Origin of the sequence: Bradyrhizobium cenepequi, assembly GCF_020329485.1 — a bacterium.
GTDB lineage: Bacteria > Pseudomonadota > Alphaproteobacteria > Rhizobiales > Xanthobacteraceae > Bradyrhizobium > Bradyrhizobium cenepequi.
On the sequence record NZ_JAGKJI010000012.1, the window covers coordinates 113,769 to 171,439 of the forward strand.

Genomic DNA, 57,671 nt, shown 5'->3' on the forward strand with positions numbered 1-57,671 from the left:
CGATGACGCCAATCCCATCGCTGTCAATGTTCGCCAGCGACGGCAGGCGTTGGAAGCAAGCGGCATCAGCCGTGAGGTGGCCGAGCGCCGCGCGAGCAATCGCGTGTTTGGCTCAAAGCCGGGCGCCTATGGCGCGGGGCTGCAAGCCTTGATCGACGAGGGGGGCTGGGACGATCGCGCCGATCTCGCTGACGTCTATCTGGATTGGAGCGGCTATTCCTATGGCGCTGGCGCCGAGGGGAGCGCTGCCCGTGATGATCTTGTCGCGCGGCTGGCCGACGTTGACCTGATCGCGCAGGCCCAGGACAATCGCGAGCACGATATTCTGGACTCTGACGACTACTATCAGTTCATGGGCGGACTGGCGGCAACTGTGTCGACATTGCGCGGGAAGGCAGCCCGCATTGCGCATATCGATACGTCGCGGCCCGAGATGCCGGCGGTACGGCCGCTGGCGCATGAGATATCGCGCGTCGTACGGGGCCGCGCCACCAACCCGAAATGGATCGCCGGCGTCATGCGACACGGCTACAAGGGCGCATTCGAGATGGCAGCCACGGTGGATTATCTGTTCGGCTTTGCCGCCTCGACCGATGCGGTCTCAAATCATCACTTTGATCAGTTGTTCGCGGCCTATCTCGAAGACGACCGGGTGCGAATTTTCATCGAGCAGTCCAATCCGGCGGCGCTCCGCGAGATGGCTGCCCGGTTCGCCGAAGCCATCAGGCGCGGATTATGGACGCCACGCTCCAATCGCGCCGCCGACCTGATCGCCGAAAACCTGCACGAAGCAAAGAGAGAGATCGCATGACGAATCCATCCCACGCGACTGACGACGAGAACGCCCGCCATCGCGAGAAGGCCCGCAAGCACAAGGCCGCGCGCGACAAGATCATGGCGACCAAGACCGGGGAAAAGGGCCTGCTGATCGTCCATACCGGTACCGGCAAGGGCAAGACATCAGCCGCGCTCGGAATGGTGTTTCGGCACATCGGTCACGGCTATCCCGTCGCCGTGGTGCAATTCACGAAGTCGCCGAAATGGGACACGGGAGAAGCGCGGCTATTGGCCAGGTTTCCAGACCTCGTGACCTTGCATGTGATGGGGGAGGGCTTCACCTGGGAAACCCAGGATCGCGAGCGCGACATTGCAGCCGCCCGGAAAGGCTGGGAGCGCGCCAAGGAGTTGATCCGCGACGACCGCCATCGCATGATCCTCTTGGATGAGCTCAACATTGTCCTCCGTTACGATTATCTTCCGATCGACGAGGTCCTCGCCTTTCTCCGTGACGAGAAGCCGGCCGACAAGCACGTCGTCATCACCGGTCGCAACGCGCACGCCTCGCTGATCGAGATGGCCGATCTGGTGACCGAGATGACGCTGGTCAAGCATCCGTTCCGAGCCGGTGTGAAGGCCCAGAAAGGGGTCGAATTCTGATGGCACGGCCGACACCGGCGCTGATGATCCAGGCCACCGGATCGAATGCGGGGAAGTCGACTGTCGTCGCGGGCCTGGCGCGGCTGCTGGTGAGGCGCGGCCTCAAGGTCGCGCCGTTCAAGCCGCAGAATATGTCGAACAATGCAGCCGTCGCAGTGGATGGCGGCGAGATCGGCCGCGCGCAGGCGGTGCAGGCGCGCGCCGCGCGGATGCCGCCCAGCGTTCACATGAACCCGGTGCTGCTGAAGCCCGAGACCGACACAGGGGCGCAGGTGATCGTGCAGGGCAAACGACGCAGCACGCTTCGCGCGGCCGACTATCTCGGAAAGAAGGCGGCGCTGCTGCCCGCGGTGCTCGACAGTTTTGCGCATCTCGCTCGCGCCGCAGATATCGTGCTCGTCGAAGGCGCCGGCAGCCCGGCCGAGATCAATCTGCGCGCTGGCGACATCGCCAACATGGGATTCGCCACGGCAGCCGATGTACCGGTGGTGCTGCTCGGCGATATCGACCGCGGCGGCGTCATCGCAAGTCTTGTGGGGACCCATCTCGTGTTGGAAGCGGAGGAGCGCGCGCGGACTCGCGGCTTCCTGATCAACAAGTTCCGCGGCGATCCCAGGCTGTTCGACCAGGGACTTGAAGCCGTGACGCGTCTGACCGGTTGGCCCTCGCTCGGCGTGGTGCCGTGGCTGCCTCAGGCCGCCTGGCTGCCTGCCGAGGACGCCATTGATCTCGATCGCGCGCAGACGTCTTCCGCGCAGAAGGTCATCGCCGTTCCCGTGCTTGGACGTATCGCCAATTTCGACGATCTGGACCCGTTGGGCATGGAGCCCGGCGTCAGGCTGGTGTTCGTGAGGCCAGGCGAGCCGATCCCGGCTGACGCCGATGTCGTGATCCTGCCCGGCAGCAAATCGACGATCGGCGATCTCGCCTTCCTGCGCGCGCAGGGCTGGGATATCGACATCAAGGCGCATGCCAGGCGCGGCGGGCAGGTGCTCGGCCTGTGCGGCGGCTACCAGATGCTCGGCCGGACGATCGCCGATCCCGATGGCATCGATGGCCCGGCAGGCACGGTGGAGGGGCTCGGGCTGCTCGATATCGCCACGACCATGGGTGCCGACAAATCGACGACGCTCGTGCGGGGTATTCATTGCGCCACAGGCAGCCCGATCGAGGGCTACGAGATCCATCTTGGCCGCACCGGCGGTGAAGATTGCGTGCGCCCGGTGGTCATGATCGACGGTCGTCCCGATGGCGCCAGCTCGGCCGATGGCCGCGTGCAGGGGACGTATCTGCATGGGCTGTTCGTCAATGACGCTTTCCGAAAGGCGTGGCTCGCCAATCTCGGGGTCGCCTCGTCTGTTGCTTACGAGGCAAAGATCGAGGCCGCGCTTGACGCGCTGGCCGATCATCTGGAAGCGCATCTCGACATTGACCGCATGTTGGAGATCGCAAGGAGCCGTCAAACCACCAGCGCCAGCGCGGCATAGATCGCTGCTTCCAGCGAGCAGGCGGCAATCAGCAAATTGAGTGCGCGGCGGATGTCGGCAGCACCGGCGTCAAACCGCGCGCCGGCGTTGAGGAAGGGATCATCGACGAGGCGATCGCCATAACTGCGGGGGCCAACCAGGGCGAGACCGAGCGCGCCCGCCATGGCGCTTTCCGGCCAGCCCGCGTTCGGCGAGCGGTGCTTTGAAGCGTCGCGCCACATCACCTTGAAGGCCTGCGCCGCGGAGCCACCTGCGATCGGCGCCACCAGCGCGATCAGCACAGCAGCCAATCTTGCAGGCGCAAGGTTGAGCAGATCGTCAAGCCGCGCCGCCGCCCAGCCAAAGGATTCATATTGGGCACTGCGATGGCCGATCATCGAATCCGCGGTATTGACGACCTTGTAGACGAGCAACCCCGGCAGCCCCAGCAGAGCAAGCCAGAACAGAGGCGCGACCACGCCGTCGGAAAAATTCTCCGCGCAGGATTCGATCGCTGCACGCGAGACGCCGCTGGCATCGAGCTGTTCCGGATCGCGGCCGACGATCATGGAGACCGCGCGCCTTGCCTCGGCAAGTCCGCTGTCGGTGAAAGCCGAGACGACCCGGCTGACATGCTGATAGAGGCTCCGCTGCGCGATCAGGATGGAGGCCAGGAGTCCCTGGGCTACGTGTCCGAGCGGCGTCGATCCCAGCGCGGCTTCCAGCAGCAAGCCGAGGCTTCCGCAGGTCGCGACCAGCACGCCGGTGGTTAGGCAGCCCGCGGCCTTGCGCTGTGCGGCCGACCATTGCTCGCGGTTCAGCGTGCGATCGAGCAGGTTGATGGCCAAGCCCATCAGAGCTACCGGATGAGGGAAGCGGCGCCACAGCAAATCCGGATCGCCGATCAGCGCATCGAACGCAATCGCCAGCACAACGATCAAGATCGTGTCGCTTCCAGTCAGCATCTCATCGCGCCACGCGGTTTAGTTCGGCGACGAGGCGTTCCAGCGCGTCCGAAAGCATCGGCCCGCCGCAGACGGTCAGCCTGTCGGAAACGACCAGGCGTTTCGATGGCGGATAGAAGCGTTCTAGCGCCGGATGCAGCAGGAATGCTTGGCCTTCGTCTTCCGCGAAGTCGCCGCTATCGGACACGAGCAGCAGATCGGGTCTGAGGTTGACGATCGCCTCCAGCGACGCGAAGCCTCCGAGCTTGTTGCCGAGGTCACTTGCCGCGTTCTTCAAGCCAATCGTGGCGAGCATGGAACTGATCAAGCTGCCACCACCCGAGACCCAGCCGCGCCGCGACAAGGCCAGCACGCGATAGGGTCGCTGCGATACCGCCTCCTTCGCATGCTGGATTGCCGTATCCAGTCGCCGTATTTCGGATGCGGCGCGATCCATCTGGTGCAGGAGTTCGCCCATCTGCCGAATCTGGCTCTTCGCGTCTGCCAGCGAACGCACAGCATCGAATTCGACCACGCGGACGCCGCTGTCCTTCAGCAGTTCGCGCGTTGCACGCTTGGTGAACCTGCCGGCGACTACGGCGTCCGGTTGCAGGATCAGGACATCTTCGGCTTCACCCGACAGGCGAGGGTAGGCTGCGGCCGTCTTCGCGTTCCAGGAGCGGGCGGGGTCGCGCGAATAGGGACTGAGGCCAAGAATCTGGCTTGGATCGGCCAGGGCCAACAGCAGTTGGTCCGTGCAAACATTGATGGAAGCGACGCGTGGCAGATCGCTTGCATGAGCGACATGGGCTCCGAACAGTGCTGCGGTCAACGAGAACGTTGCGCAAACAAGGGTCTCGCGCAGGACCGCGATTGATGGCATGAAGCGATCATGAAGCACGGCGGTGATCTGACGGAAGCCATTGCGCGCCATGGCGGCGAGCCTGCGGACTGGCTCGACCTGTCGACCGGCATCAATCCCTGGCCGTGGACCATTCCGCACCCGATTCCAGGGAGTGCATGGACGCGCTTGCCATCGCGTGCCGACGAGCAGGACCTGCTCGCCGCCGCGCGCGAAGCCTACGGTGCGCCCGACGATGCGGGTATAGCGGCCGCCGCCGGCACCCAGACTCTCATTCAGTGGATCCCGTATCTCGCCGGTCCCGGAGCGGTTGCGATCGTCACGCCAACCTATGGCGAGCATTCGGCCGCGTGGAGCAGCGGAGGCCGGGAGATCATCGCCGTGAATGATCTCTCCGCACTGCCTGAACGCGCCGTTCACGCTGTCGTCGTTAGTCCCAACAATCCGGATGGACGTGTCACGGATGGCGAGGCGCTCCGGCGCACCGCCGAGCGGCTCGATCGTCGCGGTGGCTGGCTGGTCGTCGACGAGGCCTTTGCCGATGTCGATCCCGGCGTCAGCGCTGCCGCGATGAGCGCCGAGCTTCCCATCCTCGTGCTGCGCTCCTTCGGCAAGTTCTATGGGCTCGCCGGACTTCGTCTTGGTTTCGTAATCGGCCGACGCGATATCGTCGAGCGTATCGCCGCGGCGCTGGGTCCATGGCCGGTATCCGGCCCGGCGCTTCATCTCGGTACGGCCGCTCTGCGGGATCGATCCTGGGCTGATGCGATGCGTGCGAAGCTCGCTCGTGAGGCCAAGAAGCTGGATCATGTTCTGACAGCGGCCGGCCTTCAGCTTGTCGGAGGGACCACGCTCTTTCGCCTTGCCTCCCATTCCGATGCTCCGACTTTGCACGCCGAATTGGCGCGGCGACACATCTGGTGCCGCAGCCTCGACGGGGCGCGCGAATGGCTGCGATTTGGCCTTGCGTCGGACGATGGTCTCAATCGCCTGGCCAGCGCGCTTCATTCGATCAAATAGCATATCCCGCGCGTCAATCATCACGTCCGATTCACCAGTGGGCACTAAAGCCGGCATATGCAGCGGGGCCGGTCGTGCCATAGTTGAACACTTCCTGATAGTGCTCATTGAAAATGTTCTCGCCGCGCATGAACACCTTCCAGGTCTGGTCGATCTTGTATTCAGTATAGAGATCGACGCGCACGTAGGGGTCAAGCGGCAGCGTCTCGTTTGAACCGCTGTAGCGCTTGGATACCGCAAGCACGCGGGGCTCGATCAGCCAGTCCTTGATCGGTGTGATCGGCAACGAGAATCGCGCCAGGTTTTCCGGCCGGCGCGACAGCGTCAACCCGGTCGAAAGATCCTTGGCCTGCAGATAGGTATAGGCGGCGTTGAATCGCAGGAAGCCCGGCAGGATATCGACATTGACGCCAAGCTCAACTCCGTCGGTTTCGGCACGCGAGACGTTCACATAGTGCCCGAGCGGATGTGCCGTATCGATCACGAAGTCGATCAGGTTGCTGAACCTGTTGCCGAAGCCCGTCAGCGAAACCACGACGCGGCCTCCGAACAGGTTTTGGTCGATGCCGGCGTCGTAGCCGAAGCTCTCTTCGGGGCTAAGCGCGGAATTGCCGTAGGTCGGCGCATAGAGCTGATAGAGCGTGGGGGCCTTGGCGCCTGTCCCGGCGCTCGCATGCAGCTTGGTGTTGGTCTCCGCGATCGTGTAAGCCGCGGTGGCTCGCCATGTCTCGAACCGCGCGACGTCGACGACGTCGTCGACCCGGCCGCCCATCGTGATGTTGAGCCGTTCGCCGATCGGCAGTTGCCAGAGTGCGAAGACCGAATTCGTGTCCTGCGTCCCCGCGAGCTGTGGCGTCGGCGCTCCGGGAATCGGCAGCAGTTTGGTGGTGGAGGTGCTCGCAGTTTCGTGCTGCACGCGCGATCCGACGATGATCGATCCGAGCGGGCCGACCTTCAGGTTGCCCTGATATTCCAGGCCGGTGCTGTCGCCGACGAAATTGGAGAGGATGGACGTGGTGTTCTGCGGCAGCTTGTTGATCTTGTAGGTGACATCGTCGAACGAGCGGTCGATATGCGTCTCAAATGCGCTCACGCTGTGGGTGAGAATGCCGCCAAACGTGTCGAACGAGGCGCGTCCCCAGACCTGTTCGAGAAGGCGCGTCGCGCTCGACGGCGTGTCCGGGAACGTTCCGCTGGCCTGGTCGTAGGCGGACCGCGTGAACGAGGCCAGCATGCCCGTCTCCAGGCGTACGCCTTCGCCGGCGTCGTAGCCGACGCGTGCCGAACCGCCGACGCGGTCGAAGCCATCGCGCTCGAGCGGGCCATACTTCGCCTCGAGCGCGGGGATGCGATAGCCGTAGCGCGAAAAGCCGTTGCTGTGCTGGCCGCTTCCCGTGAATGCGTAGGACCACGGCCCCGAGGTTCCGATCAGCGATGCGCTGCTGGCCGCCGTGCCGTAACTTCCCCCCTCGGTGCGAACGTCGAATTGCGCCGGACCGGTGCCCTTCTTGGTGATGATGTTGACCACGCCGCCCATCGCATCCGACCCATAGAGTGCGCTCTGCGGTCCCTTCAGCACCTCGATTCGCTCGATCGCGCTCGGGGCGAACATCGCAAAATCGAAATCGCCGCTGGCGGCGGTGGGATCGTTGACCCTGATACCATCGATCATGACCAGCGTCTGACCGGTATCGGCGCCTCGCAAGCGCACATTGGTCGTCGCGCCCGGTCCGCCGCTTTCGGTGATATCGAGCCCGGGCACTGTCCGCAGCGCGTCGACGAGCGAGGTCGGATTGCTGGTCGCGAGCATTTCGTTCGTGACCACGCTGACCGAGCTTCCGGTCCGGCTCGTGGGCTCCAGCGTCCGGTCGGGGGTGACAACCACCTCGGAAGCCGCCGGACGAGCCTCGCTGCTTGGCGCCGGGCGCGCAGGATGAGTCGTTGAAGACGTTCGCTTGTTCCTCGAGGCTGGCTTGGACCGGGCCTCTGGATTGACGATGACCGCAGGGAGTTGTTCAGGACGCGATTGAGCCATCGCGCCAGTGTGACCGCATGCAGCAACGGCCGCACACACGGCAAGAAAACGCCGCAAGCCCATGAATGCCCTTTCCGCCGACCCACCGTCGAACGAGTTTGATACCCGTCAACGGCCGGTCTCCTGGCTCGCGGTCGTCTCGCGATCCGCCTTCCCAAGCCTGCTTGGCAGGCCCAGTGGCATCCGGATCGCAGATATCCGCTTACAGTTGCGGGGGCAGCCGCGGCATTGGGAAGAGTCCCGCACCGCGTTCCCGTTTCACCCTTTGAGGGCACCGATGACGCCGGCAAAGAAGCACAAGGCCGAGCAAAATTCAAACCTGATAACGATCCTTCTGAAGCCGCGCTGCTCGCGACCTCGCGTTCGGCCGAACGAGCGTCGAGGCTGCATCGCAGGTGAGGCGCACGGCGCGGCCTGCAGAGATGGCGCCGGCTGAGGCGATGTCATCCATTGCCGGTCAAGCGCTGTCACGCGGTTTTCGCAAAGCCAAGTTACTGTCCAAAGGTTCAACCGGTAGCGGGGTGGGGCCTTGGCTCGAACAGCCGTGTTGTTCGTCGTCGAGCCGATCGATCAATCGTGACACCAGCAGTGACTCTCTTGCGTAGGCGCAGCATTCAATGCGTGCTGGTGGCGGGGTTGATTTGGGCGGCGGCAGGTTCGGTTCTTGGTGCCCAGCAATTGCCGTCGGTGCTCCGACAGTCCGATCAACCGACTGCATTCGACTTTCCTTCCGAACCCTTGGCGGTTGCGCTGGAGCGCCTCATGGCGGCGAGCAGCCTCGCGATCATCGTCGCTAGCGGGTTGACGGACGGGCGACAGTCCTCGTCGCTCAAGGGTAGCTTTACGCCTGAACAGGCGCTGCGCCGGATGCTTGCGGGCACTGGCCTTGAGGCGCGCGCCGTCGGAAGCGGTCTCTTCACGCTTGTGCAGGGAACGGCAAGGCCCCCGCTGCCGCGTTTCATCGATTTTGCGGCTGCCGTCCAGGCAGCGGTCACAGACGCTTTATGTCGGCGAAGCGACGCGCGCCCGACCTCCTATCGCACCGTGATGCGTCTGTGGTTCGACCCTGCAGGCGTCGTGACGCGGGCAGAGCTTGGGCATTCGACGGGCGACCGCAAGCTCGACATGGCGGTGACGAGCACGTTGCAACACCTCGATGTCGGAGCGCCCCTTCCGTCCGGGCTCCCGCAACCCGTGAAGCTCGCCATCATGCCGCGCGCAACGGAGAGCGCGGCTTGTCCGGCGGAACGCCCAGGCCTTCGCGCGCAAGACGATTTCCGTTCGGTGGCGCAGGGAGCCGGCCGGTGAAGCTGCGTCAGCTTCTGGAGCAGAACTATGGCAAGCTGAGAGATCGGCTCACGCGTCGTTTCGGTTCGGCCGACTTCGCCTCGGAGGTGTTGCATGATGCCTATCTCCGACTGCATGCCGGCGACGCAGCCGCCTCCATCCGAAGCCCGGATGCCTATCTCTACCGTGTGGCGCTCAATGTCGCGGCCGACCGCCGCGAGGCCGACCGCATCTGGGTCGACAAGGCGACGATCGAAGCTTTGCGACGACGCGACGATCATGAGCTCGATCCGGAGGAGACAGCAGCGGCGCGCGAGGAGTGGAGAGCGCTTCTGCGCGCCATGGATGAGCTGCCGCCGCGCCGGCAGGCCATCTTCATCGCCGCCCGCCTCGACGAGCTTCCGCATCGCGACATCGCCGCGCGCCTTAGCATCTCGGTCGATACCGTGGACCGTGAACTCAAGGCCGCTTTCGAGTTCTTCGCCAAGCGCCTGGGAAAAAAACGCCCGTTGCGGCGCGGTTCTGGCTCCGCCGAACCGTCCTAGAGTGTGGAAGCGGCCAATGATTGCAGTTGCGCATGGTTGAGAAGGGACAGTCAGGCGACGTGGAGAGTGGTGGCGGAGCCGCGTCTTCGGAGGAGCTGCAGCGCGAGGCCCTCGACTGGCTGCGGCGCCTCACTTCGGGTGAGGTGACTAGCACCGACATCGAAGCGCTCGATCGCTGGCGTGCGCAAAGCCGGGCGCATCGCCGCGCCTTCGCCCGCGCGAATCTGCTTTGGGATGTTCTGGAACCGGTTGCGCGCGAAGGCGGCAAGCGCCGCCCGCAAACCGTTCTTCCTTCGCGCCCCCTGGGGCGGCGCGCGTTTCTGACCGGCACTGCGGCAGCTGCCGCTGCTGCCGGCCTGGCCTACGTCGCGATCCAGCCGCCGCTTCATCTTTGGCCTGCGATCTCTGAGCTCACGGCCGATTACCGCACGGCGACCGGTGAGCGACGAGAGGTCTCGCTCGCCTCTGGCGTCACGGTCGAGATGAACACGCGGACGAGCCTGGCGGCGCGCGGGGCAGATCGTGCTCACAGGGTGGAACTCATCTCCGGCCAGGTCGCGGTCGATGTGCGGGGCGACGCCTCGAGCCCAGTCATTGTTGCGGCAGCGGACGGACAGGCGCTGGCGGACCATGCGCATTTCGATATCCGCAGAGACGACAGCTCGGTCTGCGTCACCTGCAGCGAAGGGACCGTCCAGGTGACCTGTCGTTCGTTTGCAGCGGTACTCGGCTCCGGCCAGCAGGTGCGCTATGATGCGCAAAGCCTCGGGCCCGTGGTTGCTGTCGATTCGAACATTGTGACGTCGTGGCAGCGTGGGCTGTTGCTCTTCCGTGACGTGCCTCTCACCCAAGTGGTCGAGGAGGTGAATCGCTATCGTCCCGGCAAGCTTGTCCTGCTCAACGATGATCTGGGCCGACGCAAGGTCGTGGCCGGGTTCCGCATCGACCAGATCGACGATGTGGTGGCTTATGTCAGCCGGACATTCGGTGCGCGGACGCGCTCGCTTCCCGGCGGGATCGTGCTGCTGAGCTGACGAACGGACTTTGGTCGCTTGAGTCGGTAACCGGCGCGGAAAAAGCTTGGGCCAAGCCGAAAAAAAGTTTGCGGCTTTTGCGTGCGATCTCCCGACTAGTGAGATGAGAGACCAAGGATGGGCAACTGGCTCATTGGACTCTCGGAAACCCGCAGCTGCGGGCGCCGGCCGCAATCCGTTTGTCATGAAGGTGCATGATGCCCTCTCACAATTTCGAGCTCTTCACCTTCCGTTCGTATCGCCCCATTTGTCGTTCGCTCTTGCTCGCGGGCGTGAGCGTGGCTGCGCTTCTCGGGACTGCACCCGGAGCCGGCGCGCGCCCACTTGGTGCGTCGGCGGCGGCGGTCGCAGCCGCAGCTGCGCAGTCCAGCGCGGAGGAAGCGGCACGTGCGGCAAAGCAGGCGCAGGATTCACTGACGCGTGCGACGCAAGCGATCCAGGCCATGCAGGCGGCGCAGAACGCGGCGCGCAGCGTGGCACAGCAGGCATCGAGCAATATACCTAATGGACTGACAGCGGGCGGATTGCAGGTCGCGCCTGGCGCCGTGCCGGGCTCCAGCCTGTGGCAGGGTGCACACTTGCCGACGCAAGCCGAGGTGAACGGCCGGACGCAGGTCGATATCCAGCAGACCCAGCAGAAGGCGATCCTCAACTGGCAGACGTTCAATGTCGGCAGGGAGACCACGGTCAATTTCGATCAGCACGGCAATGCCTCGTGGGTCGCGCTCAACCGCGTGCTTGATCCCACCGCAAGTCCCTCGCGCATCGCCGGCCAGATCAAGGCCGATGGGCAGGTCTACATCATCAATCGCAACGGCATCATCTTCACCGGCACCAGCCAGGTGAATGTCGCGGGCCTGACGGCCAGCGCGCTCGACACGCCGGACGCGAAATTCCTGAGCGGCATCGTGACGCCGCGCTGGGAGGTCGACGCGAGCTTCGCCGCGGCCGCGGGGGTCACGGCGGGTCCGGTCAAGGTGGAGGCGGGCGCGCGCATCGAGGCGGGCGCCCAGGGGCAAGTGCTGCTGCTCGGCGGCTCGGTCGAGAATGCCGGCACGATCCGCACGCCGAACGGCCAGACGCTCTTGGCCGCGGGCAATGCCGTCTATCTCAAGGCGAGCACCGACGCCGCGCTGCGCGGCTATCTGGTCGAGGTTGACGGTGAAGGCGCGGCGGTCAATCGCGGCGACATCCTCGCCGAACGCGGCAACGTGACGTTGGCTGCGATGGATGTCTTCGCCGGCGGTCGGATCGGCGCCACGACCAACGTGACGGCCAATGGCTCGGTCACGCTGCATGCCCGTTATGGGACGATCCTCAGCACCCAGGAAGGTGATGGAGAACCCGTGCGTCAGGCAGGGCATACCGGTACCGTGATCGTCGAAGACGCTGCGCTGATCGATGTGCTTCCCGACCTCAGCGATCCCGAAACAGTGGCGGCGACGGCGCTGCTCAATCCTTCGATGGTCGACATCTACGGAAAGGCGATTGTCTTTGGTGCGCAATCGACTGTGGTGGCGCCGGGCGGCGTCATCAATGTCGCTGCGCGCGAGAATCCTTTGCTGGATGTTCAGCCGGGCGCAACCGACGCCAGCCGCATCTATGTGGAGGCCGGAGCGACGATCGATGTCTCCGGCACGCGCAATGTCGCGTTGTCGGTCGAGCGCAACTTCATCGAGGTGGAGCTGCGCGGCAATGAGCTGCGCGACAATCCTTTGCTGCGCAACTCGCCGCTCTATGGCAAGAAAGTCTGGATCGATATCCGCGATACCGGCACCTTCGACGATCCACTGATGCAGAATGTCGAGTGGTTCAGCGGCCAGCCCGGTGTCTGGTATGGCTCGCAGCTATTCGATGCGTCCGGCTATATCGGCCTGATCCGTCGCGGCATCGGCGAACTCACGTCGAGGGGCGGCAGCATCGCCATGGACGGTTACGGCGACATCGTCGTCCGCAATGGTGCGACGCTCGATGTCAGCGGCGGCACGCTCGATTTTGCCGCGGGATATGGGCAGGTGACGCGTCTGCTTTCACACGGGCGGATGGTGAGCGTCGGGGCGGCGCGCTGGGGTGACGCCTATGACGACACCGCTGGGAGCTTCACGCGCAATCACGCGCGCTGGAACGTCTCTGAAACCTGGACGTCACCGCTCGTGTCGGGTCGACGATACGAATCCGGCTATACCCAGGGTCAAGCGGCCGGCACCGTGACACTGAATGCGCCGCGCGTTGCATTGGACGGCCTCATCGCCGCGCACGTCGACCCCGGCACGCGGATCAAGCCCAGCCAATCCGCTCCGGTTGGCGGCACGCTGGTGCTCGGCGATGCCGATGCTACGCCGGACCTGAGCCGCCTCCTGGACTACCGCCTGCAGGCGGTGCGGATTCAGAACGAGATCGGTGGCTTGGCCGCGAATTTCGAGCCGGGCACCGCTCTGGCCAGCGATTTCGTCAGCACGGTTTCGGCCGAGCGGCTCGTGGAGGGCGGGATTGGCCGGCTGGAAGTCTACGCCAACGACACGGTCGAAGTGGCGGCCGGGACCAAGCTCGAGGTCAATGACGGTGGCGTGGTCAAGCTGACGGCCAATGCATTGAACGTGAACGGCGCGGTCAGCACACATGGCGGCACGATCACGCTTGCCACCGCCTACACCCACAATTCGCTGGCATCGGCCGAGCAGCAGATGATCCGCGTCGGTAGTGCAGCGGTGCTCGACACCTCGGGACGCTGGCTCAATGATTTTGGCCGCCTAGTGGTGACGGCCGCCACTCGCGACGGCGGTAGCGTGTCCATCACGGCGGGGACACCCGGCGAGGTAGGTACCCGCACGGAGCTCGGCGCGATAAATCTGGCTGAAGGCAGCCTGATCGACGTCTCAGGCGGCGGCTATATGGGTTTCAATGGCGGCATCGTTTTAGGCGATGCCGGCTCGATCGCCATCGCCTCGACCGATGTGGTGCTCGGCGCCGAGCTGCGCGGCCATGCACTTGCAACACCGCTGTCCGCAGGTCAGGGCGGCAGCTTGTCGCTGACCACACGCCAGATCGTCATCGGCGGCGAGCCGATCCTTCCCGACGGCATCTTGGTGATGGGCGAGCCCAATCATTTCACGCCGGACTTCTTCCGGCAGGGCGGCTTCGCGAGCTATGCGCTGAATGGCACTCAATCGGTCGTCGTCGCGGCAGACACGCACCTTGCGCCGGTTGCCGCGACCCGTCTGATCGCCGGCGGCGGTCTCGCCTTCGCCAGCGGAACCGCGCTCACCGATCTCGGCACCATCTCGGTGCAGCCCGTCGGTGTCCGCAAGGCCGTAAACCTCAGCCTTGACTCCAGTCAGGCGCAATATGCGATCGTCAGCGGCGTTGTCCGCAAGCTCGACGCGACCGGCGTGCTGACGGTGGAGAAAGGCGTAGTCATCGCGGTCGATCCGGGAGCGTCGGTTTCGTTGACCGCTGCCGGACGCGTCACCGTGGCCAGCACCATCGAGGCGCCGGGCGGTGCGATCCATGTCGGAATTTCGGAAGCTGCGGATCGCAACACACTGACCCAATCCGGTGCGACGCCCTTCAAACAGGACCGCGCCGTCTGGCTGACGGAGGATGCGCGCCTGCTGGCCGGTGGCACCGTTGTGCTGACCCCGAACATGTATGGCCTGCGGACCGGATACGTTCTCGATGGCGGGACGGTTACGGTCGATGCGTCGTGGAACGGCTATGTCGTCACCGAGGCCGGATCGCTGATCGACGTGTCCGGCGCCTCGGCCACGCTCGATATCCGCAATCCGGTCAGGGCGACCTTCGGCGGCGCACTGAATCAGGCCGGAAGGTTCGGCACCCGTCCCACCGAAGTTTGGAGCGATGCCGGCAGCATCGTGATCTCAGCCCGCGATGGCGGCTATGTCGGGGGCTCCTACCTTGCCCAGCGCGCACATCCGCTCGCGGCCGGCGGTTCGTTCTCCCTTGTGAGCAATTATCGCGGAGCGACGGGATCCATCAACGGGCTGACGACCGAGATCGTGTTGCGCGGCTCCGGCACACGGTTGCCCGACGGCCTCAACGCCGGCGACCCGATCGGAACCGGCACGATGCCGCTCGGAAAACTTCATCTGGCTGCCGATACGATCCTTGCCCCTGGTTTCGACGAGATCAGCCTGTCGGCGGATGCTGCGGTCGATTTCGAAGGCAGCATAGCGCTTAGCGCTGGACGCGAGCTGCAGATCGACTCGCGTGTCCTGCGCGCGATTGCCACCGCCGATGCGCCCGCACCTGTGATCCGCTTGAGCGCGCCCTATCTCGCTCTCGGCAATTTCCAGCCGTTCCGTCAGAAGAACGTGGACGCGCCAACAACCGGTCCCGGCTCGCTCGTGGTCGACGGAGCGCTGGTGGATCTCGCCGGCAACATGCACCTGCAGGGAATCGGGAAGGCGGATATCCGCAGCACGGGTGATCTGCGCTTCGTCGGGACGACAACCTGGGATGCGCCGCTGTTCGACGAGAACGGCGACCCGGTGCTGAACGAGTCCGGCAATCAGATGCTATCCTACATTCCGACCGGAGCGTTCAGGATTGCCGGCGCGCTGACGCTGGAGGCGGCGCAACTCTATCCGACCATGCAAGCCCAGTACACGATCGAGGCGACGGGTGCGAACGGCTCGGTCACCTTCGGCCGCGCCGTCGGCGCGGGGGACGCCGCGGTGCCGTTCTCGGCCGGCGCTACCTTGACGGTGAAGGCGGCGACCATCACCCAGGGCGGCATCCTGCGCGCGCCGTTCGGTGCGATCACGCTCGACGCCGGCGCGAATGGTACGGTGACGCTCGCATCGGGCAGCATCACCTCGGTGTCAGGCGATGGACTCCTGCTTCCTTACGGCATCGTCGAGAACAGCGAGACCTGGGAGTTCGTCACTGGTCTGACGAGCCAGGGGGGACTTGCGGTCAACCTGATCGTTGCGCCGAAGGCGAAGCGACTGACACTCAGCAGCAAGACCGTCGACTTCGTCGAGGGCGCCGTCATCGATCTCTCGGGTGGCGGCGATCTTCTGGGAACGGAATTCGTCCCCGGGACGGGAGGTTCGCGCGACATCCTGGACAGCTCTGCCGGCGCGCCGGTTTTTGCCGTGCTGCCGGGTTATCGCGGGCCGACGCCCGTCGATCCCGACGCCGGCCATAACGTGCCGCTCAAGGTTGGCGACAGCGTTTGGCTCTCCGGCGTGCCCGGCCTGGCGGACGGGTATTACACGTTGCTACCCGGCCGCTATGCGCTATTGCCCGGCGCGTTCCGCGTCACGCTCCAGAGCGAGGCGGCGGACATGCCGCTCGGTGCCGTCGCGATGCCGGACGGCTCCTGGGTCGTTGGCGGTTACAGGGCTGCCGCCGACGGTGCGGTGCGCGATGCGCGCACGTCTCTGTTCCGTGTCATGTCCGGCGATGTCGCCCGCAGCTATACGGAGTATGTCGAGCACAAAGCGAGCAGCTTCTTTGCCCAGGCGGCGGCTGATCTCGATCTCATGGCGCCGCGGCTGCCGATCGATGCCGGCCAGGTGGTGTTCAATGCATCCAGTGTGTTGCGGCTTGGCGGCACCAGCCATTTCGACGCCGCCGCAGGCGGTCGCGGCGGCCTTGTCGACATCGTTGCCGAGTCGATAGCCGTGGTGCGGACCGGCGATGGTCCGGTCGCTGGTTACGGATTGACCATCGACGGCGCCGCGCTCACCGGGCTTGGCGCCGAGAGCCTGCTGCTCGGCGGTACACGGCGTGTCTCTGCCGCCGGCAACGTGATCGATGCCGCCTCCGATCGCATCCTCATCGCCAATGACGAGGCTTCGGCGATTGTCGCGCCCGAACTCCTGCTGGTTGCCCGCGGCGACGTGGCTGACTCATCGACCGGCTCGATCGTTGTCGCGTCCGGTGCCGTCATTCGGGCCGAGGGAGCTGTCGCGGGCAATGGCGTCACGAGCTTCCGCATTGGAACCGAGTCGCAGGCAACCGGCAGCGGCAATGGCGCCGTACTCATCGTCAGCAACGCTGAGACCGTGACGCTGACGCGCGCCGACCGGCTGGCCGATGCCGATGGCCGGGAGCCCGGGCGGCTGACCGTCGCCGACGGTGCGGTGGTGCAAGCGGACGGCACGGTCATTCTGGACGCCACCAGCGATACGATCGTCTCGCCTGGAGCTCGGCTCGTGACTCCGTCGCTGGAGGTCGCCTCTAGCCGGATCGGCTTCGGCAATGCGCCGTTCGGCACCGGTGGGCTGGTGCTCGACAACGCCGCTCTCGCCCGGCTCGGCGATGCCCGCCGACTGATCCTGCGCAGCTACAGCACAATCGATCTTTATGGGGCTGCCATCGTCGGTGGCATGAACGCGGACGGGACGGCATTGCTGGGGGATCTGGTGCTCGACGGCATGCTGGTTCGTCGCGCCGCCGGTGATGCCACCATTCAGGCTCGCATGGTTACGTTGCGCAACAGCGGTGGAATCACCGTGGCGGATGATCCGGCCTCTGTCGGTACACTCACCGTTGCGGCTGAATCGATCGTCATTGGCGATGGCGCCAACCAACTGCGCGGCTACGGCACCGTTGCATTCCGTGCGGCCAAGGACATGACATTTGCGGGCGTTGGAGGTCTTACGGTCGGCAGCGACACCGCCGCGTCCGACGTGACGGTGTCTGCGGGCTGGATCGCCGGCGGCCATGGCGCCACGCAAGGTCTCGTGGCGACCGGCAACCTAGCCGTTCTGCCTGGAACGACCGAAAAGCCACAAACGAGCGATGCGTTCGGCGCGTCATTGACGCTTGCCGGGCGCAATGTGCTGATCGGTGGCACCATCGATCTGCCGTCGGGCGCCCTCACTCTCGATGCGACGGAGACGCTCACCATCGACGGCACGGCGCACTTGGTGACCGCTGGGCGCGAGGTGGCGTTCTTCGACCAGACCCGATTCGTGCCGTCGGGCGACGTGACGCTGATCGCGCGGACCGGCAACGTGAACGTGTTGGCCGGCGCTTTCATCGACCTTTCCGCCGGTGCTGATAGCAGCGACGCAGGCACGCTCGCGGTGCAGACGCCGAACGGAATCCTGAACCTTGCCGGAACGGCGAGGGGTGGCAGCTTCTCGCTCGATGCGGGCGCAATCCCGGGCTTTGGCAGCCTCAACGCGCTGCTCAATGCCGGCGGCTTTTCCGACAGCCGGTCGTTCCGCGCGCGTGCTGGGGACGTGGTGCTCGACGGCATGACGCGGGCGGAGACGCTGAGCGTCACGGCCGATGCCGGCAGCGTCACGGTTGCGGCCGGAGCCGTGATCGATGCCGACGGGGCGAAGGGAGGCAGCGTGCGCCTGGTGTCGGCGGGCGATCTCACGGTCGCGACCGGCGCCTCGCTCCTCGCGCGCGGATCGGAAGGCCGCGGTGGACGGGTCGATCTCATTGCCGGCGCCGGCGATCTCGCGCTGCGGGCGGGCTCGGTGATCGATGTGACGGGCGTCGATGAAGCGGGGCACATTCATCTGCGCGCCGGGCGCGACACGGCGACGTCCGGTTTCCGGCTGGTTGATGCCTCGGCCACGTTCATCGGCGCCGATCGCGTCGATGCGGAGGCCGTCTGGAGCTACGATGGTGTCACCAGCCTGACCGCAACGATGCTGAACACCGCGCTGGCCGACGCGAACGCTTTCATGGTGGCGGAGAAGAGCGCGATCCTGTCGCGTCTGGGGCGGATCGGCGACCCCAATTTCCATCTCGTCTCCGGCATCGAGTTCCGCTCTTCCGGCGACATGACGGTCGCCGAGAATCTCAATCTCGCCGGCGCGCGGCCGGGCGGGGAGGTTGGCGTGCTGACCCTACGTGCGGCGGGTACGCTCAGGATCGACAAGTCGATCAACGACGGCTTCGATGGCTTCGGTTGGCTCGGTAACGCCAGCAACGGCTGGACCGTTGCGGGTACACTGCGCGCGGACGACAGCTGGTCGTACCGGCTTGTCGGCGGTGCCGACACCGCCTCGGCAGATCCTCTGGCGCTTCAGCCGGTGTTCGACCTCGCGGACGGCAGCGGCAACGTGGTTCTGGCGACCGATGTGATCGTTCGTACCGGCACTGGCGACATCGATCTTGCCGCCGGCCGCAGCATCGTCTTCACGCCGCCGAAGAAGTTACAGCTTCAAAGTCCCACCGACCCCACGCAGGTGATCGACATCGATCAGGCGATCGGTCCTAATGGGACGCCGTTGCTCGCCTATCGCGACTGGGTCCCGGTCGGCGATCCAAATGATCCGAGCCTCTTCCATCCGGCCGCCATCGTGTATACCGCCGGCAAGCTCGCCGGGCCGGGAAATGTGACATTTGGCTCCATGGGCGATGAGTGGGCCTTGTGGGGGCTTGGTCCATGGGGGCAGTATGTCTACAATCCGGCCGTCAGCTTCGCCGACCAGGGCGGCGACCTGCGTCTGACAGCGCAGCAGGACGTCAAAGGACCGCCTCGCGATTTGGGTTGGAGCTGTGCATTCAGCCGCGCGGCCGGCACCTGCTTCCGTTTCAACACAACCTACAACAACGCTTTCCCAATGCTCGGTCACCAGTTCGTCGCCGACTGGCTGATGCGCCAGGGGCAATTGTCGGCGGACGGCCAGCGCTTCGCGGTCTCGGGCTCGTTCATGTATGCGCCGATGACCCTGAATACAGCCTGGGCGGTCGATTACAGCAAGTTCAAGGAGGGCGTCGGTACCTTGGGTGGCGGCGATGTCACTGTGACCGCGAGCGGCCGTGTCGACGACATGACCATCGTCGCGGCCCAGGGCGGATGGCTTGCGGCGGGCAACGGCTCCGATCCGTCCGCGAGGGCGACCATGCCGTCCAACGCGACCCTTCTGACCTATGGCGGCGGCGACGTCACCATCCGCAGCGGCGGCGATACGAGCGGCGCGCTGATCTATGTTGGCGAAGGCCACGGCAATCTCGACATCGGTGGCGCCTTCGGGGGATCGAAGCTGAATACCGGTGTCATTTTCGACAATGTGCTCGCGCTGGGCGATGCGACCTTCGATATAGCTGCGCGTGGCGACATCAATATCGGCGGCGTGTTCAATCCGACACTGCTCGGCACGATCGATCCTGGCATTTTCTCGGCGCTCACCGACTACGAAGGCATCTACTTCTCGACCTACACCGAAAGAAGCGCAATCAAGCTGCAATCGGCGGCCGGCGACGTCAATCTGTCGACCATGCTGCGGGGCTCGGCTGTTGGGCAAGTAACAACCGGAAGCACGCTGAGGGGCTTTGGTGATCCCATCGCCGATCCCAACACCGGCGTGAGCGACGAACAGAAGCGGACGCGTAGCTGGGCGTATGCCTTCAACTACTACCCTGGCACGGTGGAAGCAGTGGCCTTCGGCGGATCGGTCTTTGTCGGTGCGCCCGCGGACCGGGGCGCTCGGGAGGTGGGTGGCACCATTGCGCTGTGGCCGGTCGCTAATGGCAATCTGACGATCCTGGCGGCGGACTCGATCAATCTCGGCCGGTCGGAATCGTTTATCAGTGGCGGCGGCATCCTTGTCTCCGACGCCGATCCGGCACTGATCGCCGGCATCTTCAATCCGGCCTGGAATTTCCATCAAGGCGTTACGAGCCGCCTGGTGGACAGGATGGATGCGGCCGCCGGGGTCTACGGCACCGATCGCACGCTGCTTCACGCCGTCGATCACTATCGAGCCGCCGATACCGATCCCGTCCGCCTCTATGCGCGCGACGGCAGCATCTATTTCGGCGTCCGGAGAGACGGGACGGTGCTGTTTGCGCCCAAGCCGGCCACCATCCTGGCCGGCCTCGACATCGTGGACATGCGCTTCGAGGGCCAGCATTTCTCGGATGACCAGGTCACCGTGATCCGCTCGGGACGCGACATCGGGCGAATCGCGCAGCTCAATGCCGCCGGGCATCTCGTCGATCCTGAAGCTGGTGGCGGCGAGGGTGCCACCATCATCCTGGGTGGTCCCGGACTGCTCGACGTCACCGCCGGCCGCGACCTGAACCTGAGGGAGGCCCACGGCATCGAGACAGTCGGCAACCAGCGCAACCCGTTCCTGCCAGAAAATCGCGGAGCGAACGTCGCGTTGACTGTCGGCGCTGGCACCAAGGGTCCAGACTATGCGGCCTTCGCCGCCACCTATCTCAATCCGGCTTCTTCCGGGAGCGTGACGCGTCACTATGCCGAAGACTTGCTGACGTTCATGCGCAAGCGAACGGGCAACGGCGCGCTGACCGAGGAGCAGGCCTGGGCCGCGTTCTCCATGCTTCCAGAAAGCATACGCAATGCCTTCATTCGCGAAGTCTTCTATCGTGAGCTCGCCGCCGTCGGCCGGGACGCGGCGGTGTCACGCAACTACAACGCAGGATACGACGCCATCGATGTGCTGTTCCCGACGCCAGAGGCTTACGCCGGCGATCTGTCGATGATGTACAGCCAGGTGAAGACGGTGCAGGGCGGCAACATCAACATTCTGGTGCCGAAGGGCCGGATCGACGCCGGCCAGACGGTGCAGCCGCGGGCGAGCCAGGCCAGCGCCAAGACCGCCGACCAGCTTGGCATCACCACCGTGCGCGGCGGCTCGGTCTCCATCATGCTCGATGGGGACATGACGGTGAATTCGTCGCGCGTGTTCACGCTCGGCGGCGGCGACATCCTGATCTGGTCGTCGAATGGCGACATCGACGCGGGCAAGGGCGCCAAGACGGCGCTGCTTGCTCCGCCGCCCAGGATCATCTTCGATCCCGCAACCGGCACCTTCACGACCGAATTCACCGGTGAGGCGACCGGCAGCGGCATCGGCACCCTGATCACGGGCGCAGCTCAGGAGCCGGGCAACGTCAGCCTGATCGCGCCGCGCGGCCGAGTGGATGCGGGCGATGCCGGCATTCGCGTCTCGGGCAACCTCGTGATCGCGGCGCTGGAGATCCGCGGCACCGACAATATCCAGGTGAGCGGCATGACGCTCGGGGTGCCGACCAATACCACCGACACCGGCGCGCTGACGGCGGCTTCCAACACCGCTGCCGCCACCCAGCAGTCCGGTCTGCCGGCACAAGCCGCAAACTCGGACCGGCCCTCGATCATCGTCGTCGAGTTCCTCGGCTTTGGCGGAGGGGACGGTGAGCCCGGCCAGAATCCGCAACAGGACGATCAGCGCCGCAGAACCCAGAGCCAGCACTCCTATAATCCCAATGGCAATGTGCAGGTTCTTGGTTATTCGACGCTCAGCGACCCGGAAACGGTCGGTTTGACCGAGGCGGAGAAACAGGCCATCAGAGACTAGGCAGTCTAGATCCAGCCACGAACGCCAGGGGCGCTATCGAGGAAATCGAGACTGCCGGTATCAACATATTGTCGTCGCCTTTTGAGCGTCACTCTGACCATGATGATGCAACCGGAACGCGCGCCCGTGCACCAGTGATTTTGTCGCTTCGATCGGTCTTGATATATCTTCTGTCGCTGGCGATCCTTCTCGTCTGCAGCGCGGTCCGCGCGCAAGGCGTAGCCCCTGACAAAGAATTGGTGGTGGCGACCAAGGAAGCCCCGCCTTTCGCGATGAAGCAGCCGGATGGGAACTGGGGTGGTATCAGCATTGAGCTCTGGAGACGGATCGCTGATGACGCGCATCTGCGTTTTCGTCTGGTTGAGACCCCGAGCGTGCAGGACCTGCTCGATGGCGTCGCGAAGGGCGACTTCGATGCCGGCGTCGCAGCGGTAACCGTGACCGCTGCCCGTGCACGCAATGTCGATTTTACTCAACCTTTCTACAACACGGGGCTCGGGATAGCGGTGCCGCTCAATGAAAGCCCCTGGGTCTCGATCGGGCGCGCGCTTCTCTCTTTCGGCTTCTTCCAGGCTGTCGGTCTGCTGCTTTGTTTTGCAATGGCCGTCGGCTTCCTCATTTGGCTATTCGAGCGTCGGAAAACGGAACATTTCAGCGGAGGCGCCAAGGGGCTCGGCACCAGCTTCTGGTGGTCGACCATTGCCATGACGCAGGCGGGAGCTGCCGCGAATGCACCGGCAACGCTTCCCGGGCGAATCGTCGCGACCGGCTGGATGATCGCTTCCGTGATCGCGATCGCCGTGTTCACTGCCGGGATCACCTCCACCCTTACGCGCAGAGAGCTGCAAGGCGCCGTTCACAGCTTCAACGATTTGCGGTCCGTGCGCGTCGGTGCCGCGGCGAACTCTGCGACAGCCGACTACCTCACGCGTCAGCAGCTTTCCTTCCGGGCATTTCCAGATGCTCAAAGCGGCTTGTCCGCCATGAGCCGCGGCGAGATCGACGCTTTCGTCCATGACAAGCCGCTTCTGGCCTGGATCGTTCGTAACGACTTCTCAGGCTCGATCAGAGTCGTCGACACCAGCTTCAGCAGCGAGAGATATGCGATCGTGCTGCCGAGAAGCAGCGCCTTGCGGCCGGTGCTCGATCTCGCCGTGCTCGATCAAATCGAAAGCGATCGGTGGCAACAGACGCTGTTTCTTGCCCTTGGTAACGCCCGATCTCCCTAACGCCACACGCAGATTCCATCCGCTTTCGGCCCGCGGGTGTGAGTTATCTCACACTGCCGGACCGGGTGTCTCGGATAGCATGGGCGTGCGCTGAGGGGGCGTGTTGCCAGCTGCGATGAGCCGAAGCCGGTGTGACCCAGGAGAGCGTCATGCGTACCGTCAGGATGTTTGGAATGCTCGCAATGATTCTAGCGGCGACCTGCTCCGTCACGCCGGTCTTCGCGTGTCCCGCGGGCTATGTCGCCTGCGGTGGTGCTTGCTGCCCGGGCCGATAGCCCGCGTCGATGCACGTCTGATCCGGATATGATGGCAGGAGGTAGTCATGCGCACCATGACGATGATTGCGCTGGCCGCAGTGCTCGCGACGGTGGCCGTTCCATCGACAGCGTATTACTTGACCAGGCCCAGCGAGGATCCCCTCGGCGATACGTTGCGCCGATATAGCTTTGTGCCGATCAATCCCCCCTCCAATCTCATGGAGGTCGGATCGCTCTACTACGTCGATGCCGAGGTGAAGGAGTTCAAGGCCATCTGCCACGCCGACAAGGCCGACCTGGAGGGTGCCGTCGTGTCGTCGCCGAGCTGGGAGATGCAGGAAAGCCTTGAACGAAACGGACGCTTCAACACCGGTGTGAAAATCGATCTTGGCTGGATGCTGAACGGGAGCGCCGAGAGGAATTATGTCGTCAAGGTGCACGCCTCGCTGAACGACGTCCTGCTCGAGGAGATTCCACTCGGCCCGAACTGGCTGATCTTCACCAAGCTGATGGAAAAGCCGCAATGCAGCCAGGTCGCCATGCAATACCTCCATGCCGGCGGCTATGTGTGCCAGGGGCAAAAGATCCTGCAGGCGACCGCCGAGTTCAAACTTGACCGCGACGCGCACGACAGGCTTGCGGCCAATGCGAAGACCTCGCCTGACGAGATCAAGACCATCATGAAGCTCGCGGTCGAGTCGCAGAGCGATCAGAGCGTCGTCGACAGGGAGGGGCGCCTCTTCGCCGGAGCGGCATTGAAGTATGGCGTCTCGATGAATCCGATCTGCCTCGCGCCCCCGGATGGACGCTTCCGGCGAGTCCTGCCGCGGACCGCGCTGGGACGCGTGACCAACTTCGTGCTGTTCAATGTCGTGGAGCCGATGCTCCCGTCCAGGTCGGAGCGTGTGGAAGTGGCGCAGGACACTCACGCGGCGGAGAGGCCGAAGTGACGCGCGGCCCGTCCCCGCGCCGCAGACCGTATTTCTCCGCAGCCGATGCGACTGCATGTCGGCTGCTATCATGCGCGCCGTGGCTTCCGCTCCGATGGCAGTCCTTGCTCGATGCCTTGGAAGCGTAGCGGTGCGAGGGCGACGGCGCGTTCCCACCAGTCCGTCACACGCTCGTCGAGCGCGGTTCTGCCTCGGCCCTGGCCGGGGAAGATCCTGATGCGCCTGACGGCTTCGGCCTGATAACAGCGCGCGAGGCGGGTGATCTTGATGACGGTGCCTGCTCTGCCGCGCCTGGTCAGCGGGATCAGCAGACGGCCGTTGCGGCGGAGCGATTCGATCCACAGCGGATGCGGATGATTGAAGCCCGCATGGACGATGATCACATCGGCAGGGCCGCCTACGTCGCTGCGGCCGTCGCCGTGGATGACTTCGACGTTCTTGTATCGCCTCAGATTGGAGGCGGCACGGCCGGCCAAGGCCTGGTCGCAGTCGATGGCAAGCACCGTTCCTTGCGCGCCGACGATCCTGGATAGGATCGCCGAATAATAGCCGAGCCCGCAGCCGATCTGCACGACGCGCTCTTTCTCCTTGATGTCGAGCACATCGAAGAAATGCGCCCACAGGCTCGGCAATCCGGTGTCGAGGCTGCGGCGTTCATCGATCGCCACCAGCACGTCGTCATAGAGACGAACGGGATTGGCATCCGCGGTGGAGCAGTAGCCGCGTCCGGCCTCGCGCCGGATGCGCCAGGGGCCATCGTCCGCAAATTGCTCGCGCGGTACCGCGGCGAAAGCCCGCAGCACGCGCGGGGAGGAGATTTGTTCGCGCTGGGTGATCGCTTTCGCGTAGCGTCGTCGTGCGGCCGCGAGCTCGCTCATCCCGCTCGGTGGAGTCCTGTCTGGTCGGCCCAAGGAGGCTGCCTTGATGGATTCACGCCGAGCTCCTCCATCAGATTCCATGCCTCCTTCAAGTCCGGCGTGCGGAAGCCTTCGGCGAACTGCGCCGTAACAGGCACAAGCAGTTCGGCGGCCTGCTCGCGCTTGCCGGCATCGCGCCAAAGGCGCGCCAGGCTGATGGCGGACCGCAGTTCCCATGCGAGTGCGCTCTGTTGGCGGGCCAGCTCCATCGAACGACGGAACAGTTCCTCGACGTCATCTGCCACCGCCAGTCCGCCCTGCGCAAAGGTCGTTTCACCCTGCAGGCGATAGACCTCGGCGAGGAAGAAATGATCGCCAGTCCGCTTCGCGACCGCCAGAGCGCCGTCCAATGTCCGCAGCGCTGCTTCCAGCCGGCCGGCTTTCGCATAGGCCGTCGCAAGCAGGCTCCTGAACCAGCAACTGGCGAGCCAGGAGTCCATGGCTTCGTAGCCGTCGAGTCCGGCCCGCATCTGCTTCAGCCCTTCGTCGATCTCGCCGAGCTCGGCCATCGCCCATCCGCGCAGGATGGCTGCCTGCTGCTTCCAATGCAGGAAGCCATGTTCCGACGAGACCACCATGGCGCGGTCCGCATAGTTCATGGTCCCCTCGACATCACGCAGGTGCTGGCAAAGATAGGCGCCGAACTCGAGGGCGAAGGCGAGCGTGAACGGATGACGCAGCTGTTCCGCGTTGAGGATCGCATCCTCGCTGTGCTGGCGCGCCGCATCCGGTCGGCCGAGAAACCACTGGAGATATCCGAGATAGGACAGCGAGACGACGCCGGGATCGATGCCGTGCCGTTCGGTCAGTTCACCGTGCAGATCGGGCGTGTAAAGCCCGATGCAGCGCTGCAGATGATAGTGCGAAGCCGCAAATCGCCCGCGATAGAGCATGGTCATGGCGATCGCCCTGTGGGCCTCGATGAGGTATCCGACCTGCTGCTGCGTCGATTGCGCGGTCGCGTCCGGGCGTACTCGCTTGGCGAACTTCAGGAGTTCGACGCTGAGATCATGGGCGCGCTTCAGATCGGCGCGGATGAAGTGGCACACCCAAAGTCCACGGGTCGCCGTGAACACCATTGCTTCGTCGTCGAGCTGACGGCCGAGCTCGAGCGCCTGGGCATAGTTTTCCTCGACCTCCTGCACGGCATAGCCCTTGGCGGCGATCAGGGCGTTGCCCAGGGCGGTGCGGAGTTCCAGCTCCATTTCGTCGCGTCGCGGCATCTTGGGGTGGCTTTGCGTGACGCTGAGGCCGCGCCGGAGATGGCTGATCGCTTCCAGATTGGCGCCTGCCCTGGCGGCCTGCTTGCCCGCCTTCAGCCAGAAACCGGCGGCCGGTTCACTCTGGCCGGATTCGGTCAAGTGATAGGCGAAAAGCTCGGGTTCGCGCTCGGTACGTTCCGGATAGAGGTCGGCGATCACCTCCGCGATCCGCGAATGCAGCCTTCGTCTTTCGCTGTGCAGGAGGCTCGAATGCGCCGCATCCTGGATCATCACATGCTTGAAGGCATAGACCGAATCTGGCCGATGGCCGCGGCGGACGATCAGCCCCGCCTGCTCGAGGTGATCAAGCGCCGCCTCGATCTGCTCCGCCGGCGCTTCGGCGACCGCGCGAAGGATCTCGTAGGAGAACTCACGGCCGATCGTGGCCGCGATCTGCGCGATCTTCTTGAACGGGCCCATGCGATCGAGGCGCGCCATCAGCGAGTCGGTGAGGGTGGCCGGGATCGAGAGTTGGCGCCATGGTCCGGTGAAGACGTAGCGCCCATGCCGCTCGGTGAGCAGGTTGGATTCGATGACGGCCTTGGTCAGCTCTTCCAGGAACAGCGGCACGCCATCGGTCTTGACGATGATCTCCTCGACGACCTCCCTCGGCAGCTCCCGCCGGCCCGCGACGCGCTCGACCAATGTCGTCCGTAGTTGCCGGCTGAGCCGGTTGAGCTTCAATGCCCTGATATGGCGATCCGCATTCCAGCTCGCCTTGAATTCCGGGCGGCAGGTGACGATCACGAAAATGGTCGCGTTCTGAGCCTTCTGGACCAGCAGGTCGAGCACTTCCCGCGAGGTAGGATCGATCCAATGGGCGTCCTCCAAGGCGATCATCAATGGCCGGTCGCGCGCAAGCCCGATCAGATGGTTCACCAGCGCGGCGACCGTCACATCCTTGTGCTGCTGCGGCGAAAGCTCCGGCAGCGCATGCCGATCGCCGGTTGAGATCGACAACAGCGCCGCAAAGATCGGCACGACCTGCTGCACGTTGCCCTTTGCCGCGGCCACCGCCGCCTCGAGGCTTGAGAGCGCCAGCACCGAAGAGCTTTCGCGATCAAGTCCGATCGCGAATTTGAACTGCTCGATAAACGGATGGAACGCAGTGCCGGTGTAGTAGGGAGAACACTGGAACGACAACTGCCCGTGCGGCTCGCCCGCGATCCGCTCGTGAATCTCCTGGAAGATGCGCGATTTGCCGATTCCAGGCTCTCCCGACAGCAGGACGACCTGGCCGTGACCCCGCTTGGCCTGTTGCCAGCGTCGCATCAAGAGGGCGATCTCTTCCTCGCGGTTGACGAGCGGTGTCAATCTCGGGCCCATTGCCGCGGCGAAGCGCGTTTCCGTGCGCGCCCGCCGGACCACGCGCCAGGCCTGGACCTTCTCGGATATCCCCTTGAGCGCGTGAATGCCGAGATTCTGGTAGTCGAACTTTCCCCTCAGCAGGGATTGAGTCGAGGACGCAATGACCACCCCATTGACGGGGGCCAGCGGCTGCAGCCGGGCAGCGAGGTTCAGCGTTTCGCCGACGGCGGAGTCGCGTTCCTCGGTGCCCTGTCCTATCAGGTCTCCGACGACGACGAGGCCGGTCGCGATTCCGATGCGAACAGCAGGCGTGTAGCCGGACGCCACTCGCTGCTCGCCGCCTTGCGCGGACGACAGCGCCTCCACGATCTCAAGCCCGGCGCGCACGGCACGCTCAGCGTCGTCCTCATGCGCATGAGGGTAGCCGAAATAGATCAGGATGGCATCGCCGATATAGCGCGCGGCGAAGCCGTCATAATACTTCACGATCCGGACGCAAGTCTCCCGGAAGCGCGCGATGATGTCGCGTACATCCTCGGGATCGAACTGCTCGGAGAGCGACGTGGAGCCCACCATGTCGCAGAACATGGCTGTGAGCTGCCGCCGTTCGGCGGCGTTCGCCGTTCTCGGCGTGACGCTGCGACCCGCTACCGGTGCGATCGGGGCTAGCGTACCGATCGCGCGCTGCAGGCGCCTGCGATCACCCATCGGAAGACCAAGCTTCGCCAGATCCTCTTCGGTCAGATCCGGGAGGACGTCGAAGCCGATACGGTGCTGAATGAAAAGATCGCCGTATTGGCCGAGGCCGATCTCCTCAAGCCAGTGCTTCAAGCCGCCTGTCGTTTCAGAGCTTGGCTTATTCTCCGGCATGATTATCCGTCAGGCTGCATCTCGGGAGAAGGATGTGTCTCCGTCGTCTGGGTGCGCACATTTGGGGACTTTGCCCGACCTCGGTCTGGACGGATTTGCGAAGTTCGAGGACAATAGCTCAATTCGAGCAAAAAGGCACTGCCTTGTCGGACGTCGCAGCTTCACCGTCGCAGGGATCGGCCGGCAGCAGCACCGGGGGGCGGGTCTTTTCGTGCATCGCGGACATCCTCGACTTCTATTCTCGTACGGCGTCCGCTCGGACCGCGGTGCTTGCTCCCGGGCGCGGTGCGGCGACCTATGCCGATCTTGCCACGCGCACCGATAATACTGTCCGTCAATTGCGCGGGCTCGGCATCGCCCAGGGCGATCGCGTCGCGGTGGTATTGCCGCGGGGCGTGGATAACGCGCTGACCCTTATTGCGGTGGCAACAGCAGCGGTCTGTATCCCAGTCAATCCGGACCTGACCGGGGACGAACTGCAGCGCTATTTCAGCGAGCTGAAGCTTGCCGCCATCGTCACGTCTGCGGAAGCGAGCAAGGCAAGCCGGGCAGCCGCGCATGCGTTGGGGATTCCAGTGATCGACCTCTCGCCGCGGCTGAGCCAGGGCCTCGGCGCTTTTGACTTGGCGGGTTCGGCGGCTGGACCTGCCGTTGTCGGTGGTGCCGCGCGCGGTGACGATGATGCCTTTATCCTGTTGACCTCAGGCACGGCGTCTCGCCCTAAGATGGTACCGCTGACGCATGCAAGCGTGTGTCTTTCGGCCTACAATGCCGGAGCCGTGCTCGCGCTTGGGCCTCAGGATCGCCTGCTCAATGTGCTGCCGCTGTTTCATGCGCACGGCCTGATATCCGGTCTGCTTACGGCGCTCGCAGCCGGATCCAGCGTGATCTGCACCGCGGCCTTCGATCCCGCGTCCTTCTTCACCTGCCTGAAGAAGTTGGAGCCGACCTGGTACACCGCGGTGCCGACCATTCACCGCGCGGTGCTGTCCGCTTCCGAACATGACACGCGGATGACACGAGCGTCCTCGCTGCGCGTAATCCGCTCGGCATCCGCATCGCTCGCACCCGCCATCCTGCAGGGACTGGAAGCGCGGTTCGGCGTTCCCGTGATCGAGACCTACGGCATGACGGAAGGTGCATCCCAGATTGCCGCCAATCCTCGCCACCGGCGCAAGCCCGGCTCGGTCGGACTGCCCGCCGGCCCCGAGATCGCGATCATGGATCAAGAAGGCCGGCGGCTGCCAGCCGGTGAGCGCGGCGAGATCATGCTGCGCGGCCCCACCATCAGCAGCGGCTATTACAACGATCCGGAGGCGACCAGATCGGCCTTCCGGGACGGTTGGTTCAGGACCGGCGACCTCGGCTATCTCGACGCAGACGGTTATCTCTTCATCGTCGGCCGCATCAAGGACGTCATCAACCGCGGCGGGCAAAAGATCTCGCCTCTCGAGGTGGAAGAGGCGCTGCTGAGCCATCCGGACGTGCTCGAGGCCGGCGCCTTCGGCATTCCCCACCAGAAGCTTGGCGAGACCGTCGCCGCCGCGATCGTGCTGCGGCCGCAGTCCGGCGCGACCGCGCATCAGCTTCGGCAATTCGCGCGGCAGCGGCTTGCCGCCTACAAAGTCCCGAGCCTGATCCGGATGGTTCAGGCCTTGCCGAAAGGGGCGAGCGGCAAGCTCAAGCGAAGCTCGCTTGCCGAACTGGTGTCGGCTGGACCGGTTAGCGAAGACAACGAACACAGGCGTTCGCCGCGTTCGGAGCTGGAGCGGCAACTGGCCGAGATCTGGGCGAGGCTCCTGGAAGTGGGTGAGGTCGGTATCGATCAGGACGTGTTCGCGCTCGGCGCGGATTCGCTCGCAGTCACGCAAATGCTGTCGCGCCTGCGCGAACAATTCGGCGCCGATCTCTCATTCAAGGATATTTTCGACGCGCCGACGGTCGCTGAACTTGCCGGGCGGCTGCAATCGCGTGCGGCGGGCCGTGACGTCGTGATGCCGGGCTGGCGGAAGACCGCGATGGAGGGAAGCCGTGCGCCGCTCTCGTTCCAGCAGCAGCGGATGTACGTCCTCACCCGGTTGGACCAGACCAAATACAATTACAATGTTGTGGAAGTGGCGCGCCTGTCCGGCCGGCTCGACGTTGCTGCGTTCGAGGCAAGCATCGCGGCGCTTTGCGAACGGCACGAGATCTTGCGCTCGACCTTTTCCGAATGGCTGGGCGAACCCGTGCAGCGCGTTGATGCGGAGATGCCGCGGCTCGGACATATCGACTTGAAGGGATGCGCGCAGGCCGAGCGCGAAACTGCGATCCGGCGCGAAGCTTTGAGGCTGGCCCACCACCAATTCGATCTTGAGCATGAACCGCCGCTTAAAGTCAGGCTGCTGCGCTTTAGTGCGACCGATCATGCGCTGGTGATCAACATCCACCACCTCGTCACCGACGGCTGGTCGCAGCGGCTGTTTTGGCAGGAACTCGAAGCGCATTATGCGGCGCGCCGCGCGGGACGCGCTGCCGCGTTGTCTCCGCTCGCTTTCCAATATCGCGATTTCGCTGCGTGGCAGCAGGCTTGGGCGGAGACACTGGCGGCGAAGGAGCAGTTGAGCTATTGGCGCAGGCAGCTCGATGGCGTCACGACACTGCCGCTGCGCACCGATCGCCCGCGTCCACAGACCTGGAGCGGCCGCGGTGCCCGGCACTACATCGAATTCCCGCAAGGCCTGTCGGCGCGGCTGAGGTCGCTGAGCCAGGCGAAGAGCGTCACGCCGTTCATGACGCTGCTCGCTGCGTTTCAATGCGTTCTCCATCGCTACACCGGCCACGAGGATGTCGCGATCGGCTCGCTGATTGCGAACCGCAACCAGATCCAGACCGAACGCCTGATCGGGCTGTTTGCCAACACCGTGATCCTGCGCACCGACTGCTCCGGCGATCCCACCTTCGGCGAGCTGCTGCGGCGGGTGCGGCAGGTCACGCTCGATGCCTATCGCAACCAGGATCTGCCCATCGAGGAGGTGTTGCGGGCGCTGCAGGTGTCGCGCAGCCGCGACGGCAATCCGCTGTTTCCGGTGATGTTCATCCTGCAGAGCGCTTCGATCGAGGCGGCCACGTTTCCTGGATTGTCGACGCAGCGCCTCGAGGTCGATCCGAAAGTTTCGCGGTTCGACATCACGCTCGAGCTGGTCGAGACCGACGGCCGCTTTTCGGGTTTCTTTGAATACAGCACCGACCTGTTCGACGCTTCGACGATTGCGGGAATGGCGGTGCATTTCGAGCGGCTCCTGAAAGCAGTCATTGCCGATCCCGAGGAGCGGATTTCGCGATTGCCGCTGCTGTCGCCGGCCGAGCGTCGCCGTGCACTGGCGGATTGCAGCGGTGTCGAAGCCGATTTCAGCGCATTCCAAAATCTTGCTGAGAGCTTCGACCGGCAGGTCGCGCGTGCGCCGGAGGCGGTCGCGGTCTCCGCAGGCGAGGTGCGTCTTAGCTGCCGCGAGATCGCCCGCCGCAGCGCCGCAGTTGCCGCGCGGCTCGTGCAGGAGAAAATTGGCGCAGAGAAGGTGGTCGCGCTATTTGGCGAGCGAAGCCCGGACTTAATGGCTGCGATGATCGCGGTACAGCGCGTCGGGGCTGCCTTTCTCTGTTTGGACCCGGCCCTGCCCGCCGCACGGCTGGCCGAAATCCTGAAATCCAGCGGCGCGCATTTGGTGTTGGTCGGAGCAAGTTGCGCCTCTGCGTTACAGGAAGTTCTTTCCCGCTCATCCACTCAGCAGCACCTGCCTGTTGTCCACCTGCAGGGCCTGGGCTCCGCCGCCAATCCCGTAAAGCCGGCGCGGCGCGCGCCATCGAGCCTCGCCTATGTCATCTTCACTTCGGGCTCGTCGGGAACGCCGAAGGGCGTGATGATCGAGCAGCGCGGATTGTCCAATCATCTGGCGTCCCTGATCTCCGAGCTTGGCCTGTCGTCTGCTGACGTCATCGCGCAGACCGCGCCGCAGAGTTTTGTGATCTCGGTCTGGCAATTTCTCGCCGGTCCTGTGGCCGGTGCGCGCGTTCACATTTGTGCCGACGAAATCGTGCGCGATCCGGACCTGCTGGCGCAAGAAATCGAGCGGGCAGGGGTGACGGTGCTGCAGATCGTGCCATCGCTGCTGCGGGCTGTTCTTGAACGAACCGACGAAGCGACGCTGCGCGCCTTCTCGCGCCTGCGCCTCTTGATCTCGACCGGCGAGCCGCTCGCCGTCGATCTCTGCCGCGCCTGGTTTCGGCGGTTTCCTGATGTGCCGCTGGTCGATGCTTACGGCGCATCGGAGTGCTCCGATGACGTCGCGCTCAATCGCCTCTGCGAACTGCCGCCGTTCGCGGCCAGCGTTCCGATCGGCGGCCCCTTGCCCAATACGCGCCTCTACGTGCTCAATCCGCATCTGCAGCCGGTGCCGGCCGGGATTGTGGGCGAGCTCTGCGTCGGCGGCGCCGGTGTCGGGCGCGGCTACATCAATGATCCCGGGCAGACGAATGCGCGCTTCCTGCGCGACCCATTTTCGCAAGCCGCGGACGCGCGCCTGTATCGAACCGGCGATCTCGCCTGGCGCCGCGCCGACGGCACCATCGAGTGCCTCGGCCGCATCGACGATCAGGTCAAGATCCGCGGCTATCGGATCGAGCTGAAGGAGATCGAGCATGTTCTGCTTGACCATTCGGACATTCGCGCCGCCATCGTCGAGTCGCGAGGTGAAGCCGGTGGCGAGGCCCAGCTGGTCGCGCACATCGTTGCGGCGCCGGGCAGCCGGCCGGATGCCGGCGCGCTGCGCGACTTCCTCAAGCGCAGGCTGCCGGGCTACATGGTGCCCGCGGCGTTCCTCTTCCTCGAACGCATTCCGCTGAACAATCACGGCAAGGTCGACCGTTCCGCGCTGAGGGGCGCGTACCAATCCGAGCCGACGGCCGCCGGCGTGACGGTGCCGGCGCGGCGCGGCACCGAAAAGACGCTGACCGACATCTGGATCGATCTGCTGAAAGTCCCCCGCATCGGCGTTAGCGACAATTTCTTCGACCTCGGCGGCCATTCACTATTGGCGGGCCAGGTGATGGCGCGCATCGCGCGGGCATTCGGCGTATCGTTGCCGATCAAGACGATCTTCGAAGCGCCGACCGTGGAAGAACTTGCGCAGCGGATCGACGAAGCATTGGCAACGAAGCCACAGCAGGTTGCGTCGATCATTCCGGATGTCGCGGCAACGGGTCCGCGCCTGCCGTCGATCGCGCAGGCCCAGATGCTTGACATCGAACGCGAGCTTCCGGGGCTTCCCTTGTTCAATCTGCCCTTTGCACGGCGGCTGCAGGGACCGCTCGACCTGGTCGCGCTGAAGAAGAGCCTTGGTGAGGTCATGCGTCGTCACGAGTCGCTGCGCTCCGCGTTTGGCTGGCATGGCGACGGGCCCGTGACCGTGATCACGCCTCCTGGCAAGCGCGCCGCGCAGTTGGACGTCGAAGATCTGACGGTTCGCCAGCCGTTGAAGCATAAGCGGGTCAGCCAACTGCAACTGAGGAAGGCTAGGCTCCGTGCTGAGCAGGAAGCTAGAGCGCCGTTCGACTTGACATGCGCGCCGCTATTTCGGGCCCGCCTGTTGCGACTTGGTGCGGACGATCATGTTCTGCTGCTCACGATCCACCATGCCATCGCCGATGGCTGGTCGATCGGAATCCTCTTTGACGAGATATCGCAACGTTATGCGGCGCTCATGGATCGCCGATCGGGACCAGCGCTCGAGCCGATCTTGCCGTTCTCTGACGTGGCGCGCCGTCAGCGCGGATGGTGCGCCACAGACGCGGCGGAGCGGCAGGCCAGCTATTGGAAGGAGAACTTGCGCGGGGTTACGCCTGTCTTCGATGCTGCCGACGTCGCCCCAGTTCCACCCAGCGATCATCAGCCGGTGCGCCTGTCGGGCGATCTGATCGCAGCGCTGACCGCCTTTGCAAGCCGGGAAAATGGCACGCTGTTCATGGCGTTGTTGACCGGATTGAAGACTCTGCTCGCGATGCGAACCGGCCGTGATGACATTTGCGTTGCCACCGCGATGGCAAATCGCTCCCTGCCGGACACCGAGCGTTTGATCGGGCCGTTCGAAAACACCGTGATCATCCGCACCAGCATCGATCCGGGACTTTCGTTCCGGCAGGCATTTTCCCGCGTGCGCGCTGGCGTCCTCGAAGCCCACGCCAGGCAGGAATTGCCCTTCTGCGTCCTCGCCGCGCGGCTTGCAGAAGCGGGCATCGACCCGGCTTCGCTGATCCAAGTCTATTTCACCTTGCAGAATCCGTTGCGCCAGCCGCTGAAGTTTCCAGATGTGAAGATACGCACGTTTGGCAACGCCTACCGGGAAGGACAGCCCGTGATGTCCGTCAATCAGACCTGGCTCTCGCTGATGCTGAAGGAGCGGCCGAGTGGCATCATCGGCTCGTGCAGCTACAAGCGCGACCTGTTCGGACACCGCGCGATTCCACAATGGATGGAGGATCTTGTTGCGATCCTCACGCGCGCTGCAGCGCAGCCCAATGCGCCGCTGCAACGCTTGCTCCGTCGCCGCGTGGCATGAGGCGTGTCAGTCGTCAGTCACTCCGAGGCTGTAGCGATCAAGAAAACTACCTTGATTATTTGTCGCTTCGCGAGCAACATTGTTGTTGCGCCTGACAAGGGGTCGCGGGAAACCCGGGGTATTTACTATGGGATTTGTTCCGTATCTTGATTTCGATAAATTGACACCCGACGAAAGAAGAAAGCTGAGGGACTTGCTCAAACGCGAGCGGGATCAGCTCAGAGAGGCGTTGGCCCTGACCGAGAAAGGCCTGGCGAAGTTGGGCAAGGCGACCAAGGCCAAGAAGAAAAAGAAGAAGAAAAAGTCCCGCTAGACGCAGCAAGGCTCAAAGCCATGCGCGGTTCGAACGCGTATCGCTCCTGGATGTCTGTTCGAAACGCCGACCTAGAACTCGCAGCGTGCGCTTCCGGCGGACCTCGCCGGCAGCCCGCTCGTTGCTGTGCGACGCGGTGAGCAGAGATGGGGCAGCGCGCTTCACCACAACTGCAGATCGCGGGTCGTAAGATCGAGCTCTGCGTCGGATTACTCGACGTCGTCGATACGCCGCAGGCCTATGAAATGTGCCTGGCAACGTTGTCGTCGATGGAAAGACAGCGTGCTGCACGCTTCGTCCATCGGCGCCACCAGCGGGAATATGTCCTTGCGCATGGGCTGCTGCGCTTCGCGCTGTCGAATTTCGTGCCTGAGGTTGTGCCGTCCGCCTGGTCGTTCACGACCGATCGTTTTGGTCGGCCGTTTATCGCCGCCGGCGCAACTGCGGAAACGGTCCATTTCAGCCTTTCCCACACTGATGGATGCGTGGCGTGCATAGTTTCCGCTCATCAGGCGGTCGGCGTGGATGTCGAGCGCATTCGCCAACGGGCAGACATGCAGGAGGTCGCGTGCAGTATGTTCTCTCCTGGCGAAATCGAAGCTCTGCGTGATCTTGCACCGCGCGACTTTGTGGATCGCTTCTTCGACCACTGGACCCTCAAGGAGGCCTACATCAAGGCGAAAGGCCGCGGGCTCGACTTGCCGCTCGATCAGTTCTCGATGCTGATCTCCGGCCGAAAGATCGGTATCGGCTTCGGGCCCGGCATCGCCGATGATCCGCGGCGCTGGCACTTCACGCAAAGCTCTCCCTCGCCGATGCACAGGCTTGCGATCGCGGATGGCACAGGCACGGCTGGAGGTCTTCCCGTGCTGCGCCGCCCCTGGCCGCTTGCGTCCGGCGCTTCCGCGGCATGACCGCGAGCAAGCGCAGATCCCGGTCGGGTGAATCGTCGGAGCGTTCGGCGACCAAAACCAGGCTTCATGTATTCCCTGCCGTTTCACGCAACCGCGACCCCGCAAAATACGCCGACGAGCTGATGCGGATCGCGCATTTCGCCGACGGCAGCGGCTTCGAAGGAATCCTGCTGTTCGCCGGAAACGACGTGTTCGTCGAGCCGTGGTCAATGGCCCAACATATCCTCGCGCACACGCAACGCTGCGCGCCGCTGATCGCAGTCAACCCGGTCTATCTGCATCCGTTCACCGCGGCGAAGCTGATCTCTTCCTTTGCACTGCTCTACGGCCGGAAAGTCTACCTCAACATGATCACCGGCACTGCGCTCAGCGATCTGCACGGGCTCGGCGACGAGCGGTCCCATGCCGAGCGATATGCACGGCTTGGCGAGTTCATCGCCGTGGTGCGCCAGTTGCTCGCGAGCTCGCGGCCCCTCAGTTTTCGCGGCAGGTTCTACACCACGAACGATCTGCAAATCTGGCCACGCTTGCCGGCGGATTTGATGCCGGAATTTTTGATCGCCGGCCAATCGGACGATGCCCGCCGCGTGGCGGCGGAGATGCAATGCCTGATGATGCAGATGCTCCCGCGAGATCTCGAGCAGGGAATAAGAGCTCCCGGATTGAATTTCGGGATCTTTGCGAGGGAGGGACGCGAGGAGGCGAGGCGGGCCGCAAAACGTCGATTTCAGGACAGCGACGACAATCGCGAATTGTTCAAGCTGACGATAGAGAACACCGATTCCGTCTGGAAGCGGCGGCTCGGCGACGATGAGCAGGATGGCGCGATCCACGACAACGGCTATTGGCTGCTTCCATTCCTGACCTTCCAGGCAGATTGTCCGTATCTCGTCGGCAGCTATGCCGAGATCGGCGCGAAGCTGCGCAGCTTCGCCGAATTGGGCGTCGGCAACATCATCCTCGATGTGGTCGCGGACGAACAGGAACTCGAGCACGTCCGCAAAGCGCTGGCATTGAGCGGCGTGTTCTGACAGCGCCGTGTGCTCAATTCACTTTGTCGGGCGGCGTCCGGTGCGAGCGTTGAGCGGAGCGGTCGGTGGTCGCCGCAGCGCTTCCGGCAGGAACGGTTCCTCCGGCACAGGGGAGGGGTCGGAACGGACGTCGGCGGCGGTCTGCGCCCGTTCATGCGGGCTTTGATTATCCCTGAACTTGCGTTTCACGTCCACGCCACTGACGGGATCGTTGACGCCATGCCGGATGTCCCTGCTGTCAGTCACGATCTGCCTCCAGTCCCTGTGCAATCCGCTCGTCTCATTCAAAAACGTCGGCGCGCACGTGGTGTTCCATCGGGTTCCGGATGCAAGCGAGGGAACACGCGGATCAAAAGGAACTGGTTGTCGGCCGCTCGATTGATACCGAAGCAATTGACGAACCGGGAGCTGCAACGATGCACGACAGCACCGTCAAGAAGGTATCGGAAAAGACCTCGCCGAAGGGCGTGATGGGGCAGACCTATCTGGTGTCCGGCAAGCGCGTTGCTATGCGCTTATGGGACAATGAGCGGCCGCAAACCGACCTGCCGCACCGACGCGAATACGAGACCGTCGGCTATGTGATCTCCGGCCGTGCCGAACTGCTGCTGGAGGGACAGACGATCAAACTCGCGCCCGGCGACTCTTGGCTGGTGCCCGCCGATGCCGAACATAGCTATCGCATCATCGAACCGTTCACCGCGATCGAGGCGACCTCGCCGCCGGCGCAGGTGCACGGTCGCGATGAGATGATGCGATAGGAACCTGACGCGGTCGAGGTGTAGGGGCCGTTCGCCTCAAACCCCGATCGCGTTCTTTGCCAACACGTCGCGATAGAATTCCGCGCTCAGTTTCGGGACGCGGGCTTGCGTCTCGAAGTCGACGCGGTAAAGCCCGAAGCGCTTCCCGTAGCCGAAGATCCATTCGAAGTTATCCATCAGGCTCCAGAGGAAGTAGCCGCGCACCGGGACGCCTTCGGCCGTGGCGCGCTGGAGCTGCGCCAAATAGTTGCGCAGATACATGATGCGATCGAGATCATAGACTTTGCCATCGGCCGTAAGCTTGTCTTCGGATGAGGTGCCGTTCTCACTGATAAAGATATTCTCGATGTTCCAGATCTTCGCGGCGAGCCTCGGCGCCCAATAGATCGTCTCCGGGCCGATCCGCAGCCACTCCGAATTCATATGCGGAAACGAGGCGGGGAACGGCAGCACGTTGAAGTGCGGCTTGCGGTCCGAAGCGGTGATGTAGAATTGCGGTGCGTAGATGTTGAGGCCGACGAAATCGGTCGGCGAAGCGATGATCTTCAGTTCCTCGGACGTGAACTTCGGCGCGTTGGCCCCCGCATATTCGAGGAAGCCTTCGGTGTATTTGCCTTCCAGGATCACGCCGAGGAAGCCCGCGTTCAATTCGCGCGTGGCGATCTCGGCGGCACGGATGTTGTCCGGCGTCGCGATCGCGGGCACGCAGGCTGCGATGTTCTCGGCAACGCCAACCTTGGTGCCGGCACGTCCCTTGGCGCGGATCGCCTGTACCGCAAGCCCGTGGCCGAGGGCGACGTGATGGCGGACCTGGTTCAATTGCGCCGTCGGCAATTTGAGTCCGGGGGCGTCGATGCCCCAGCCATAGCCGAAATTGACGAAGCGGCCCGCTTCGTTGACGGTGAAGATGTTCTTCACCCGGTCGGTGATGCGCTCCGACACATAGGCGGCGTAGTCGCCGAACGCCTTTGACGTCTCGCTCGATTGCCAGCCGCCGACGCGGTCCTCCAGCGCTTGCGGCAGGTCCCAGTGGTAGAGCGTGGCGTAGGGCTCGATGCCGTTCGCGAGCAATTCGTCGATCAGGCGGTTGTAGAAGTCGAGCCCTTTCGGGTTCGGTGCACCCGTGCCTTCCGGGAACACCCGCGGCCAGGCGATCGAGAACCGATAGGCCTTTGCGCCGAGGTCCCTGATCAGCGCCACGTCTTCCTTGTAGCGGTGATAGTGCTCGTTGGCGCGGTCGCCATTGCTGCTGTCCTCGATCTTGCCTGGCGTGTGGCTGAACGTGTCCCAGATCGAGCGGCCGCGGCCATCCTCGTTGACCGCGCCCTCGATCTGGTAAGATGACGTCGCGGTGCCCCAGACAAAGCCGGCGGGAAACGGGCCGGGTGCGTGCGGGTCGGCGGCCGCAGCCTGCGTCGCGTTGCTCTCTGCGGCGGTTGCGGGCGCCGCCATGCCGAGCGCGGAAATGCCCGCGAGCTTGGCGAAATGCCGGCGCGAAAATCTACCGAACATCGGCCTCTCCGGTCGGGTTGGCATCGATCTGATAGGCTGAGATCCGGTCGATCTCGAAGGCGACGCTTTGGGGCGAACTGCCATCGACGAAGCCGACGCCGAGAAAGAACTTCGATCCCATCGCAAGATTGACGATCATGTACATGGGATCATCATATCCTATGGGGACTCTGATGTCGGATACCGGCTTGCGGTCAATGAAATAGATCAGCCGGTCCTCTTCCCACAACACACCGTAGTTGTGGAATTCGGATTCCGCACCTCGCAAGGTGAAATCAAACCCGCAGGACTGGATGCGCTGAGTCGACGGAATCCGCCAATGCGTCGTCATCACGATATCGCCTGGCCGCTCGCCCCGTCCTTCCACGACGTCGACTTCCGGGGGCCAGCCGCCGTCGTCGGCGAGCATCCAGAACGCCGGCCACACGGCGCGGCCGATCGGGATCTTCGCGCGGATTTCGAAATAGCCATATTTTTGCGAGAACTTGCTCTGCGTCGTCAGGAGGCCCGAGATGTACTCACTGTCGAACAGCGCCGGCTTCAGGTCCGGCGGCGTGCGGCTGGCGACGATCGACAGCACGCCATTGTAAACCTTGAAGGGATCAAGCCCGAGCGGGGTGCTCATCCTGCCGCCATAGCGGGGATCGACATAGATTTGCTGCTCGCCATTGGCGCTGGTCTTGCGTTTGAAATCGGAGCCGTCGCCGCCCCAATAGCGTGCCTCGGGCCACGCCGCGCCTCCGGCATAATGCGGCACCCACCTTCCGTCCGCCAGCGGATGTGCGTTGAAATCGTCGTTGAAGGTCCGGTGCAGCGACCGGAAGTCAAGCGACGTAGGCGGTTGATCTTCAACCCGGCGGCATTCAGTGGTCGTGGGATCGGTGGTCACCTGCAAAGTAAGCGCTGCCGGCGCTGCTTCGAGATCGTCCTCGGCCAGGGCGGGCGCCGTCATGGCGATATAACCGATCGCGAGCAGAACTCTCGGGGTCAATTCGCCGATCATCTCCAGCCTGCAGCGGGTGGGTTAATCCACGTTAACCTTTCGTGACGCTGCCGGGCAAGACGCAGGGGTGCGGCATACGGGACACCATACGGGAATGTGACGGATCAGTGATCCCGGAGGCTGGGAAGGATCGGTGGCCTATTCGGAGACGCTCGAATTTGCTCATGAATGGATCGCGGAAGCGCTTCAACCGGGTCCCCCATCACGTTCGCGGCCAACTGCAGCCGCGCCGCATAACGCTTTGCCGGCAACCGGCTCGCCCGTATAGTGATGTCTCAAAAGATAGAATTGGTCCTGAGAGGTCACGTGACTGCACCAAATCCTGCAGCAGGCAAGCCGGTGGATTCTGCTTCGCTTGCGAACATTCCGCGGCTCGTCACGGCGTATTTTGCATCGAAGCCGGATCCTGCTGATGCCACACAACGGGTTTCGTTCGGCACGTCGGGTCATCGCGGTTCCTCGCTGCGAAACTCCTTCAACGAGGATCATATCCTCGCGACCACGCAGGCGATCTGCGACTATCGCCGCGAGGCCGGGGTGACCGGACCGCTCTTCATCGGCATCGACACCCATGCGCTGGCCGAGCCGGCGCTGGCGAGCGCGGTCGAGGTGTTCGCCGCGAACGGCGTCGAGATCATGATCGACGAGCGCGGAGGCTATACGCCGACGCCGGTCATCTCGCACGCGATCCTGACCCATAATAAAGGCAAGACCTCCGGCCTCGCGGATGGCGTTGTCATCACGCCGTCACACAATCCGCCGGAAGACGGCGGCTACAAATATAACCCGCCGCATGGCGGGCCCGCCGATACCGATGTCACCGGTATCATCGAGAAGAACGCCAACCGCTATCTGGAAGCCGGGTTGAAAGGCGTCGCGCGGATGGCTTACGACCGCGCGCGCAAGGCGCCGTCGACGCATCTCTATGATTACATCACGCCCTACGTCGCCGAGCTCGGCAACACGGTCGACCTGGCGCTGGTCAAATCCGCCGGCATCAGGATCGGCATCGATCCGCTCGGCGGCGCGGCGGTGCATTTCTGGCAGCCGATCATCGAGCGTTACGGGATCAACGCCAGCGTGGTGAACGATGCGGTCGATCCGACCTTCCGCTTCATGACCGCGGATTGGGATGGCAAGATCCGCATGGATTGCTCCTCGCCTTACGCGATGGCGAGCCTGATCCAGATGCGCGAGAAGTTCGATGTCGCGTTCGCCAACGACACCGATGCTGACAGGCATGGCATCGTGACGCGCTCGAACGGCTTGATGAACCCGAACCACTTCCTCGCGGTGTCGATCGCCTATCTGTTCGGCCAGCGCCCGCAATGGGCCACGAATGCCGCGATCGGCAAGACCGTCGTCTCCTCCTCGATCATCGACCGCGTCGCGAAGAAGCTGAACCGCAAGCTGGTGGAGACGCCGGTCGGCTTCAAATGGTTCGTCGAGGGGCTTGGCACCGGCGCGTTCGGCTTCGCCGGCGAGGAGAGCGCCGGCGCCTCGTTCCTGAAGCGCGACGGCTCGGTGTGGACCACCGACAAGGACGGCATCATCCTGGGGCTGCTTGCGGCGGAGATGATCGCCAGGACCGGGCGCGATCCGAGCCAGCTCTTTGCCGATCTCACCGCCGAGCTCGGCGTGCCCTTCTATGAGCGCATCGACGTCGCCGCGACGCCGAAGCAGAAGAGCGCGCTCAAGGCTGTCGGCCCCGAGCAACTCAACATGAAGGAGCTCGCCGGCGAGCCGGTGCGCGCGGTCAGGACCAGGGCGCCGGGCAACGACCAATCGTTCGGCGGCATCAAGGTCGAGACCGACTCAGGCTGGTTCGCGGCGCGGCCGTCGGGTACCGAGGACGTCTACAAGATCTACGCCGAAAGCTTTCGCGGAGAGGATCACCTGAAGCGGATCCAGAGCGATGCGCAGGCGGCGATCGCGAAAGTTTTCAGATAGGGGCCAGCCGTCATCGCCATGCGTATTCTGCTCACCGGTTCCTCCGGCTGGCTGGGGCGCTTCCTTGCGCCGAGACTACGGCAAGCCGGCCATCACGTGATCGGCCTCGATATCGTCGCGGGCGAAGCGACTGACGTGGTCGGGTCGGTCGCCGACTGCGCCGTGGTCGAGCGGGTGTTCGCCGATCACGGCATCGAGGCCGTGATCCATGCGGGCGCGTTGCACAAACCTGATATCGCGCGCTTTTCGCAGCAAGCCTTTATCGACGTCAACGTGTCAGGCACGCTCAACCTGCTTCAGGCGGCGGTTGCGGCGCGGCATGATCGTTTCATTTTCACCTCGACGACATCGTTGATGATCTCGCAGGCGATCAGGGAAGGCGAGGGACATGCCGCGGTCTGGCTCGACGAGATGGCGGGGCCGCTGGAGCCGCGCAACATCTATGGCGTGACCAAGCTTGCGGCGGAGGGACTGTGCCGCGTCTATAGCCGGGAGCACGGGCTGAACTGCGCCGTGCTGCGCACCAGCCGCTTCTTTCCCGAGGAGGACGACAGCGAGCGGGGCCTCGAAGGCGAGAACCTCAAGGCGAACGAATTCCTGCATCGCCGTCTCACCGTCGAAGACGCTGCGGACGCGCATCTGGCGGCGCTCGACAGGGCCAAGGGTTTCGAGATCTTCATCGTCAGCGCGCCACCGCCTTTTGTGCCGGCCGAGGCCGAAGCGCTGAAATCGGACGCAGCCAGCGTGATCGCGCGCCATTTCCCGGACGCTGCCGCGCTCTATGCCAGGCGGAATTGGCGGTTGCCGCATAGCATCGGCCGCATCTACGATCCCGCCAAGGCCGAGCGTTTGCTCGGCTTCCGCGCCCGGACCGATTTCGCTGAGGTGCTCGAGGCGTTGCGCAGCGGCGCGCCGCTTCCCTTCGCGCACGATCCCGATTACGTCTCGCCGTCCACGAGGTCTAAGCATGGCTGATTTCCACGGCGTCTTTCCCTATCTGGTCTCGCCGCTCGATCCCGCCGGCCATATTCGCAGCGAGGTGCTGGGCCGGCTGTGCGATGACCTGATCAAGGCGGGTGTGCACGGATTGACGCCGCTCGGCTCGACCGGCGAATTCGCCTATCTCAACAATGCGCAACGCGCGCAGGTCGTGCATACGACCATCGAGGCCGCTAATGGCCGCGTGCCGGTCGTCGCCGGCGTCGCTTCGACCTCGACGGCGGATGCGGTCACGCAAGCCAAGGCCTATCAGAAGCGCGGCGCCGACGGCATCCTCGCGATTCTGGAAGCTTATTTTCCGCTGCCGGATGCACAGGTTGAATCCTACTTCCGTGCCATTGCGGACGCGGTCGATATTCCCGTGGTGATCTACACCAATCCGCAATTCCAGCGCTCAGATCTGACGCTCGACGTCATCGAGCGCTTGGCGGCCCATCCGCGCATCGGCTACATCAAGGACGCCTCGACCAACACCGGCCGGCTGCTCTCGATCATGAACCGCTGCGGCGACAGCATCAAGGTGTTCTCGGCCTCCGCCCATATTCCCGCGGCCGTGATGCTGATCGGCGGCGTGGGCTGGATGGCAGGCCCCGCCTGCATCATCCCGCGGCAGAGTGTCGAGCTCTATGATCTCTGTCGCCGCGCGCGCTGGGACGAGGCGATGGCGCTGCAACGAAGTCTCTGGCACATCAACGAGGCCTTCGCCCGGTTCAACCTCGCCGCCTGCATCAAGGCCGGCCTCGCGATCCAGGGCTACGACGTCGGCGATCCGATTCCGCCACAGGCGCCGCTGATGGACGATCAGCGCAAGGTGGTGGCGGCCGTGCTGCAGGAGTTGGTCTCGTAAGCGTCAGTTATTGCGCCCTCTCCCTTGTGGGAGAGGGCTACTCCGGCGCCGGTCAAGAGTTCGCTTGGGTGAGGGGTTCTCTCCACGAACACACACGCTCGTGGAGACAACCCCTCATCCGGCGCTTCGCGCCACCTTCTCCCACAAGGAGAGAAGGAAGGACGCGCGCGGGCTCACACCGCCCGCAACGTCTCCTTCGGCGTCTCCCGGACCAGCGCTTCCAGGTCGCTCTGCTCCAGCGTCTCCTTCTCCAGCAATTTCTTTGCTGCCCGGTCCAGGATCGCGCGGCGCGCGTTCAGGATGCCCTGGGTGCGCTCGAACACACGCTCGACGATCGCGCGCACCTCGTGGTCGACGACGGCCGCGGTCTCCTCCGCATAGTCGCGTTCGGGCGTGGGGTAGGGCCGGTTGGCTCCGGCCAGGAAATTGCCGGGCTCGCGGTCATAGGCGATGCTGCCGAGCTTCTCCGACATGCCATAGCGCGTCACCATGCTGCGGGCGATATCGGTCACCCGCCGCAGGTCGTCGGCGGCACCGGTGGAGAGATGGTCGAACACGATCAGCTCGGCGACGCGGCCGCCGAGCAGTACCGCCATCTTGTTCTCCAGTTCCTCCTTCGTCATCAGGAAGCGATCTTCGATCGGACGCTGGATGGTATAGCCGAGCGCGCCGACACCGCGCGGAATGATCGAGACCTTATGCACGGGATCGACGCCCGGCAGCGACAGCGCCACCAGTGCATGACCCATCTCGTGATAGGCGACGATTTCGCGCTCCTTCGGGTTGAGCAGCCGGTTGCGCTTTTCCAGCCCGGCCACCATGCGCTCGATCGCATTGTTGAAGTCGCTCATGGTGACGGCCTCGCCGCCGCGGCGCGTTGCGAGCAGCGCGGCCTCGTTGACGAGATTGGCGAGATCAGCGCCGGTGAATCCCGGCGTCAGCGCTGCGACCGCCTCCGGATCGACGCCAGATTCAAGCTTCACCTTCTTGATGTGGACCTTGAGGATGTCGGTGCGTCCCTTCTTGTCCGGACGGTCGACCAGCACCTGGCGGTCGAAGCGGCCGGCGCGAAGCAGCGCGGGATCGAGGATTTCCGGCCGGTTGGTGGCCGCGAGGATCACAAGGCCGGAACGCGAGTCGAAGCCGTCGAGCTCGACCAGGAGCTGGTTCAGCGTCTGCTCCTTTTCGTCATGGCCGCCGGCGAACGGGCCGATGCCGCGGGCGCGACCGAGCGCATCGAGCTCATCGATGAAGATGATCGCAGGCGCCTTCTGGTGCGCCTGCTGGAACAGGTCGCGCACGCGTGCTGCGCCGACGCCGACGAACATCTCGACGAATTCGGAGCCGGAGATCGAAAAGAACGGCACCTTGGCCTCGCCGGCGACTGCCTTGGCGAGCAGCGTCTTGCCGGTGCCGGGCGGGCCGACCAGAAGCACGCCCTTGGGCATGCGCCCGCCGAGCCGGCCATAGTCGGTCGGGTTCTTCAGGAAATCGACCACCTCGCGCAATTCGTCCTTGGCTTCGTCGACGCCGGCGACATCGCCAAAATTCACGCCGGTGTCAGCCTCGACATAGATCTTGGCCTTGCTTTTGCCGATCGCCATCAGCCCGCCGCCGAGGCCTCCCCCTTCTGCGGCGCGCCTGGCGATGAACCACCACAGGCCGAAGAACAGGAGCACCGGCATCACCCATGAGAGAAGATCGCGCAGGAACGTGCTCTCGATCTGCCCGGTGAAGCGGACGTTATATTTCTCGAGTTGTTGCGCGACCTCCGGATCGACGCGCGTGGTGATGAACTGCTTCTGTCCGCCAGGCAGCGGCTCTTTCAAGGTGCCCTGAAGGGTGCGGTCGGAGATGCCGACGCTCTCGATCTTCCCCTCGCGCAGCAATTGCTGATATTCGCTGTAGGGGATCGTGGCGATCTTGCTGGCGCTGACATAGACATATTGAACAATCAGGATACCGAATATCGCCGCAATCGCATATCCGACATTGAAACGCATCTTGTCGTTCATGACCGCTCTCCGATCAACACCGATATGGGCCGGTCCAAGCGTCGGTCCGATGGCCTTGGACGTGCCCCCGAGCGGGCAGCCGACACTTTACACCATGGAACAGCTAGCGCGCGGCGGCCGGGTTTCAACCCTCAGCGCGACAAATGGCACCGCGCCGCAAGCGTGAAAAACCCTTTAGGAGCATGATCGGAAAGGTGGAAGCCGGTTTTCCTGAAAGATCATGCTCAAACAAGGGGATCCGGTGCGACGTTGTGGTGACTTTAAGCACTAGAAACCTCCGGCCAGTTGTCGCGTTTGTTGCCGGGGAGATTCGATGCCGATGAATCGTCGCTATCTTGTTATTCTCGCTGTGGTTGCGGCCGTGATGGCGGCTTTGACCGTCAGCAACATTCGCAATGCGCCGTGGACAACCCCGGCCGCCCGCTCTGTCGAGCAGCGTGGCCCGCTTTCCGACGCCGAACGCGCCAATATCGAGATTTTCGAGCGGGTCTCGCCTTCGGTCGTGCAGGTGGCGGCGCAGTCCGCCGCCAATCCGTTCAGCGAGGAATCGGAAGGCGGCGCATCGTCAGGGACCGGATTCATCTGGGACAGTGGCAGTCATGTCGTCACCAACAATCACGTCGTGCAGCAGGCAAGCACGGTCGCGATCCGCTTTGCCTCGGGCGAGGTGGCGCGCGCCGAGCTTGTCGGCACCGCACCGAATTATGACCTTGCGGTGCTGCGGATCAGGAGCGCGCGCACGCTGCCGCCGCCGGTTGCGATCGGCAGTTCGTCCGACCTCAAGGTCGGCCAATTTGCGTTTGCGATCGGCAATCCCTTCGGTCTCGACCAATCGATGTCCAGCGGCATCATCAGCGCGCTCAAACGCCGACTTCCGACCTCCACCGGGCGCGAGATCGCCAACGTGATCCAGACCGATACCGCGATCAATCCCGGCAATTCCGGCGGCCCGCTGCTCGATTCCGCCGGACGGCTGATCGGCGTGACGACGGCGATCCTGTCGCCATCGGGGTCGAATGCCGGCATCGGCTTTGCCGTCCCGGTCGACGTCGTCAACCGCGTGGTCCCCGAACTGATCCGCAATGGCCGGGTGCCGACGCCGGGCATCGGCATTGTCGCCGCGAGCGAGGCAGTTGCCACCCGCTTGGGCACCGAAGGGGTGATCATCGTGCGCACGGCGCCCGGTTCTCCGGCAGAACGTGCCGGAATCCACGGCGTCGATTTCACCTCAGGCAATCTCGGCGACATCATCACGGCGGCCGACGGCAAGCCGGTCCGCCGCCTCTCGGACCTGACTGATCAGCTCGAGCAGATCGGCGCTGGCAAGACGGTGCGGATCAGCCTGAAGCGAGGCTCGGAGACGCGCGATGTCAATGTCGACATCGTCGATATCGGCCGCACGCAATAAAATTCCTGTCATCGCTCTGCGAGCAAGGGTTCGCGCTCTTATGCGCGGGCGGGATAGCGCATCTGCGCCCGTTCGCCATCGGTTGTCTCGCGGCAAAAATCCGCTAAAACGCGCACCATCTCAGGAAGACTTTGAAGGACGAACTGATGAACATTCTTCCCGGCAATTTGCGTTTCGGTGCGGGCCAGCCGGTCAAGCGTTTGGAAGACCAGAGACTGCTCATTGGGAAGGGACAGTTCATCGACGACAAGCCCGAAGACGGCGCGTTGTGGCTGCATGTGCTGCGCTCGCCGCATGCACATGCCAGGATCGTCTCGATCGATACCAAGGCGGCCAGGGAGATGCCGGGCGTCGAGGCGGTCTATACCGGCGCCGATCTCGTGGCCGACAATATCGGCACCATCCCGACGCTTGCGATCTTCAAGCGGCCGGACGGCTCGCCGATGACGGTTCCGCCGCGCCGCCTGCTCGCGCATGAAGCGGTGCGCTTTGCCGGCGAGCCGGTGGCGGTTGTAGTCGCCACGTCTCGCGTGCTGGCGCAGACCGCATCCGAAGCGATCGTGGTCGATTACGAGGTGCTGCCCTCGGTGGTCGATCCGGTCGAGGCGATCAAGCCCGGCGCGCCGCTGGTGTGGCCGGAAGCGCCCGACAACATCGTCGCCGCCATGAGCTATGGCGACGCCGCCAAGGTCGAGGAAGCCTTCGCAAGAGCGGACCACGTGGTCTCGCTCGATCTCGTCAGCCAGCGCCTGGTGCCGTCGGCGATGGAGCCGCGCTCGACGATTGCCGAGATCGAAAAGAAGACCGGCCGCCTGATCCTGCATGTCCAATCGCAGACGCCCGGTTCGACCCGCGACGTGCTGGCGGACGCGGTCCTGAAGCGGCCGAAGGAGAGTATCCGCGTGCTGGTCGGCGATATCGGCGGCGGCTTCGGCCAGAAGACCAACCTCTATCCGGAGGACGGCATTGTCGCCTATGCCGCCACCAAGCTGAACAAGAAGATCCGCTGGCGCGGTGACCGCACCGACGATTTCGTCGGTGGCACGCATGGCCGCGATCTCACCTCGACCGGCGAGTTCGCGCTCGATGCCAAGGGCCGCGTGCTCGCCTATCGCGTGCGCTCGATCGGCGGCACGGGTGCCTATTCGGCCGGCGCGGGCAACATCATTCCGCTGGTGCTGGGGCCGTTCGTGCAGACCGGCGTTTACGATCTGCCGCTGGTGCACTTCGAAGTGAAGTCGGTGATGACCCACACCGCGCCGGTCGGCGCCTATCGCGGCGCAGGCCGGCCGGAAGCGGTGTTCATCGTCGAGCGTCTGTTCGACGCCGCGGCGCGCCAGATCGGCATGGATCCGCGCACGATCCGAAAGGTGAACTACATCAAGCCGGCGCAACTGCCCTACACCAACGCGGTCGGCCAGGTCTACGATTCCGGCGCCTTCGCTCACATGCTCGAGCGCGCCTCCGATCTCGCGGATTGGAACGGCTTTACCGCGCGCAAGAAGGCCGCGAAGAAGAAGAGTCTGCTCTATGGCCGCGGATTGACCAGCTATATCGAGTGGACCGGCGGCCGCGCGCACACCGAGAAGGTCAGCCTGCATGCGACCGCGGAGGGCCGCATCATCCTGCATTCCGGCACCATGGCGATGGGGCAGGGGCTGCAAACCACCTACACCCAGATGATCTCGGACACGCTCGGCATTCCCCTCGACAAGATCGACGTCGTCCAGGGCGACACCGACCTTGCCACCGGTTTCGGCAGCGTCGGCTCGCGCTCGCTGTTCGTCGGCGGCACGGCCGTGGCGGTCTCGACTAACGACATCATCAACAAGGCGCGCGAGAAGGCCTCCAACCTGCTCGAGACTTCCGTCGAGGACATCGAGTATCGCGACGGTTTTCTTACCGTCATCGGCACCGACAAGCGCGTCAGCCTGTTCGAGATCGCCAAGAAGGAAGGTGGCGCGCGACTCTCCGTCGACAGCCAGGGCGAGGTCGACGGGCCGAGCTGGCCGAACGGCACGCACATTTGCGAGGTCGAGATCGATCCGGAGACCGGCGTCACCCGCGTGGTGCGCTATACCACCGTTGACGACGTCGGCATCGCCGTCAACCCGATGCTGGTGACGGGCCAGATTCACGGCGGCGTCGCGCAAGGCATCGGGCAGGCGCTCTATGAGGGCGTCGCCTATAGCGAAGAGGGCCAGCTTTTGACCGCGACCTATCAGGATTATTGCGTGCCCCGCGCGGCCGACATGCCGCCGATTCGGGTCACGCTCGATCCGTCCGCGCCGTGCAAGACCAATCCGCTCGGCGCCAAAGGCTGCGGCGAGTCCGGTGCGATCGGCGGCCCGCCCTGCATCACCAACGGCGTGATGGACGCGCTGAGTGAGCTCGGCATCACCACGCTCAACACCCCGCTGACGCCGGTAAAGATCTGGAAAGCGATCCAGGACGCCAAGGCGAAATCTTAAGCTCTGCTCCCTCCCATGCGTCATTCCGGGGCGCGCGCAGCGCGAGCCCGGAATCCATCGTGCAGCAGATGCGAGCGGTGAAATGGATTCCGGGCTCAGCCCTGCGGGCTGCCCCGGAATGACGAGGGGCCATTCGTCGCGGGATAAACCGGCAACAAAATCAGATCCCCGGACTCTTGCGGGATTCGCGCGAATCAAGCCCAATAGTTGCGCTAAGCGATGACTCAATTGGAACTTGAGAGGCGAAGGCATGTCCGCTCGCGTAATCGTTATTGGCAATGAGAAGGGTGGGTCGGGGAAATCGACCATCGCCATGCATGTGGCGGTTGCGCTGATCAAGTCGGGCCAAGCGGTCGCCACGATTGATCTCGACACGAGGCAACGCAGCTTCACTCGCCTGGTCGAGAATCGGCGCGCGTGGGCCAGGCACCTGCAGCGCGACGTCGGCATTCCCGAACACTTCTGTTTCGGTCAGCTCGCATATCCTTCTGCGGAAGAGGAGGCGGCAGGCTGCAAGGCGCTTGAGGAGACTGTCGAGACACTGGCCGGCCGCTATGATGTCGTCGTCATCGATACACCGGGCCACGACGACTATTTGTCGCGCATGGCGCATGCACTGGCCGACACCCTGATCACGCCGCTCAACGACAGCTTCGTCGATCTCGACGTGCTCGGCACCGTCCACCCTGAGACCTTCCACATTACCGGCACCAGCCATTACGCCGACATGGTCGAGGAAGCGCGCGGCCGCCGCCGCGTGGCGCATCACGGCGCCATCGACTGGATTGTCTTGCGCAATCGCCTGTCCGCGCTCGGCTCGCGCAACAAGCGCCTGGTCGGCGACGGCCTGCAGCAGCTCTCGCATCGGCTGCAGTTCCGCTGCGTGGATGGCCTCGCCGAACGCGTGATCTTCCGCGAATTCTTCCCGCGCGGGCTCACAGCCGTCGACGATCTCGACGAGCTCACGCTCGGCGCGCGCCCGACCATGTCGCATGTCTCCGCACGGTTGGAGATGCTGAAACTGATCACGACGATCGGGCTCGGCAACGCTGTGACTGCTGGCGAAATCGCCGACAGCCGCCAGGCTGTAGCCTGATTCCAGTTTGACCCAAACCCTCGTCATTCTCTCGTCATTCCGGGATGCGCCCTCTTGGGCGCAGGCCCGGAATCCATCCGGCTGCATGCACCGCGGTGAAATGGATTCCGGGTTCGTGCTACGCACGCCCCGGAATGACGAAAAATGTGCAGTCGGCCGCGACCGATCTGGTACTCTGGCGCTGCAAAGCAGACCGGGAGAATTGCGATGCGGAAATTTTGGAGCGTGCTGGCGGCGCTGGCGACATTGAGCCTGACCAATTGCGGCTACAACGCGATCCAGACCAACGACGAGCAGGTCAAGTCGAGCTGGTCGGAAGTGGTCAACCAGTATCAGCGCCGCGCCGATCTCGTGCCCAACCTCGTCAATACCGTGAAAGGCTTTGCGCAGCAGGAGAAGGACGTGCTGCTCGGCGTCACCAACGCGCGCGCCAAGGTCGGCAGCATCCAGGCGACGCCGGAGGTGCTGAACGATCCTGCCGCATTCCAGAAGTTCACGCAGGCGCAGGGCGAACTCACCGGCGCGCTGTCGCGGCTTCTGGTCGTCACCGAGAATTATCCGCAGCTCAAGTCCGATGCGCTGTTCCGTGACCTGGTGTCGCAGCTCGAAGGCACCGAGAACCGCATCACGGTGGCGCGCAACCGCTATATCAAGTCGGTGCAGGACTATAATGTCGGCATCCGCACCTTCCCGACCAACCTGACCGCGATGCTGTTCAGCTACAAGGAGAAGCCGAACTTTACGGTCGAGAACGAGAAGGAAATTTCGGTCGCGCCGAAGGTCGACTTCAACCCGTCGCCATCGCCATCGCCGGCGAAATAGTCCAACGCGCGATCCGCTTCCGATGAACGCTGCACGCGCCATCCTGCTTGCGCTGCTGGTGGGCTGGATTTTTCCGGCCTTCGCCGAAATTGCGGTGCCGCCGCTCACCGGCCGCGTTGTCGACGAGACCGGCACGCTGTCGTCGAGCGAGATCGCCTCGTTGACGCAGACGCTCGAGGACCTTGAGAAACGCAAGGGCAGCCAGATCGCCGTGCTGATCGTGCCGACCACGGGCGAAGAGACCATCGAGCAGTTCTCGATCCGCGTCGCTGAAGCCTGGAAGATCGGCCGCAGGAAGATCGATGACGGCGCATTGCTCGTCATCGCCAAGGACGACCGACATCTGCGCATCGAGGTCGGTTATGGCCTCGAAGGCGTGCTCACGGATGCCACCACAAGGCGCATCATCGACGAGGTCATCGCGCCGAAGTTCAAGTCCGGTGATTTTGCGGGCGGTGTCGCGGCCGGCGTCAGCCGGATGATCCGCCTGATCGACGGCGAGCAGTTGCCGGCGCCGGAGCCCGAGCATTGGCAGGCGCCTAACGTCTTCAACCAGATCGATCCGTTCAATCCGTTCGTTATTGTCGGCATCTTCGTGCTGGGCTCGTTTCTGCGTACCATGCTGGGCCGGCTGCTCGGCGCCGCCGCCACCGGCGGCATCGTCGGCTTTTTCGCCTGGCTGCTTGCGGGTTCATTTGCGGCCGCCGTGCTGCTTGCGATCATCGGTGTCGTCATCACTTTGTTCGCCGGCAGCTGGGGTTGGGGTGGTCCGGGCGGCTATCGCCGCGGCGGCTGGCCAGGTGGCGGCCATGGCGGCTCCTGGTCCGGCGGCGGCCGCTCGCGCGACAGCGGCGGCTTCAGCGGCAGGGGTGGCAGCTTTGGCGGCGGCGGCGCATCGGGGAGCTGGTAGCATGGACATCCGGCGCATCGGCAGGCACCTCATCGAACACCGCTGGCGGCTGCGACAGCTGTTTCCGCCGCGCGTGCTCGACGCGATCGAGCAGGCGATCAAGGCCGGCGAAGCCACCCATTCCGGCCAGATCCGCTTCGTCGTCGAAGGCGCGCTCGACGGCGTGCCCTTGTTGCGCAACCAGCCGGCGCGCGAGCGCGCGCTCGATGTCTTCGCGCATTTGCGTATCTGGGATACCGCACACAATAACGGCGTCCTGATCTACCTCTTGCTCGCCGACCGCGACGTCGAGATCGTCGCGGACCGCGGCATCCACGCCAAGGTGGGCGCGGAAGGTTGGGAGGCGATTTGTCGCACGATGGAAGAAGATTTCCGTGCCGGCCACTTCGAGCAGGGCGTGCTCAAGGGCGTCGAGGCCGTCTCGCGCGAGCTTGCGAGGCACTTTCCCTCGCAGGGCGGACCGAACGAACTGCCGGACACGCCGGTTGTGATGTAGACACCCGTCACTCCGGGGCGATGCGAAGCATCGAACTATGACGTGCAATTGCACATCAGAGAATCCATCGGGCCGCGGGCGCGGGTGGTAGAATAGATTCCGGACTCGCGCGGCGGCGCGCCGCCGTCCGGTCATGTCCGGTTCATCCAGCCTTCCTCAAAAATGACGTCATCTGCCTGACAGTCTGCAGGTCGTGATGGCCCGGAAAGTTCCTTAAATTTCGGTAAGCCCTCCTGCCAGTAACGATTTCGCAAGCAATAAAAGTTACCAAATCGTCAACCTAATCTGGAGACTTTGAACGTGAGTGAGCAAGAGCCTGCCCCGACCCAAGCTGAAGCCGGAGCGAGCGGCGCCGGGGCGGCCGCTCCGTCCCCCGCAAGCGAACCCGTGTCGGCGTCCGCGTCTTCAGCCGATATGAAAGCACCGGAGATCGCAGCCAACCAGGAAGAGACGTCGCCCAAAGCGGACGCTCCCAAATTCGAGGCGCCCAACTTTGAAGCGCCGAAGTCTGACACTCCCAAGTTCGAGGCGATCAAGGCGGAAGCGACCAAGGTGGAGCCGACCGGGAGCGAGCCGGCCGCAGCAGAAGCGCCCCGAAGCCCCGGCAAGCTCATGATCATGTCGCCCGGTGACCGCATCTGGGATGACGAAGGTGTGGCCGCCAACCCCGCCAACGACGAGAAGCCGGCAGCGTCGGGCAAGCGCCGCTTCGCCGCGATGGCGGCGGTCGTCGTGCTCGCGACCGTGGCCGGCGCCATCGGCGGCGCGCTCGCCACGGCGGGTCTCGGCTTTTACACGAAGCCCGCGACGGCAGCAGCTCCTCCGCCGAAGGACGTCGCGCTCGAAGCCTCGATCGCGCGCATCGATGCCGATGTCGTCGCGCTGAAGGCCGGGCTCGAGCACGCCTCCAAGACGGGAACGAGCCAGTTCAACAAGACCAGCGACCGACTCGACAAGCTCGAGAAGGCGCAGGCCGAGCCGGCTGCGAAACTCGCCAAGCTCAGCGAGATTGTCGAGAAGCTGAAGGCCGCTGCAGCCGCACCGGCCTCCGTCGCCGCGGCTCAGCCCGCCGCGGCCAGGGATGTGACCGGCAGCGTGACGCCGCCGGCGGCCACAGCGGCTGCAGCGGCTCCAAAGCCCGAGGTCGGCCGTCTGCCGACCGTGGAAGGCTGGGTGCTGCATGGCGGTGCGTTGATCCAAAGCCGCCGCGGCCTCTACGAGGTCTATGCTGGCGATCCCGTCCCCGGCCTCGGCCGCGTCGATGCGATCCGCCGCCAGGACGGCCGCTGGGTGGTCGTCACCAGCAAGGGCCTGATCGTCGCGCGCTGAAGTGCAATGAGATGAAATCGAGCAGCATCCACAATGGGTGCTGCGCGCCCTTTCCCGCTTCCGGGGAGGGCTGGGGTGGGGCTGCCGCCGCCGGCGAGACCCTTCATGTGGAGAGAACCCTCACCCGGATCGCATCTGGCGATGCAATCCGACCTCTCCCACAAGCGGGAGAGGTGAAGCCTCTCACCGCGATGTGAGGCGGCTTTTGACTTGAATACGCCGCGCCGCACGGTGTTAGTGGGGCATGAGCCGTGTGCTGCGTCTTCTTGTGATCCTGCTCGCCCTGTTGTGTGGCGCCCTGGCGGCGCGTGCCGCGCAGGATAAGGCGCTGGAACGGGGCACCGCGATCACTGATCCATCAGCGCTCCGTGATCTCGATCGCGGCAGGTTCGGTCTCGGCCGCATGCTGTCGCCGCAGCGCCCCGCCGATCTTCCGCTCGACGACGCAGAACTGTTCGCGCTGCCGTCGATGGCGCCGATCCGCGCTGCGCTCGATCGTGAGTTCGATCGCTACGTCGCGAAGCACAAGCAGGAGCTTCCGAACGAATCCATCGGCGTCGGCGACAGCTTCGCTTTCCAGCTGTTCGATCGCGCGCAGCTCTACTCCGCCGGAACGCGCTTCGTGCTGGCCGGCATCGTCAACCGGATGGACCGCGCCTATGTCTCGCCCGAAAGCTGCGGCGAGATCCGCCTGATCTACCGATCGACGCGCGTCGATGCGCCCGTGATCGGTGAGAACGCGGTCTCGCAGCGGCTGCCGATGACGCTCAATCTGGTCTTGAGGGCAAAGGGCGAGGGCGCACGCGACCGCAACGGTGTCGCGATCACCTGCCGCGAGATCGCGCGCCGCTGGCTTGCGGTCGGCGACGTCTCCTCGGCGGGCGAGGGCGCACTTGAAAAGCTCACCGGCAAGGATGGCCCGCTCGATTTGATCGGCTACCAGAATATCGAGCAGATCGAGACCAACCTGCAGATCGCCCACGTGCCGAAGTCGCCAACGCGCGATTTCCGCACCGACTATCTCCTTAAGGTGTTCAACTTCAACCACGACACCGGGCGTTTTGAGGAAGCGCCGCTGGAAAACCAGATCGACCGCGATCGCATCCTGGCCGATGAGGACCTGAAGCGCGAGTTCAAGAGCTGGCTGCTCGATCCCAGGCATTTCGCCGAGCTCGATCGCGGCACGATCCTGATCCCGGACAAATTCCTCGCCAGAGCTGCGATCGCACCGACACCGGTCGGCTTCGACCTGTCGGACCTGCAGCCCGAATATGGGATGATGCGGGATGAAAGCAGCGTGGCTGCATTCGATGACAACGACGTCGTCGGTGCGTTGAAGAAGGCGGCGGAAGACGGCATCAGGCTGCAGAACATCCGCTCGGTCGCCGGCTTCGAGCGCAGGCTGAACGATATCACCTGTGCCGGCTGCCATCAGAGCCGTGGCATCGGCGGGTTCCATTTCCCCGGCGTCGACTGGATGGCGGCCAAGCCGTCGAATACGACCGTGGTGCCGGCCTCGCCGCATTTCGTCGGCGACCAGGTCCGCCGCCGCGACATCCTCGCCGCGTTCGCCCGCGGCGCGCAGCCGGATTTGTCCCGCGGTTTCTCCAATCGCCCGCAGCTACGCAGCAGCACAGAGCTCGCCGGCACCGAGTATGAGGACGGCTGGGGCGCCCATTGCTATCAGCAAAGCGCAAAAGCCGCGGACAACGACCGCAGTTTCCGCAGCTGGACCTGCGCCGAGGGTCTCGCCTGCCAGGCCGCCGGCAAAACTTCGCGGATGGGCATGTGCTTCATCAAAAGCCCGTAAACCATGGTATGCTGTTCATCGGAGGCTGCCCATGAGCGCATCCGACGACAAGCAGCGCAACCGCGAGATCGCCGAGAACGAGGCCGAACGGCAGATGATCGGCGCCGTCCGCGTCAGCACATGGGCGATCGCCGTCACCATCATTGTCGCCGCTATCGCAGCCGGCATCGTCTGGGCGTGGCTCAGCCGCTGATTGCTGCGCCATAGTTCGTTGATGTGCCCTCGCCCCTTGTGGGAGAGGGCTGCTCCGGCGTTGACAACGAACTCGCTTGGGTGAGGGGTTGTCTCCACAAGCACCATCGCCCGTGGAGAGAACCCCTCATCCGGCGCGCATTTCATGCGCGCCACCTTCTCCCACAAGGGGAGAAGGGAAAGGTGGGTGCTTAATTTACGCCACCGCACCGGCAGCGCGCAGCTTCTTGATCGCGGCCTCGTCATATCCCGCCTGTCGCAGGATCTCGTCAGAGTGCTCGCCGACTTCCGGCGGCTTGCGCGGCTGCACTTTCTTCTCGCCGTTAATGAAGATCGGGCTGTTGACGGTCAGCATGGTGTCGTTCTCGAACCGCACCAGCACCTCGTTCTCGATCATCTGCTTGTCGGTCGGGATGTCGTCGAGGATGCCGACCACGCCGAACACGAGGCCATTGCCGTCGAGGATCTTGCGC

At 64.2% G+C, this 57,671-nt stretch carries 38 protein-coding genes and 1 riboswitch (2 of these 39 cut by a window edge); of the genes, 27 read left to right on the forward strand and 11 right to left on the reverse strand.

All coding sequences use genetic code 11. From position 1 onward, the window contains the following. The 3 genes in view from cobN to J6497_RS15910 are tightly spaced (each overlapping or abutting the next) and all read left to right on the forward strand, a layout consistent with a single transcriptional unit that may run on beyond the window. Positions 1 to 811: the final stretch of a cobaltochelatase subunit CobN gene (gene cobN / locus J6497_RS15900; RefSeq protein WP_225705202.1), read on the forward strand. Its footprint begins 2,900 nt before the window's first position; the window shows 811 of its 3,711 coding nt (coding positions 2,901–3,711); the start codon falls outside the window, past its left edge; its stop codon occupies positions 809 to 811. Beyond that, a complete protein-coding gene (cobO, locus tag J6497_RS15905; protein WP_225705203.1) occupies positions 808 to 1,437 on the forward strand; it encodes a cob(I)yrinic acid a,c-diamide adenosyltransferase in 630 nt (209 codons plus the stop codon). The genes cobN and cobO overlap by 4 nt, the downstream gene beginning before the upstream one ends. Then, positions 1,437 to 2,924 carry a cobyric acid synthase gene (locus tag J6497_RS15910; protein WP_225705204.1) on the forward strand — a complete coding sequence of 496 codons (1,488 nt, stop codon included), beginning with the start codon at positions 1,437 to 1,439 and terminating at the stop codon, positions 2,922 to 2,924. The genes cobO and J6497_RS15910 overlap by 1 nt, the downstream gene beginning before the upstream one ends. Here J6497_RS15910 and cbiB read toward each other — a convergent pair. Together cbiB and J6497_RS15920 are read right to left on the reverse strand one after the other, a co-directional pair. Then, the gene (cbiB, locus tag J6497_RS15915; RefSeq protein ID WP_225705205.1) at positions 2,897 to 3,868 is read right to left on the reverse strand and encodes an adenosylcobinamide-phosphate synthase CbiB; all 972 of its coding nucleotides are present in this window, start codon (positions 3,866 to 3,868) and stop codon (positions 2,897 to 2,899) included. The genes J6497_RS15910 and cbiB overlap by 28 nt on opposite strands. Before the next feature lies 1 nt (position 3,869). Further along, positions 3,870 to 4,730 carry an ABC transporter substrate-binding protein gene (locus J6497_RS15920; RefSeq protein ID WP_225705206.1) on the reverse strand — a complete coding sequence of 287 codons (861 nt, stop codon included), beginning with the start codon at positions 4,728 to 4,730 and terminating at the stop codon, positions 3,870 to 3,872. 9 nt (positions 4,731 to 4,739) lie between these two features. Here J6497_RS15920 and cobD point away from each other — a divergent pair, with 9 nt between their 5' ends. Further along, the gene (cobD, locus tag J6497_RS15925; protein ID WP_225705207.1) at positions 4,740 to 5,729 is read left to right on the forward strand and encodes a threonine-phosphate decarboxylase CobD; all 990 of its coding nucleotides are present in this window, start codon (positions 4,740 to 4,742) and stop codon (positions 5,727 to 5,729) included. A gap of 31 nt (positions 5,730 to 5,760) precedes the next feature. On the opposite strand, the gene J6497_RS15930 is transcribed toward cobD, so the two are convergent. Continuing rightward, the gene (locus J6497_RS15930; RefSeq protein WP_312010298.1) at positions 5,761 to 7,827 is read right to left on the reverse strand and encodes a TonB-dependent receptor plug domain-containing protein; all 2,067 of its coding nucleotides are present in this window, start codon (positions 7,825 to 7,827) and stop codon (positions 5,761 to 5,763) included. A 33-nt stretch (positions 7,828 to 7,860) separates the two neighbouring features. Continuing rightward, positions 7,861 to 8,058: riboswitch (cobalamin riboswitch) on the reverse strand. A 468-nt stretch (positions 8,059 to 8,526) separates the two neighbouring features. Here J6497_RS15930 and J6497_RS15935 point away from each other — a divergent pair. From J6497_RS15935 to J6497_RS15960, 6 genes are all read left to right on the forward strand, one after another. After that, complete coding sequence (locus J6497_RS15935; protein WP_225705209.1) at positions 8,527 to 9,072, forward strand: STN domain-containing protein; 546 nt, start codon at positions 8,527 to 8,529, stop codon at positions 9,070 to 9,072. Further along, positions 9,069 to 9,596 (forward strand): RNA polymerase sigma factor, encoded by a 528-nt coding sequence (locus J6497_RS15940; protein ID WP_225705210.1) that lies wholly within the window; start codon positions 9,069 to 9,071, stop codon positions 9,594 to 9,596. Before J6497_RS15935 ends, J6497_RS15940 begins: the two co-directional genes overlap by 4 nt. A gap of 32 nt (positions 9,597 to 9,628) precedes the next feature. Then, positions 9,629 to 10,630 carry a FecR family protein gene (locus tag J6497_RS15945; protein WP_225705211.1) on the forward strand — a complete coding sequence of 334 codons (1,002 nt, stop codon included), beginning with the start codon at positions 9,629 to 9,631 and terminating at the stop codon, positions 10,628 to 10,630. Between the two features lie 278 nt (positions 10,631 to 10,908). Further along, positions 10,909 to 21,933, forward strand: a complete 11,025-nt coding sequence (locus J6497_RS15950) for a filamentous hemagglutinin family protein (RefSeq protein WP_225705212.1) — start codon at positions 10,909 to 10,911, stop codon at positions 21,931 to 21,933. A gap of 158 nt (positions 21,934 to 22,091) precedes the next feature. Further along, positions 22,092 to 23,162, forward strand: a complete 1,071-nt coding sequence (locus J6497_RS15955) for a transporter substrate-binding domain-containing protein (protein ID WP_225705213.1) — start codon at positions 22,092 to 22,094, stop codon at positions 23,160 to 23,162. Positions 23,163 to 23,484: 322 nt separating this feature from the next. Further along, the gene (locus J6497_RS15960; RefSeq protein ID WP_225705214.1) at positions 23,485 to 24,369 is read left to right on the forward strand and encodes a hypothetical protein; all 885 of its coding nucleotides are present in this window, start codon (positions 23,485 to 23,487) and stop codon (positions 24,367 to 24,369) included. Positions 24,370 to 24,437: 68 nt separating this feature from the next. Here J6497_RS15960 and J6497_RS15965 read toward each other — a convergent pair whose 3' ends face one another. Further along, positions 24,438 to 25,247, reverse strand: coding sequence for a protein-L-isoaspartate O-methyltransferase family protein (locus J6497_RS15965; protein WP_225705215.1), 810 nt, complete (start codon positions 25,245 to 25,247; stop codon positions 24,438 to 24,440). After that, positions 25,244 to 28,726: an AAA family ATPase gene (locus J6497_RS15970; protein ID WP_225705216.1), complete on the reverse strand. Its 3,483-nt coding sequence runs from the start codon at positions 28,724 to 28,726 to the stop codon at positions 25,244 to 25,246. The genes J6497_RS15965 and J6497_RS15970 overlap by 4 nt, the downstream gene beginning before the upstream one ends. A gap of 143 nt (positions 28,727 to 28,869) precedes the next feature. Here J6497_RS15970 and J6497_RS15975 point away from each other — a divergent pair, with 143 nt between their 5' ends. Together J6497_RS15975 and J6497_RS15980 are read left to right on the forward strand one after the other, a co-directional pair. Then, positions 28,870 to 35,319 carry a non-ribosomal peptide synthetase gene (locus J6497_RS15975; protein WP_225705217.1) on the forward strand — a complete coding sequence of 2,150 codons (6,450 nt, stop codon included), beginning with the start codon at positions 28,870 to 28,872 and terminating at the stop codon, positions 35,317 to 35,319. 127 nt (positions 35,320 to 35,446) lie between these two features. Continuing rightward, complete coding sequence (locus J6497_RS15980) at positions 35,447 to 35,632, forward strand: hypothetical protein (protein ID WP_225705218.1); 186 nt, start codon at positions 35,447 to 35,449, stop codon at positions 35,630 to 35,632. A 209-nt stretch (positions 35,633 to 35,841) separates the two neighbouring features. Here J6497_RS15980 and J6497_RS15985 read toward each other — a convergent pair whose 3' ends face one another. Next, positions 35,842 to 36,282, reverse strand: coding sequence for a hypothetical protein (locus J6497_RS15985; protein WP_225705244.1), 441 nt, complete (start codon positions 36,280 to 36,282; stop codon positions 35,842 to 35,844). Here J6497_RS15985 and J6497_RS15990 point away from each other — a divergent pair. Together J6497_RS15990 and J6497_RS15995 are read left to right on the forward strand one after the other, a co-directional pair. Continuing rightward, entirely contained in the window at positions 36,187 to 36,546 is a 360-nt protein-coding gene (locus J6497_RS15990; protein ID WP_376708217.1) for a 4'-phosphopantetheinyl transferase superfamily protein, read from the forward strand. The two genes, J6497_RS15985 and J6497_RS15990, sit on opposite strands and share 96 nt — an antisense overlap. Beyond that, positions 36,543 to 37,577, forward strand: coding sequence for an LLM class flavin-dependent oxidoreductase (locus J6497_RS15995; RefSeq protein WP_225705219.1), 1,035 nt, complete (start codon positions 36,543 to 36,545; stop codon positions 37,575 to 37,577). The genes J6497_RS15990 and J6497_RS15995 overlap by 4 nt, the downstream gene beginning before the upstream one ends. A gap of 18 nt (positions 37,578 to 37,595) precedes the next feature. Here J6497_RS15995 and J6497_RS16000 read toward each other — a convergent pair whose 3' ends face one another. Beyond that, complete coding sequence (locus J6497_RS16000; RefSeq protein WP_225705220.1) at positions 37,596 to 37,823, reverse strand: hypothetical protein; 228 nt, start codon at positions 37,821 to 37,823, stop codon at positions 37,596 to 37,598. Positions 37,824 to 37,993: 170 nt separating this feature from the next. On the opposite strand from J6497_RS16000, the gene J6497_RS16005 reads away from it, so the two are divergent. Beyond that, complete coding sequence (locus J6497_RS16005) at positions 37,994 to 38,338, forward strand: cupin domain-containing protein (protein WP_225705221.1); 345 nt, start codon at positions 37,994 to 37,996, stop codon at positions 38,336 to 38,338. Positions 38,339 to 38,374: 36 nt separating this feature from the next. Here J6497_RS16005 and J6497_RS16010 read toward each other — a convergent pair whose 3' ends face one another. Next, positions 38,375 to 39,850, reverse strand: a complete 1,476-nt coding sequence (locus J6497_RS16010; protein WP_225705222.1) for a GH1 family beta-glucosidase — start codon at positions 39,848 to 39,850, stop codon at positions 38,375 to 38,377. Then, entirely contained in the window at positions 39,840 to 40,853 is a 1,014-nt protein-coding gene (locus J6497_RS16015) for a glycoside hydrolase family 16 protein (protein ID WP_225705223.1), read from the reverse strand. The genes J6497_RS16010 and J6497_RS16015 overlap by 11 nt, the downstream gene beginning before the upstream one ends. 306 nt (positions 40,854 to 41,159) lie before the next feature. Between J6497_RS16015 and pgm the strand changes: the two genes are divergently transcribed. The 3 genes from pgm to J6497_RS16030 are packed head-to-tail and all read left to right on the forward strand — an operon-like array spanning position 41,160 to position 44,649. Continuing rightward, entirely contained in the window at positions 41,160 to 42,803 is a 1,644-nt protein-coding gene (gene pgm, locus J6497_RS16020) for a phosphoglucomutase (alpha-D-glucose-1,6-bisphosphate-dependent) (RefSeq protein WP_225705224.1), read from the forward strand. Positions 42,804 to 42,821: 18 nt separating this feature from the next. Further along, positions 42,822 to 43,778, forward strand: a complete 957-nt coding sequence (locus J6497_RS16025) for an NAD-dependent epimerase/dehydratase family protein (RefSeq protein ID WP_225705225.1) — start codon at positions 42,822 to 42,824, stop codon at positions 43,776 to 43,778. Further along, positions 43,771 to 44,649: a dihydrodipicolinate synthase family protein gene (locus J6497_RS16030; protein WP_225705226.1), complete on the forward strand. Its 879-nt coding sequence runs from the start codon at positions 43,771 to 43,773 to the stop codon at positions 44,647 to 44,649. Before J6497_RS16025 ends, J6497_RS16030 begins: the two co-directional genes overlap by 8 nt. A 173-nt stretch (positions 44,650 to 44,822) precedes the next feature. Here the strand turns inward: J6497_RS16030 and ftsH are convergent, their stop codons facing one another. Further along, complete coding sequence (gene ftsH / locus J6497_RS16035; protein WP_225705227.1) at positions 44,823 to 46,664, reverse strand: ATP-dependent zinc metalloprotease FtsH; 1,842 nt, start codon at positions 46,662 to 46,664, stop codon at positions 44,823 to 44,825. A 319-nt stretch (positions 46,665 to 46,983) separates the two neighbouring features. Between ftsH and J6497_RS16040 the strand changes: the two genes are divergently transcribed. The 9 genes from J6497_RS16040 to J6497_RS16080 all read left to right on the forward strand — a co-directional run bounded on the left by J6497_RS16040 (position 46,984) and on the right by J6497_RS16080 (position 57,199). Next, positions 46,984 to 48,072 (forward strand): S1C family serine protease, encoded by a 1,089-nt coding sequence (locus J6497_RS16040; protein ID WP_225705243.1) that lies wholly within the window; start codon positions 46,984 to 46,986, stop codon positions 48,070 to 48,072. A 146-nt stretch (positions 48,073 to 48,218) separates the two neighbouring features. Continuing rightward, positions 48,219 to 50,543 (forward strand): xanthine dehydrogenase family protein molybdopterin-binding subunit, encoded by a 2,325-nt coding sequence (locus tag J6497_RS16045; RefSeq protein ID WP_225705228.1) that lies wholly within the window; start codon positions 48,219 to 48,221, stop codon positions 50,541 to 50,543. A 250-nt stretch (positions 50,544 to 50,793) separates the two neighbouring features. Next, entirely contained in the window at positions 50,794 to 51,639 is an 846-nt protein-coding gene (locus tag J6497_RS16050; protein WP_225705229.1) for a division plane positioning ATPase MipZ, read from the forward strand. Positions 51,640 to 51,846: 207 nt separating this feature from the next. Beyond that, positions 51,847 to 52,461: a LemA family protein gene (locus J6497_RS16055; protein ID WP_225705230.1), complete on the forward strand. Its 615-nt coding sequence runs from the start codon at positions 51,847 to 51,849 to the stop codon at positions 52,459 to 52,461. Positions 52,462 to 52,483: 22 nt separating this feature from the next. Continuing rightward, complete coding sequence (locus tag J6497_RS16060) at positions 52,484 to 53,371, forward strand: TPM domain-containing protein (RefSeq protein WP_225705231.1); 888 nt, start codon at positions 52,484 to 52,486, stop codon at positions 53,369 to 53,371. Between the two features lies 1 nt (position 53,372). Next, a complete protein-coding gene (locus J6497_RS16065; RefSeq protein ID WP_225705232.1) occupies positions 53,373 to 53,867 on the forward strand; it encodes a TPM domain-containing protein in 495 nt (164 codons plus the stop codon). Positions 53,868 to 54,281: 414 nt separating this feature from the next. Continuing rightward, positions 54,282 to 55,196, forward strand: coding sequence for a hypothetical protein (locus tag J6497_RS16070; RefSeq protein ID WP_225705233.1), 915 nt, complete (start codon positions 54,282 to 54,284; stop codon positions 55,194 to 55,196). A gap of 244 nt (positions 55,197 to 55,440) precedes the next feature. Beyond that, a complete protein-coding gene (locus tag J6497_RS16075) occupies positions 55,441 to 57,006 on the forward strand; it encodes a hypothetical protein (protein ID WP_225705234.1) in 1,566 nt (521 codons plus the stop codon). Positions 57,007 to 57,037: 31 nt separating this feature from the next. Beyond that, a complete protein-coding gene (locus tag J6497_RS16080) occupies positions 57,038 to 57,199 on the forward strand; it encodes a hypothetical protein (protein ID WP_225705235.1) in 162 nt (53 codons plus the stop codon). Positions 57,200 to 57,394: 195 nt separating this feature from the next. On the opposite strand, the gene J6497_RS16085 is transcribed toward J6497_RS16080, so the two are convergent. Then, positions 57,395 to 57,671: the end of a CaiB/BaiF CoA transferase family protein gene (locus tag J6497_RS16085; protein ID WP_225705236.1), read on the reverse strand. The gene runs 929 nt beyond the window's last position; 277 of the gene's 1,206 nt are visible here — the last part of the coding sequence; the start codon falls outside the window, past its right edge; its stop codon occupies positions 57,395 to 57,397.

Coding starts and splice junctions, on each gene's coding strand:
- cobO (WP_225705203.1), top strand. CDS start 808: ATGACGAATCCATCCCACGCGACTGACGACGAGAACGCCCGCCATCGC.
- J6497_RS15910 (WP_225705204.1), top strand. CDS start 1,437: ATGGCACGGCCGACACCGGCGCTGATGATCCAGGCCACCGGATCGAAT.
- cbiB (WP_225705205.1), bottom strand. CDS start 3,868: ATGCTGACTGGAAGCGACACGATCTTGATCGTTGTGCTGGCGATTGCG.
- J6497_RS15920 (WP_225705206.1), bottom strand. CDS start 4,730: ATGCCATCAATCGCGGTCCTGCGCGAGACCCTTGTTTGCGCAACGTTC.
- cobD (WP_225705207.1), top strand. CDS start 4,740: ATGAAGCACGGCGGTGATCTGACGGAAGCCATTGCGCGCCATGGCGGC.
- J6497_RS15930 (WP_312010298.1), bottom strand. CDS start 7,827: ATGGGCTTGCGGCGTTTTCTTGCCGTGTGTGCGGCCGTTGCTGCATGC.
- J6497_RS15935 (WP_225705209.1), top strand. CDS start 8,527: ATGGCGGCGAGCAGCCTCGCGATCATCGTCGCTAGCGGGTTGACGGAC.
- J6497_RS15945 (WP_225705211.1), top strand. CDS start 9,629: ATGGTTGAGAAGGGACAGTCAGGCGACGTGGAGAGTGGTGGCGGAGCC.
- J6497_RS15960 (WP_225705214.1), top strand. CDS start 23,485: ATGCGCACCATGACGATGATTGCGCTGGCCGCAGTGCTCGCGACGGTG.
- J6497_RS15965 (WP_225705215.1), bottom strand. CDS start 25,247: ATGAGCGAGCTCGCGGCCGCACGACGACGCTACGCGAAAGCGATCACC.
- J6497_RS15970 (WP_225705216.1), bottom strand. CDS start 28,726: ATGCCGGAGAATAAGCCAAGCTCTGAAACGACAGGCGGCTTGAAGCAC.
- J6497_RS15980 (WP_225705218.1), top strand. CDS start 35,447: ATGGGATTTGTTCCGTATCTTGATTTCGATAAATTGACACCCGACGAA.
- J6497_RS15990 (WP_376708217.1), top strand. CDS start 36,187: ATGCAGGAGGTCGCGTGCAGTATGTTCTCTCCTGGCGAAATCGAAGCT.
- J6497_RS15995 (WP_225705219.1), top strand. CDS start 36,543: ATGACCGCGAGCAAGCGCAGATCCCGGTCGGGTGAATCGTCGGAGCGT.
- J6497_RS16005 (WP_225705221.1), top strand. CDS start 37,994: ATGCACGACAGCACCGTCAAGAAGGTATCGGAAAAGACCTCGCCGAAG.
- J6497_RS16010 (WP_225705222.1), bottom strand. CDS start 39,850: ATGTTCGGTAGATTTTCGCGCCGGCATTTCGCCAAGCTCGCGGGCATT.
- J6497_RS16015 (WP_225705223.1), bottom strand. CDS start 40,853: ATGATCGGCGAATTGACCCCGAGAGTTCTGCTCGCGATCGGTTATATC.
- J6497_RS16025 (WP_225705225.1), top strand. CDS start 42,822: ATGCGTATTCTGCTCACCGGTTCCTCCGGCTGGCTGGGGCGCTTCCTT.
- J6497_RS16030 (WP_225705226.1), top strand. CDS start 43,771: ATGGCTGATTTCCACGGCGTCTTTCCCTATCTGGTCTCGCCGCTCGAT.
- ftsH (WP_225705227.1), bottom strand. CDS start 46,664: ATGAACGACAAGATGCGTTTCAATGTCGGATATGCGATTGCGGCGATA.
- J6497_RS16040 (WP_225705243.1), top strand. CDS start 46,984: ATGAATCGTCGCTATCTTGTTATTCTCGCTGTGGTTGCGGCCGTGATG.
- J6497_RS16045 (WP_225705228.1), top strand. CDS start 48,219: ATGAACATTCTTCCCGGCAATTTGCGTTTCGGTGCGGGCCAGCCGGTC.
- J6497_RS16050 (WP_225705229.1), top strand. CDS start 50,794: ATGTCCGCTCGCGTAATCGTTATTGGCAATGAGAAGGGTGGGTCGGGG.
- J6497_RS16055 (WP_225705230.1), top strand. CDS start 51,847: ATGCGGAAATTTTGGAGCGTGCTGGCGGCGCTGGCGACATTGAGCCTG.
- J6497_RS16060 (WP_225705231.1), top strand. CDS start 52,484: ATGAACGCTGCACGCGCCATCCTGCTTGCGCTGCTGGTGGGCTGGATT.
- J6497_RS16065 (WP_225705232.1), top strand. CDS start 53,373: ATGGACATCCGGCGCATCGGCAGGCACCTCATCGAACACCGCTGGCGG.
- J6497_RS16070 (WP_225705233.1), top strand. CDS start 54,282: ATGAAAGCACCGGAGATCGCAGCCAACCAGGAAGAGACGTCGCCCAAA.
- J6497_RS16075 (WP_225705234.1), top strand. CDS start 55,441: ATGAGCCGTGTGCTGCGTCTTCTTGTGATCCTGCTCGCCCTGTTGTGT.
- J6497_RS16080 (WP_225705235.1), top strand. CDS start 57,038: ATGAGCGCATCCGACGACAAGCAGCGCAACCGCGAGATCGCCGAGAAC.